This is a genomic window from Streptomyces sp. SD31 (assembly GCF_052068475.1).
Taxonomy (GTDB): domain Bacteria; phylum Actinomycetota; class Actinomycetes; order Streptomycetales; family Streptomycetaceae; genus Streptomyces.
In genome coordinates, this window is the sequence record NZ_JBQHCX010000009.1 from 227,740 (window position 1) to 284,780 (window position 57,041).

At 69.6% G+C, this 57,041-nt stretch carries 51 protein-coding genes and 2 pseudogenes (1 of these 53 running past the window's edge); 35 read left to right on the plus strand and 18 right to left on the minus strand.

From position 1 onward, the window contains the following. The 13 genes from ACTMVF_RS21120 to ACTMVF_RS21180 all read left to right on the plus strand — a co-directional run. Positions 1 to 319, plus strand: partial view of an argininosuccinate synthase gene (locus ACTMVF_RS21120; RefSeq protein ID WP_441272629.1) — the final stretch only. 905 nt of this gene lie to the left of the window's left edge; only the last 319 of its 1,224 coding nucleotides appear in the window; the start codon falls outside the window, past its left edge; its stop codon occupies positions 317 to 319. Next, complete coding sequence (locus ACTMVF_RS21125) at positions 316 to 1,335, plus strand: ornithine carbamoyltransferase (RefSeq protein WP_441272630.1); 1,020 nt, start codon at positions 316 to 318, stop codon at positions 1,333 to 1,335. The genes ACTMVF_RS21120 and ACTMVF_RS21125 overlap by 4 nt, the downstream gene beginning before the upstream one ends. Further along, entirely contained in the window at positions 1,332 to 2,756 is a 1,425-nt protein-coding gene (gene argH, locus ACTMVF_RS21130; protein WP_441272631.1) for an argininosuccinate lyase, read from the plus strand. The genes ACTMVF_RS21125 and argH (ACTMVF_RS21130) overlap by 4 nt, the downstream gene beginning before the upstream one ends. Next, positions 2,753 to 3,535, plus strand: coding sequence for a phytanoyl-CoA dioxygenase family protein (locus ACTMVF_RS21135; RefSeq protein ID WP_441272632.1), 783 nt, complete (start codon positions 2,753 to 2,755; stop codon positions 3,533 to 3,535). Before argH (ACTMVF_RS21130) ends, ACTMVF_RS21135 begins: the two co-directional genes overlap by 4 nt. Positions 3,536 to 3,615: 80 nt before the next feature. Then, on the plus strand, positions 3,616 to 4,794 hold the full coding sequence (locus tag ACTMVF_RS21140; RefSeq protein ID WP_441272633.1) for an ATP-grasp domain-containing protein: 1,179 nt from the start codon (positions 3,616 to 3,618) through the stop codon (positions 4,792 to 4,794). A gap of 82 nt (positions 4,795 to 4,876) precedes the next feature. Next, entirely contained in the window at positions 4,877 to 6,037 is a 1,161-nt protein-coding gene (locus tag ACTMVF_RS21145) for an ATP-grasp domain-containing protein (RefSeq protein ID WP_441272634.1), read from the plus strand. A gap of 75 nt (positions 6,038 to 6,112) precedes the next feature. Further along, the gene (argH, locus tag ACTMVF_RS21150; protein ID WP_441272635.1) at positions 6,113 to 7,528 is read left to right on the plus strand and encodes an argininosuccinate lyase; all 1,416 of its coding nucleotides are present in this window, start codon (positions 6,113 to 6,115) and stop codon (positions 7,526 to 7,528) included. Then, positions 7,525 to 8,718, plus strand: a complete 1,194-nt coding sequence (locus ACTMVF_RS21155) for an MFS transporter (RefSeq protein ID WP_441272636.1) — start codon at positions 7,525 to 7,527, stop codon at positions 8,716 to 8,718. Before argH (ACTMVF_RS21150) ends, ACTMVF_RS21155 begins: the two co-directional genes overlap by 4 nt. Before the next feature lie 50 nt (positions 8,719 to 8,768). Beyond that, complete coding sequence (locus ACTMVF_RS21160) at positions 8,769 to 9,698, plus strand: fatty acid desaturase family protein (RefSeq protein WP_441272637.1); 930 nt, start codon at positions 8,769 to 8,771, stop codon at positions 9,696 to 9,698. Positions 9,699 to 9,824: 126 nt separating this feature from the next. Continuing rightward, positions 9,825 to 11,129 (plus strand): ATP-grasp domain-containing protein, encoded by a 1,305-nt coding sequence (locus tag ACTMVF_RS21165; protein WP_441272638.1) that lies wholly within the window; start codon positions 9,825 to 9,827, stop codon positions 11,127 to 11,129. Further along, complete coding sequence (locus tag ACTMVF_RS21170) at positions 11,122 to 12,432, plus strand: MFS transporter (protein ID WP_441272639.1); 1,311 nt, start codon at positions 11,122 to 11,124, stop codon at positions 12,430 to 12,432. The genes ACTMVF_RS21165 and ACTMVF_RS21170 overlap by 8 nt, the downstream gene beginning before the upstream one ends. A gap of 528 nt (positions 12,433 to 12,960) precedes the next feature. Next, a complete protein-coding gene (locus tag ACTMVF_RS21175; protein ID WP_441272640.1) occupies positions 12,961 to 13,623 on the plus strand; it encodes an RNA polymerase sigma factor in 663 nt (220 codons plus the stop codon). Next, positions 13,623 to 14,657: a hypothetical protein gene (locus ACTMVF_RS21180; protein WP_441272641.1), complete on the plus strand. Its 1,035-nt coding sequence runs from the start codon at positions 13,623 to 13,625 to the stop codon at positions 14,655 to 14,657. The genes ACTMVF_RS21175 and ACTMVF_RS21180 overlap by 1 nt, the downstream gene beginning before the upstream one ends. Positions 14,658 to 14,860: 203 nt before the next feature. Here the strand turns inward: ACTMVF_RS21180 and ACTMVF_RS21185 are convergent, their stop codons facing one another. Beyond that, complete coding sequence (locus ACTMVF_RS21185; protein WP_441272642.1) at positions 14,861 to 15,724, minus strand: L,D-transpeptidase family protein; 864 nt, start codon at positions 15,722 to 15,724, stop codon at positions 14,861 to 14,863. A 217-nt stretch (positions 15,725 to 15,941) separates the two neighbouring features. On the opposite strand from ACTMVF_RS21185, the gene ACTMVF_RS21190 reads away from it, so the two are divergent. Next, entirely contained in the window at positions 15,942 to 17,522 is a 1,581-nt protein-coding gene (locus ACTMVF_RS21190) for an acyl-CoA mutase large subunit family protein (RefSeq protein ID WP_441272808.1), read from the plus strand. 93 nt (positions 17,523 to 17,615) lie between these two features. Continuing rightward, positions 17,616 to 18,197, plus strand: a complete 582-nt coding sequence (locus tag ACTMVF_RS21195; protein WP_441272643.1) for a Uma2 family endonuclease — start codon at positions 17,616 to 17,618, stop codon at positions 18,195 to 18,197. On the opposite strand, the pseudogene ACTMVF_RS21200 reads toward ACTMVF_RS21195, so the two are convergent. Then, a pseudogene (locus ACTMVF_RS21200) lies at positions 18,194 to 19,589 on the minus strand (FAD-dependent oxidoreductase). The gene ACTMVF_RS21195 and the pseudogene ACTMVF_RS21200 overlap by 4 nt on opposite strands. Positions 19,590 to 19,661: 72 nt before the next feature. On the opposite strand from ACTMVF_RS21200, the pseudogene ACTMVF_RS21205 reads away from it, so the two are divergent. After that, a pseudogene (locus tag ACTMVF_RS21205) lies at positions 19,662 to 20,266 on the plus strand (TetR/AcrR family transcriptional regulator C-terminal domain-containing protein). A 4-nt stretch (positions 20,267 to 20,270) separates the two neighbouring features. Here ACTMVF_RS21205 and ACTMVF_RS21210 read toward each other — a convergent pair. After that, positions 20,271 to 20,690: a hypothetical protein gene (locus tag ACTMVF_RS21210; protein WP_441272644.1), complete on the minus strand. Its 420-nt coding sequence runs from the start codon at positions 20,688 to 20,690 to the stop codon at positions 20,271 to 20,273. A 285-nt stretch (positions 20,691 to 20,975) separates the two neighbouring features. Between ACTMVF_RS21210 and ACTMVF_RS21215 the strand changes: the two genes are divergently transcribed. Continuing rightward, positions 20,976 to 21,959: a glycosyltransferase family 2 protein gene (locus ACTMVF_RS21215; protein ID WP_441272645.1), complete on the plus strand. Its 984-nt coding sequence runs from the start codon at positions 20,976 to 20,978 to the stop codon at positions 21,957 to 21,959. Continuing rightward, the gene (locus ACTMVF_RS21220) at positions 21,956 to 23,299 is read left to right on the plus strand and encodes a polysialyltransferase family glycosyltransferase (protein ID WP_441272646.1); all 1,344 of its coding nucleotides are present in this window, start codon (positions 21,956 to 21,958) and stop codon (positions 23,297 to 23,299) included. Before ACTMVF_RS21215 ends, ACTMVF_RS21220 begins: the two co-directional genes overlap by 4 nt. Positions 23,300 to 23,400: 101 nt before the next feature. On the opposite strand, the gene ACTMVF_RS21225 is transcribed toward ACTMVF_RS21220, so the two are convergent. From ACTMVF_RS21225 to ACTMVF_RS21235, 3 genes are all read right to left on the minus strand, one after another. Then, positions 23,401 to 24,534 (minus strand): acyltransferase family protein, encoded by a 1,134-nt coding sequence (locus ACTMVF_RS21225; RefSeq protein ID WP_441272647.1) that lies wholly within the window; start codon positions 24,532 to 24,534, stop codon positions 23,401 to 23,403. A 129-nt stretch (positions 24,535 to 24,663) separates the two neighbouring features. Continuing rightward, the gene (locus ACTMVF_RS21230; RefSeq protein ID WP_441272648.1) at positions 24,664 to 26,028 is read right to left on the minus strand and encodes a polysialyltransferase family glycosyltransferase; all 1,365 of its coding nucleotides are present in this window, start codon (positions 26,026 to 26,028) and stop codon (positions 24,664 to 24,666) included. After that, complete coding sequence (locus tag ACTMVF_RS21235) at positions 26,028 to 27,008, minus strand: glycosyltransferase family 2 protein (protein ID WP_441272649.1); 981 nt, start codon at positions 27,006 to 27,008, stop codon at positions 26,028 to 26,030. Before ACTMVF_RS21235 ends, ACTMVF_RS21230 begins: the two co-directional genes overlap by 1 nt. A 198-nt stretch (positions 27,009 to 27,206) precedes the next feature. On the opposite strand from ACTMVF_RS21235, the gene ACTMVF_RS21240 reads away from it, so the two are divergent. From ACTMVF_RS21240 to ACTMVF_RS21255, 4 genes are all read left to right on the plus strand, one after another. Then, positions 27,207 to 28,520, plus strand: a complete 1,314-nt coding sequence (locus tag ACTMVF_RS21240) for a DUF6716 putative glycosyltransferase (RefSeq protein WP_441272650.1) — start codon at positions 27,207 to 27,209, stop codon at positions 28,518 to 28,520. Positions 28,521 to 28,552: 32 nt separating this feature from the next. Next, a complete protein-coding gene (locus ACTMVF_RS21245) occupies positions 28,553 to 29,854 on the plus strand; it encodes a cytidylyltransferase domain-containing protein (protein ID WP_441272651.1) in 1,302 nt (433 codons plus the stop codon). Positions 29,855 to 29,868: 14 nt separating this feature from the next. After that, a complete protein-coding gene (locus ACTMVF_RS21250; protein WP_301997363.1) occupies positions 29,869 to 30,807 on the plus strand; it encodes an N-acetylneuraminate synthase family protein in 939 nt (312 codons plus the stop codon). A gap of 154 nt (positions 30,808 to 30,961) precedes the next feature. Continuing rightward, positions 30,962 to 32,032, plus strand: a complete 1,071-nt coding sequence (locus ACTMVF_RS21255) for a hypothetical protein (RefSeq protein WP_441272809.1) — start codon at positions 30,962 to 30,964, stop codon at positions 32,030 to 32,032. A gap of 289 nt (positions 32,033 to 32,321) precedes the next feature. Here the strand turns inward: ACTMVF_RS21255 and ACTMVF_RS21260 are convergent, their stop codons facing one another. Continuing rightward, complete coding sequence (locus ACTMVF_RS21260; protein WP_441272652.1) at positions 32,322 to 32,801, minus strand: RICIN domain-containing protein; 480 nt, start codon at positions 32,799 to 32,801, stop codon at positions 32,322 to 32,324. A gap of 590 nt (positions 32,802 to 33,391) precedes the next feature. On the opposite strand from ACTMVF_RS21260, the gene ACTMVF_RS21265 reads away from it, so the two are divergent. The 8 genes from ACTMVF_RS21265 to ACTMVF_RS21300 all read left to right on the plus strand — a co-directional run bounded on the left by ACTMVF_RS21265 (position 33,392) and on the right by ACTMVF_RS21300 (position 43,438). Further along, positions 33,392 to 34,624: a M20 family metallopeptidase gene (locus ACTMVF_RS21265; protein ID WP_441272653.1), complete on the plus strand. Its 1,233-nt coding sequence runs from the start codon at positions 33,392 to 33,394 to the stop codon at positions 34,622 to 34,624. A gap of 401 nt (positions 34,625 to 35,025) precedes the next feature. Beyond that, positions 35,026 to 36,081 carry a BMP family lipoprotein gene (locus tag ACTMVF_RS21270; protein WP_441272654.1) on the plus strand — a complete coding sequence of 352 codons (1,056 nt, stop codon included), beginning with the start codon at positions 35,026 to 35,028 and terminating at the stop codon, positions 36,079 to 36,081. Between the two features lie 313 nt (positions 36,082 to 36,394). Continuing rightward, entirely contained in the window at positions 36,395 to 37,444 is a 1,050-nt protein-coding gene (locus ACTMVF_RS21275; protein WP_441272655.1) for a BMP family lipoprotein, read from the plus strand. Positions 37,445 to 37,668: 224 nt separating this feature from the next. Then, positions 37,669 to 39,252 (plus strand): ABC transporter ATP-binding protein, encoded by a 1,584-nt coding sequence (locus ACTMVF_RS21280; RefSeq protein ID WP_441272656.1) that lies wholly within the window; start codon positions 37,669 to 37,671, stop codon positions 39,250 to 39,252. Further along, a complete protein-coding gene (locus tag ACTMVF_RS21285; RefSeq protein WP_441272657.1) occupies positions 39,252 to 40,376 on the plus strand; it encodes an ABC transporter permease in 1,125 nt (374 codons plus the stop codon). Before ACTMVF_RS21280 ends, ACTMVF_RS21285 begins: the two co-directional genes overlap by 1 nt. Continuing rightward, positions 40,373 to 41,650, plus strand: coding sequence for an ABC transporter permease (locus ACTMVF_RS21290; protein WP_441272658.1), 1,278 nt, complete (start codon positions 40,373 to 40,375; stop codon positions 41,648 to 41,650). Before ACTMVF_RS21285 ends, ACTMVF_RS21290 begins: the two co-directional genes overlap by 4 nt. Beyond that, entirely contained in the window at positions 41,647 to 42,054 is a 408-nt protein-coding gene (locus ACTMVF_RS21295; RefSeq protein ID WP_441272659.1) for a cytidine deaminase, read from the plus strand. The genes ACTMVF_RS21290 and ACTMVF_RS21295 overlap by 4 nt, the downstream gene beginning before the upstream one ends. A gap of 100 nt (positions 42,055 to 42,154) precedes the next feature. After that, positions 42,155 to 43,438, plus strand: coding sequence for a thymidine phosphorylase (locus tag ACTMVF_RS21300; protein WP_441272660.1), 1,284 nt, complete (start codon positions 42,155 to 42,157; stop codon positions 43,436 to 43,438). Between the two features lie 116 nt (positions 43,439 to 43,554). Here ACTMVF_RS21300 and ACTMVF_RS21305 read toward each other — a convergent pair whose 3' ends face one another. After that, positions 43,555 to 44,475: an AEC family transporter gene (locus ACTMVF_RS21305; protein ID WP_441272661.1), complete on the minus strand. Its 921-nt coding sequence runs from the start codon at positions 44,473 to 44,475 to the stop codon at positions 43,555 to 43,557. Between the two features lie 214 nt (positions 44,476 to 44,689). Between ACTMVF_RS21305 and ACTMVF_RS21310 the strand changes: the two genes are divergently transcribed. Then, positions 44,690 to 45,034, plus strand: coding sequence for an STAS domain-containing protein (locus tag ACTMVF_RS21310; protein WP_441272662.1), 345 nt, complete (start codon positions 44,690 to 44,692; stop codon positions 45,032 to 45,034). Here ACTMVF_RS21310 and ACTMVF_RS21315 read toward each other — a convergent pair. From ACTMVF_RS21315 to ACTMVF_RS21325, 3 genes are all read right to left on the minus strand, one after another. Further along, positions 44,918 to 45,940 carry a sigma-70 family RNA polymerase sigma factor gene (locus tag ACTMVF_RS21315; protein WP_441272663.1) on the minus strand — a complete coding sequence of 341 codons (1,023 nt, stop codon included), beginning with the start codon at positions 45,938 to 45,940 and terminating at the stop codon, positions 44,918 to 44,920. The genes ACTMVF_RS21310 and ACTMVF_RS21315 overlap by 117 nt on opposite strands. Before the next feature lie 122 nt (positions 45,941 to 46,062). Further along, on the minus strand, positions 46,063 to 46,191 hold the full coding sequence (locus ACTMVF_RS21320) for a hypothetical protein (protein ID WP_441272664.1): 129 nt from the start codon (positions 46,189 to 46,191) through the stop codon (positions 46,063 to 46,065). A gap of 100 nt (positions 46,192 to 46,291) precedes the next feature. Then, positions 46,292 to 47,572 carry an MFS transporter gene (locus ACTMVF_RS21325; protein ID WP_441272665.1) on the minus strand — a complete coding sequence of 427 codons (1,281 nt, stop codon included), beginning with the start codon at positions 47,570 to 47,572 and terminating at the stop codon, positions 46,292 to 46,294. Positions 47,573 to 47,635: 63 nt separating this feature from the next. Between ACTMVF_RS21325 and ACTMVF_RS21330 the strand changes: the two genes are divergently transcribed. Then, complete coding sequence (locus ACTMVF_RS21330) at positions 47,636 to 48,586, plus strand: LysR family transcriptional regulator (RefSeq protein WP_441272666.1); 951 nt, start codon at positions 47,636 to 47,638, stop codon at positions 48,584 to 48,586. Between the two features lie 97 nt (positions 48,587 to 48,683). On the opposite strand, the gene ACTMVF_RS21335 is transcribed toward ACTMVF_RS21330, so the two are convergent. Beyond that, entirely contained in the window at positions 48,684 to 49,439 is a 756-nt protein-coding gene (locus tag ACTMVF_RS21335) for an alpha/beta hydrolase (RefSeq protein ID WP_441272667.1), read from the minus strand. A gap of 134 nt (positions 49,440 to 49,573) precedes the next feature. On the opposite strand from ACTMVF_RS21335, the gene ACTMVF_RS21340 reads away from it, so the two are divergent. Both ACTMVF_RS21340 and ACTMVF_RS21345 read left to right on the plus strand, forming a co-directional pair. Continuing rightward, positions 49,574 to 50,737 (plus strand): adenosine deaminase, encoded by a 1,164-nt coding sequence (locus ACTMVF_RS21340; protein WP_441272668.1) that lies wholly within the window; start codon positions 49,574 to 49,576, stop codon positions 50,735 to 50,737. Between the two features lie 137 nt (positions 50,738 to 50,874). Next, entirely contained in the window at positions 50,875 to 51,291 is a 417-nt protein-coding gene (locus ACTMVF_RS21345) for an ATP-binding protein (RefSeq protein ID WP_441272669.1), read from the plus strand. A 100-nt stretch (positions 51,292 to 51,391) separates the two neighbouring features. Here the strand turns inward: ACTMVF_RS21345 and ACTMVF_RS21350 are convergent, their stop codons facing one another. The 5 genes from ACTMVF_RS21350 to afsQ1 all read right to left on the minus strand — a co-directional run bounded on the left by ACTMVF_RS21350 (position 51,392) and on the right by afsQ1 (position 55,488). Beyond that, positions 51,392 to 51,601 carry a PspC domain-containing protein gene (locus ACTMVF_RS21350; protein ID WP_441272670.1) on the minus strand — a complete coding sequence of 70 codons (210 nt, stop codon included), beginning with the start codon at positions 51,599 to 51,601 and terminating at the stop codon, positions 51,392 to 51,394. A gap of 107 nt (positions 51,602 to 51,708) precedes the next feature. Then, positions 51,709 to 52,260, minus strand: a complete 552-nt coding sequence (locus ACTMVF_RS21355; protein WP_441272671.1) for a VanZ family protein — start codon at positions 52,258 to 52,260, stop codon at positions 51,709 to 51,711. Positions 52,261 to 52,616: 356 nt separating this feature from the next. Beyond that, entirely contained in the window at positions 52,617 to 53,231 is a 615-nt protein-coding gene (locus ACTMVF_RS21360) for a hypothetical protein (protein WP_441272672.1), read from the minus strand. Further along, positions 53,231 to 54,814 carry an ATP-binding protein gene (locus ACTMVF_RS21365; RefSeq protein WP_441272673.1) on the minus strand — a complete coding sequence of 528 codons (1,584 nt, stop codon included), beginning with the start codon at positions 54,812 to 54,814 and terminating at the stop codon, positions 53,231 to 53,233. The genes ACTMVF_RS21360 and ACTMVF_RS21365 overlap by 1 nt, the downstream gene beginning before the upstream one ends. After that, positions 54,811 to 55,488, minus strand: coding sequence for a two-component system response regulator AfsQ1 (gene afsQ1, locus ACTMVF_RS21370; protein WP_031477770.1), 678 nt, complete (start codon positions 55,486 to 55,488; stop codon positions 54,811 to 54,813). The genes ACTMVF_RS21365 and afsQ1 overlap by 4 nt, the downstream gene beginning before the upstream one ends. A gap of 277 nt (positions 55,489 to 55,765) precedes the next feature. Between afsQ1 and ACTMVF_RS21375 the strand changes: the two genes are divergently transcribed. Next, a complete protein-coding gene (locus tag ACTMVF_RS21375; RefSeq protein WP_441272674.1) occupies positions 55,766 to 56,512 on the plus strand; it encodes a SigE family RNA polymerase sigma factor in 747 nt (248 codons plus the stop codon). Between the two features lie 183 nt (positions 56,513 to 56,695). On the opposite strand, the gene ACTMVF_RS21380 is transcribed toward ACTMVF_RS21375, so the two are convergent. Next, positions 56,696 to 57,037 (minus strand): DUF6281 family protein, encoded by a 342-nt coding sequence (locus ACTMVF_RS21380; protein ID WP_441272675.1) that lies wholly within the window; start codon positions 57,035 to 57,037, stop codon positions 56,696 to 56,698. Positions 57,038 to 57,041: the final 4 nt, after the last annotated feature.

Genomic DNA, 57,041 nt, shown 5'->3' on the forward strand with positions numbered 1-57,041 from the left:
GGCGCATCTCAAGGACGAGCTGATGCCGCGCTATGCGGAACTGATCTACAACGGCTACTGGTTCGCCCCGGAGCGCGAAATGCTCCAGGCGCTCATCGACAAGAGCCAGGAGCGCGTCACGGGCACCGTACGCCTCAAGCTCTACAAGGGGAACGTGATCGTCGAGGGCCGAAAGAGCCCGAACTCCCTCTACAGCGAGGATCTGGTCACCTTCGAAGCAGGCGGCGGGTATCGGCAGAGCGACGCGACCGGGTTCATTCGCCTCAATGCCCTGCGCCTGCGCCAGCTGGGCAACGTGGTCCAGGGAGGCATCGCGTGACCCGGAAGCAGTTGCTGACGATCGACGACCTCACGGCATCCGATGTCCTCGACGTCATCGCGGTCGCCGACTCGCTGGAAGAGCACAAACAGCGCTTCGGTCACCTTCCCGCCCTGCTGCGCGGGAAATGCATGGGCATGATCTTCGATGAGACGTCGCTGCGCACGCGGACCGCGTTCGAGCGGGCAATCGGCGATCTCGGCGGCCAGGCGATCCACTACAACGGCGCGGAAGCACGCGTCGGGCGCCATGCCGCGAAGACCGAGCACCTGCCCGACTTCGTGAATGTCGCGGGCCGGTTCAACGACGTGCTCCTGAGCCGCATCTACGATTTCGCGGCCCAGGAACAGATCTGCGAGCTGTCCCCGGTTCCGTTCATCAACGGGATGTGCGACAAGCACCACCCGACGCAGGCGCTCTGCGACTTCCTGACCGTGAAGCGGCATTTCGGCGCCGTGGAGGGAATCAACATCGCCTTCGTCGGGGACGGAACGAACATCGCCCTGTCGCTGGCGCAGACCGCCGCCAAGGTCGGTGCGCAGTTCACCTGCGCGACGCCGGAGGACATGGCGCTGCCGGCGGACCAGACCGATCACCTGGCTGGATTCACGGCCACCGCCGACCCGCAGGTCGCCGTCAAGGACGCGCAGGTGGTGGTCGCCGACGCCTGGATCCCGATGAACAAGGCCGACGAGGCGGACCTGCGCCGTGAGCAGCTGGCGCCCTACCGCGTCACGCCCGAACTCATGGCTCAGGCCCGTACGGACGCGATCTTCCTCCACAACCTGCCCGCGTACCGGGGCGACGAGGTGGTGCCCGAAGTCATCGACGGACCGCAGTCGATGATCTACCCGGAAGCCGTCGCGCGGCTGCACATCGCCAGGGCGCTGCTGCTGTTCTGCCTCCGTCCGGACTGGGCCGACCTCGCGGCAGCCGCGAACGCCGGCGCCCCCGAGGAGTTCGACCGCCGGCTGGACGAGATCGCGCGGCGCCCGGCCGGGCGGGTCCTGTCGTGACCCTCGACCAGCGGTCCACGGCCGCGGAGCGTATGGCGGCGATCGGCACAACCGCGCACTACGACCGGCGACTTGCCCTGTACGACATCGCCGCTTCTCACGCGCACGTCACGATGCTGCTGAAGCAGCAGATCGTTCCGCCGGACGCGGCGGCCGGGCTGCACCGAGGCTTGGAGGAGCTCAAGGAGCAGATCCGGTCGGGAGCCGAGCCGCTCGACCCGGACGCCGAGGACGTGCACACGGCGGTAGAGGAGTACTTGGAGGCACGGCTCGGTGCCGACGCCGGATGGCTGGCGACCGCGCGTGCTCGCAACGATCTCGCCGTGACCGCGCTGCGGCTCTGGATCCGCGACCAGGTGACCGAACTGGGCACGAGAATCCTGGCCTTGGCGGAGGCGTTGCTCGCACAGGGCGAAAGGCACGCTGCGACCGTCATGCCCGGATTCTCCCATCTGCAGATCGCGCAGCCGCTGAGCTTCGGCCATGTGTGCCTTGCCTATGCGGAGACGTTTCTGCGTGACGTCGAGCGGATGTGCTTCGTACGCGCGCTGCAGGACGAGTGCCCGATGGGATCCGGGGCACTGGCCGGCACCGGCTTTCCCATCGACCGGGACATCGTGGCGCGGAGCCTGGGGTTCGGCCGACCGACGGCCAACTCCCTGGAGAGCGTCGGAGACCGGGGATTCGCGCTCGACTTCCTGAGCGCCGGTGCGTCCGTCGCCCTCGACCTCTCGCGATTCGGCGCGGAGATCGTCTTCTGGTCGTCCCAGCCTGTCGGACTGATCTCGCTGCCCGACGAACTGGTCAGTTCGTCGTCGGCCCTGCCGCACAAGCGCAACCCGGACGCGGCGGAGCTGGTGCGCGGCAAGGCCGGCAGAGTCATGGGCAACCTCCACGCGCTGCAGGCCGTGGTCAAGGGGCTGCCGCTGAGCTACTTCCGGGATCTTCAGGAGGACAAGGAGCCGCTGTTCGACACCGCGGACACTCTGGCGCTGTCCCTGGACGCCGCGATCTCACTCGCCACTCTGATGCAGCCGAACGTCGACGCGATGCGCAAAGCCGCTGACGTCGACTTCGTCACCTCCAGCGATCTGGCGGACTGGCTGACGCGCGAGCGGCGGATCCCCTTCCGGGAAGCCCACCATCTCGTGACGAAGATGGTGCGCCTCTCCGGCGAACAGGGCTGCTCGCTCGGCGCTCTGTCGCTGGAGTCACGGCGCGGGATCGACCCGCGCCTGGCCTTCCCCGAATGGCCGGACTTCACCGTCGAGGCGTCGGTCGCCGCGCGCGACAGCCAGGGAGGAACAGCGCCGAGCCGTGTGCTCGAGGCGGCCGCTCAACTGCGGTCACGAATCGCCGAGTTCAAGGCACGTCTCTCGGACCGGAGAGACACAGAAAACGAAGCGGGGGACAAGCGATGACTTCTGTCGCGGATCTGGCGGAGAAGACGGAGCAGTACTGGAAAGACGGCTACACGGTCCTTCCCGGCCTGTACGGGAGCGACGAGATCGCTGCCTTCCGGAGCGAATGCGAGCGCCTCTGGAACCTGGACGGGTTGGATGACGACCTCAACCTGCGCACGGAGTTCCGGCGTGGACCGGACGGTACGTACGCCTTCGATCGCCTCGACCCGGTCCTCGACATATCGCCGAAGCTGACGGAGGCCGCCACGAGTCCCGCGCTGATGGATGCGCTGGCGACCATACTCGGCGGCTCCGCGGAACTCCTCAAGTGCAAGTTGATCCGCAAGGAACCGGGCGTCAACGGCTATGCCACCCACCAGGACTTCCTGTACTGGAAGTGGCTCGACACGGACCCGGACCTGCTGTGCACCGTGGTCGTCAATCTGTACCCCAGCGATGAGCGCTCCGGTGGTATCGCGTTCTATCGCGGCAGTCATCAGCAGCTGATTCCCGGCCCCCCGGAGAACCCCGAAGGCGACTGCGACCCGAATCAACTGGACGCGTCCAGCATTCAGGTCCCGGCACTGGAAGCCGGTGACGTACTGGTATTCCACTCGCTGACCCCGCACTTCAGCGGCCGGAACGACAGCGAAGTACCCAGGACCGTACTGCTACCGTCATACAGCGTCACCGACGATTCGAGGCTCTACCAAAAGTATTACAAGCGGGAGATCGTGCGACGCTGCAAGGAAATGGTGGGGTTCGAGCGGTACTTCGCACGCAACGAGAACCTCTGAGGGGCACCGCCTTTCCAAGGGGCTTGCTTCGTGAACGACTTCCCGCTCGACGGGGCCAACGGGTCTGAAGGTACGTGAACATGCATATTCTGTTGCTCCACCCGGTCGCGCAATGGTCGCTGGGCCGCGTTGCCGCGGTCTGCGACCGCGAGGGCTGGCGGCTGACCATCGTGACGATCGAGAGCTCGACTGTCGGCGCCCATGTCACGACGTTGCACGAGTGGATCAGAGTGCCGGCGTTGTCGGACTCCGCCGAGGAACTGCTCTCGCAGATCGGGTCGCGACGGTTCGACGCGGTGGTCGCCGGCAACGAGTTCGCGGTGATCGCGGCTGACGTGCTGGCGCGGGAACTGGGCCTGTACCACAACGACATCGCCAGGATTCGCGCCTCCCGGAACAAGGCGCTCATGCGGCAGATGTTCGAGGAGTACGACGTGCCACAGCCGCGGACGATCGCCGAATTCTCCTCGGTCGAGGAGAGCCGGGCGTTCGACTGGGCGGGAGTGGCCTTCCCCGTGATCGTCAAGCCCGTCGACATGGCCATGAGCCTCTTCGTGCGCAAGTGCGACTCGCAGGACGAGGTCGAGGAAACGCTGGCGAAGATGTCGAGTTTCAAGAAGTCACGACTGACCAACTACGCGTTCAGCGCGGACGCGCTCGTCGAGGAGTTCGTGGACGGGCCCGAGTTCAGCCTTGAGTGCGTCGTGCGGGACGGGAAGGTCGTAGCGCACTCGGTGACGCAGAAGTTCGTGTCACCGCTTCCGGCGTGCTACGAGATCGGCCACATCTCGGGCGTCGACATGCCGCAGGAGCATCGGCGTGAACTGCTCGAGGTGACCGAGCGCATCGCCTCGAGCTGGGCCATGGCTCAGGGCGTGATGCATGTGGAGTTCAAGATGACTTCCGAGCGCATCAGCATCATCGAGGCCGCCGCCCGACCGGCGGGGGACCATGTTCCGGAGCTGGTCGAGCTCCAGCAGGGGCTGCCGCTCGAGGAGGCGTACCTGTACGCACGAGCCGGCCTGAGCTGGCAGCCGGGCGAACGTGAACCGCAGGACACATGGCACGGGATCCGCTTCCACTACGACGAGCGCTCCGAGGTGCCTCGGCCCGCGACCGTCGAAGTGGTGCAGGCCCACGACGATGCGGACGGAGTCGTTCCGGGTGCGGAGCCCTTCTCGGTGAACCGGCGTACCGGATTCTCCATGTTGCGCAGCAAGTCGCTGGACGACCTGGGCGATTACATCCGCTCGACGTGAGTTCCGTCCGGGCACGCGGACATCGGTATCGGCGAGGGGGTGAAGGGCATTGAACATGGCACATCGAAAGCAGGTCGTCATCGTGGGCGGCGGCCCCGGGCTGTGCGACCGTGTACGTCTGCTCGGTGCGGACATCACGCTGGTGGACACACCGGCGGGCTACGACGCCGAGCTGGTCTCGATCGCACGGCGCACTGTTCTGACCGAGTACGACGATCCCTCGCTGATACCGCTGTTGCGGGAAATCCACCGTGAGACTCCGTTCACCGCGGTGCTGTCGCTCACGGAGAAGGGACTGCTGCCCGCGGCACGAATCACGGCGGCACTCGGGATTCGGGGCCTTTCACCGGAAGTGGTCGGCCGCACGCGGGACAAGTTCGCCATGCGTGCCTGGTTGCGCGAAAAGGCGTTCTCCGCCACGCCGTCCGCGGTCGTGCGGGAGGTCGACGACATCCGGGATTTCGCGGCCGAGCACGGCTACCCGGTGATCGTGAAGCCACGGCATGGTCTGGGAAGCGAGCATGTGTCGTGCTTCCGCCAGGCCGATGACGTGGTCATGCCGCCTGCGATCGCCGACGAGTACATCGCCGAGCCGTTCCTCCAAGGTGCGGAATTCTCGGTCGAGGCATTCAGTTGCGCCGGCGATCACCACGTGCTGGCGATCACGGGCAAGTTCACCCAGGACGACGACCCGGAGAACCCCTTCGTGGAGGTCGGCCACGTCGTACCGGCGCCGGTCGAACCGGATGTCTCGGCGGCCATCGGGACATACGTCTCCGATTTCCTCGACGTCATGGGAATCACCGATGGTTGCACCCATACGGAGGTGCGCATGACGCCTTCGGGGCCGGAGGTCATCGAGACGCACACCCGAGTGGGCGGAGACTCGATTCCGACACTGGTCAGGCAGGCGACCGGACACGATCTGATCGATCTTCTGGTCCAGTGGTCCCTGGACCGGATCAGGCCCCGGGAACCGGCACCCACGGTTGCCGGAGCCGCTGCGATCCGCTTCTTCGCGCCGCCGCCGGGGAGGGTCGCCGGCATCAGCGGGGTACAGCGGTGGCAAGGGCTGCCCGGTGTTCTCAAGTTCCACCTTCCACTGAAGGTCGGGGACCGGATCCCCCGGATTCAGGACTCCCACACGCGGGTCGGCTATGTGCTGACCACAGCGTCGACCGCTGCACAGGCGATCGAAATATGCCGGGAGGTCGTCGCGGGGGTCCAGATCGACGTCAGGTAGTGTGCCGCAGGTTTTGCCGGCACTGTTTTCTCTCTTCTTTTTTTCTCTCTTCTTTTCGGAAAGGCGGCGCAGAAAGTGCACGACGAGGCGAGCAAGAGCAGCGGGTTGATCCGGGGTCGTTTCGGTGAGGGCATGTCCGAGGTGATGGAGCAGATCAACGCCTCCATCGGGTTCGACCAGCGGATGGCCATGCAGGACATCGACGGCTCGGTCGCCCACGTCACGATGCTCTGCGAGCGGGACATCATCTCCCAGGCGGACGCCACGGCGATCAAGGACGGCCTGGAGGTGATCCGGGGCGAAATCACCTCCGGGAACTTCACGTTCTCGGTGGAACTCGAAGACATTCACATGAACATCGAGTCCCGGCTTCGGGAGCTGATCGGCCCCGCGGCCGGGCGACTGCACACGGCCCGCAGCCGCAATGACCAGGTCGCCACCAGCTTCCGTCTCTGGGTGCGTGACGCGAACGACCGTGCGCTGCTTCTGGTTCAGCACCTCATCGAGGTCCTGGTCGAGCAGGCCGCGCAGAACACGGCGACCATCATGCCCGGCTACACGCATCTGCAGAGCGCGCAGCCGGTGTCGTTCGGCCACCACCTGATGGCGTACGTCGAGATGTTCGGGCGCGACCACGGTCGGCTGCGGGACTCGCGCGAGCGCATGAACGAGTCCCCGCTCGGGGCGGCCGCGCTTGCCGGTACCTCGTTCCCCATCGACCGCGACCGCACCGCCGAACTCCTGGGCTACGCACGGCCGATGCGCAACTCCCTGGACGCTGTCTCGGACCGTGACTTCGCGCTGGAGTACCTCTCCGCCGCCTCCATGTGCATGACGCATCTGTCGCGCCTGGCCGACGAGATCGTGCTGTGGATGTCGCCGCAGTTCAGCTTCGTGGAGCTCTCCGACGCCTGGACGACCGGCTCCTCCATCATGCCGCAGAAGCGGAACCCGGACGCCGCCGAACTGGTCCGGGGCAAGGTCGGCCGTGTGCACGGCTCGCTGTTCGGGCTTCTGACGGTCATGAAGGCGCTGCCGCTGACGTTCTCCAAGGACATGCAGGAGGACAAGGAGCGGACGTTCGACGGCGCGGACACCTTCGAGCTCTGTCTGAAGGCCATGATCGGCATGGTCGGCGACATGAAGGCACGCGTGAAGGAGATGCGGGCCGCGGCCGGCGCCGCCCACGCGACGGCGACCGACCTGGCCGACTGGCTGACGCGTGAGCTGGGCATGCCGTTCCGGGAGGCCCATCACATCACCGGCCGGCTCGTGCGGCTGGCGGACGAACACGACTGCAGCCTGGACGAGTTGTCGCTCGAGGACATGCAGAAGGTCGACGCTCGAATCAACGCGGACGTGTTCGCGGTTCTCGGGGTGGAGGACTCGGTGAACTCGCGCCGCAGCCTCGGCGGGACGTCACCGGAGTGTGTGTCGCAGCAGGTCGAGGAGTGGCGGGCGCGCATCAAGCAGTTGCACGTCACCTCATGACCTACCGCGAGATCTTCGGGATCCGTGAGTTCCGGGCCCTGTTCGTGGCTCGTCTGTTCGCGATGACCGGTGTCGTGTTCTCCAGCCTGGCGCTCGGCACCGTGATGTACCACGAGACGAGGTCGCCGTTCCTCACGGCGATCTCGCTCTTCGGTGGGCCGCTCGTGCAACTCGTCGCCGGACGCTACCTGTTGGCCTCCTCGGATCTGCTGCGTCCACGCACCGCGGTGGTCCTCATGGCGGGCGTCTCGACGACGACAGCCGCGTTACAGGCGCTGCCCGGCCTGAACTGGTGGATGCGGTTCCTGATTCTCGCGGGCGGTTACGCGGCGATGGCGGCCACGTCGGGCGCCGTCATCGCGCTGTTGTCGGACATCGTGCCGAAGGAGTCCTTCGTACTGGCGCGGGCCACGATGAACGTCACGGTCGGGGGCACGCAGATCATCGGCAACGGCGTGGGCGCCGTGCTGCTTCTCGTGGTGTCCCCGTCGTGGCTGTTCGGTATCGCGGCGCTGGGCGGCGTCACCGCCGGCGTCACGGCGAGGCTCGGGCTGCCGAACCGCCCGCCCCGTGCCCAGGGGAAGGTCGTCGAGCGCAGCCGCCGCATCAACCGCGAACTGCTCACGTCGCCCGTCATCCGGCCGCTCTACCTGATGATGTGGGTGCCGGGCGGCCTGATCGTGGGATGCGAGGCGCTGTTCATCCCGTACGCCAGGGACCACGCCGGATACCTGCTCGCAGCCGGCGCGGCCGGCATGCTCGCCGGCGACATCCTGGTCGGACGCTTCACACCGGAGGCCCCGCGCGACCGGCTGATCGTGCCGCTGAGCGCGCTGCTGGCCGTGCCGTTCCTGGTGTTCCCGCTGTCGCCGCCGGTGCCGGTCGCGGCGGCACTGGTCGGTTTGTCCGCCTTCGGCAACGCGGCGTTGCTGCCCTTGCAGGAGCGGCTGGTGGGCGAGACCCGCGAAGACGTGCGCGGCCAGGCGTTCGGCCTGTCCAGCACCGGCCTGATGGTGGGTCAGGCACTGGGCGCGGCGCTGGCCGGCGGCATCGCCCAACTGCTGGCCGGCGCACGGTCGGTGGGCTGGGCGATGAACGCGATGGCCATGCTGTCGCTCATGTTCACCGCTCTGCTGAGCAAGGGGCTGCGGCGGTCGGCGCCCCGAGAGGCCTGCGTACTGCGGCCCTGACCAAACCAACGCAAGCAGGATCACTGAATTAACAGGGGGTATGGATTCTGATGTCTCAAAACACGCTTTCTCCGCAATTGCTGTTTCAGCGGGCCGCTGTTCGTGGCAAGGATGAGGCGGTATTTACAGGGAAAATATGCGTCCTTGTCATATTGGTTGCGACCGGGGTTTTGCTTTCCGTCCAGTCTTCGTACGTCGTCGCCGCGGTCGGTGTAGTGATACTGGCCGCGGCGTATACCCACGCGGTGGAACTGCAGCACCAGTGCCTGCACCATTCAGCGTTTCGCAGCTCGCGAATGCACCGTATTGTCGGTGTGCCGCTGGGCACGCCGATGCTGGTGTCGTACAGCCACTACCGAGTGCGTCATCTGCAGCACCACCGCTATCTGGGCACACCGCAGGACACGGAGTTCTTCGGCTTCGACACCCGCAAGCCGCTGACGCTGGGCGCCCTGGCCAAGGGGCTGTTCGACGTGTCGCGCCTCGTGGCTGTGGCGCGTGACATCGCCCAGTGCGTGCCAGGCCGCTGGCAGTACGACATGGGGCAGATCGCACCGAAGAGCCGTAAGGCGATCATTGGCGAGTACCGGTGGTTCGGCATCTTCATCGCGCTGCTCGCCACTGCCTGCGTCATGGGCGAAGGGTCGCTCGTCGTGCGCCTGTGGCTTCTTCCCTTCATCGTGGCCATGCCGATGCACTTCCTGGTGGAACTGCCCGAGCACGTCCTGTGCGACACCTCCAGCGTCGATGTGTTGCGCAATACCCGGTCGATAACGGGCAGTTGGTTGACGACGTGGTTCACCAACGGAAACAACCTGCACATCGAGCATCACGCCGCGATGAATGTCCCGATCAACCGGCTCCGTGAACGGCACGCCGACACGCGGGAATTCGGGTTGCATGTGCAGCGTACGTACTTCGAATTCTTCACGATTGTCATGCGAGAGGTGTGGAAGAACAGGAAGACGGCGGACCGATGAGTCGGGGCAGTCGCACAGCGCCAGGTAGTCGAATGAGGCCGAACTCCCGTCCTCACGTGCACAGGCCGGGACGTCCGCGAACCCATCCGCACCCGCTCCGGTGCAGACCCCGATAGGAGACGTCAGATGACGACCGTCACCGGCAACCCCGCCGAACGAGTCACGCATGTCCTGGTCGGCTACGGCGCCTTCATCATGGCCGAACTCGACCGTCTGCTGCCCGAGGCGAGCGTCCTGATCCTGGAGGAGCCCCACGTCATCGACGCGCGGAACATCCGCACGGCGGCGTCCCAGTACCGCTGCGTCGCCGAGGTGCGCGCCGCTCCCACCCAGGACGAGCTCAACGCCGGGGACCTCGCGCGCACCGTGGTCCGCCCGCCACGGGTGCGCGCCGTGCTCCCCGCGGTCGAGTACGGAGTGGTCGCCGCCGCCGTCCTGGCGGATGCCTGGGGCCTGCCCGGCGGGGGCGTCCGAGCGGCACGGATCCTGCGTGACAAGCGGGAACTGCGGCGCACTGCCGCCGCCCACGCTCTGGCCCAGCCCGCGTTCGCCGAGGCCACCGGCCCCGCGGACGTACAGGCACTGCGCGCACGGCATGGTGGCGAATGCGTCCTCAAGCCGGCCAACCGCCAGGCGAGCCTCGGCGTGGTGCTGCTCGGACCCGACGACGACGCAGAGGCTGCTTGGCACCACACCGTCACAGCGGACGAGCCCCGCCTGCGTGTGAACTACCCGGACGCGGCCCGGTACTTGGTCGAGGAGCGGCTGCACGGGCCCGAGGTCAGCGTGGAGGCGCTCGTCCATCAGGGCACCATCGGCTTCCTCAACATCACCGCCAAGGATGTCCTGCCCGGCCGCCACCCGGTCGAACTCGGCCACACCGTGCCCGCGCCCCCCGGTGAGGCGGAAGACACCCTGCGCACCGCAATGGCCGGCCTGGTCGACGCCCTCGGCTTCGCCACCGGCATCCTGCACGCCGAGTGGGTGCTGACACGCGGCCGTCCTCACCTGATCGAGTGCGCCGGCCGCCTCCCCGGAGACCGTATCCACTCCCTCATCGACCTCGCCTACGGCGGTGACGGCATCCTCGCCGACCTTCTCGCTCTCATGGCGGGTGAGGGCCCGGTCCCGGCTCGCACCGCCCGGCGCGGCGCCGCCATCACCTTCCTGCCGACGCCTGCCGCGCAGGGATCGGACACGGTGGTCCACTCCGTCACCGGCACGGACAAGGCCGAGCAACTGGACGGCGTCGAGGAAGTGTCGGTGTCCGCCGTCCCGGGGAGCGCCGTCGTGGCGACCACCAGTTCCTGGCAGCGTGCCGGATACGTCATCGCCACCGGTACCGGGCCGACGGAGGCCGCCCGGACGGCACGCGCCGCCGCCTCGCTCATCACCGTCACAGCCGGTGCCCCGGCGGCGACCCATGACTGACCCCCCTACCCGCACGGGCCGATGGAGCGTCCGCATCCCCCGCCCGTCCCTCCGTGACTATCTGCCCGGCAATCCGGCCGGGCGGCTCTTCGCGCTCTCCACGCTGATGAGTTCCTTCGGCACCGGTCTGTTCCTCGCCGGCGCCACGGTCTTCTTCACCACCGCGGCCGGACTCACCCACGTGCAGCTCGGCGTCGGCCTCGGCATCGCCGCGTTCGTCGGCCTGGTCGCCACCATCCCGCTCGGGGCACTCGCCGACCGGGCCGGAGCGCGGACCGTTCTCGTCGGTGCCCTGCTCTGGCGGGCGATCTGCTTTGCCGCGCTCGCGTTCGTCCAGGGGCCCGTCGCCTTTACCGTCGCCGCGTCCTGCCAGGCCGCCGCCCAGAACGCCACCGGGCCCCTCACCCAGGCGCTGGTCGGGGGCATCGCCGGCGAGGGTGACCGGACCCGGATGATGGCCGTCGTACGCACCGTACGGAACGTCGGCTTCTCCCTCGGCGCGCTCGCGGCCACCCCGCTGCTCCTGGTCGACGACCTATGGGTCAACCGCGGTGTCCTGATCGGCAACGCGGTGGCCTTCGTGGTCGCCGCCCTGCTGATGGTCCGCCTGCGCACGCCCGCACCGGCGGGGGCCGCCACGTTCCGCAACCCGTTCACCGCGTTCCGGGCCGTCGGTGACTGGCGCTACCTGGCGCTGGCCGGGCTCAACTCCGTCCTCACGCTCCACATGACCCTGCTGGCTGTGGGGCTGCCCTTGTGGGTCACCGGACGCGACGGGGCTCCCGAGGCCCTCGTCCCGGCACTCGTCTTCGTCAACACGGTGCTCGCCGTGGTGCTCCAGGTGCCCTTCGCCAAGGGGGTGACCGACCCGCGTGCCGGAGTCCGGGCGCTACGCAGAGCCGGGCTGGCCCTCGCCGGCTGCGCCGTCGTGCTGGCCGCTCCCGGGGACACGGCCGTGTCGCTGACCGTCGTCGCCGCGCTGGCTGCCTGCGTGCTGCTGACCGCGGGTGAGCTGTGGCAGGCGGCCGGGGCCTGGGAACTTTCCTATACCTACGCCCCCGATGACCGCAGGAACGTCTACCTCTCCGTGTTCAGCCTCGGTTTCGCGGTACAGGACATGGCGGGCCCCCTCCTGATCGCCGGCGTGGTCCTTGCCCAGGGCCCCGCGGGCTGGCTGGGCCTGGCGGCCCTGTTCGCCGCCGCGTCGCTGCTGCCGGGCGTCGTGGTCCGCCGACTGGAGAGGTCCAAGGCCCGCGGGGCCACGGCTTCGGCCACGGCTCCGGCCACGGTTTCGGATACATGACGAGGGCGTCGTTTCGCAGGCTCATGTGCCCTGGATGTGCCCTCGCGCCCGCTTCACCGGAGGGCGCCCTGTCCCGTCGACGGGCTGGTGCCGGGCGGGGCCGTCGGCGATCCTTTCGGCCGCAGCCCATGGTGATGACGTGGTCCTACGCCTGGACGGCCTCGACGGTCAGGACTCTGCTCGGCCTCGGAGATGTCGGTGGTCACGTGGGTCACGAATGTCGTGCATCGCCCCAGGTCGGACCCCTGAACCACGGAGACGGCCGGGGCCGCCACCCCCCACAGGAGAGGCCCCGGCCGTCGCGCGGCACGGGCCGCGCGGCGGCCCGTACTTTCTACAGCGTCATGACTGCGTTTTCTGTCACACCCGGACGAAGACATCACGGTGTCCCGGGTAGTTGCATGTTGTACGGACATGGACGAGCGGCTCTTTCAGGCCGTAACGTGCCTTTCGCGCCGGACGCGGAGGGTGTATGACCACCGCAACGACCTGCGGTCTTGAAACCGCAACCATCAATTGAGGTACCTAGTGCTGGGGGACGACGCGGAGCTGACGGCCGCGGTGCTTGCGGCACAGGACGGGGACGAGACCGCGTTCCGGACTGTGTACCGCTCCGTGCACCCGCGGCTGCTCGGGTACGTACGGACGCTGGTCGGCGACCCCGACGCCGAGGACGTCGCGTCGGAGGCGTGGCTGCAGATAGCGCGTGACCTGGAGCGGTTCAGCGGGGACGCGGACCGTTTCCGCGGCTGGGCCGCCCGAATAGCCCGCAACCGCGCCCTGGACCACATACGCATGCGCGGCCGCCGCCCCGCGATCGGCGGCGACGAGACGGAGCTGACCGGGAAGGCCGCCGAGTCCGACACCGCGGGCGAGGCCATCGAGGCCCTGGCCACCGACGGCACCCTCTCCCTCATCGCGCGCCTGCCGCAGGACCAGGCGGAGGCCGTCGTCCTGCGCGTGGTCGTGGGGCTCGACGCCAAGACGGCCGCGGAGACGCTCGGCAAGCGTCCGGGCGCCGTACGGACCGCCGCGCACCGGGGTCTGAAGCGGCTCGCCGAGCTGCTCGGCGACGATCCGGAATCGGCCGGGGTGCTCGACGCCCTGCCTCACCAGCGAGGAACCCGCGACCGTGCGGTGACGTCTGCGAGTGTGACGCATATGCGTTCACGGACGCAGAAGGATGTGTGATGGCCGACGAGCAGTACAGGTGGCTGGACCGCGAAACGGCGGAACGTTTGCTGCGCGGAGAGTCCCTCGAAGCTGTCGACGCCGCCAACCGTGACCAGGCCGAACGGCTCGCCAAGACGCTTGAGTCCCTGACCGCCGAACCCCCGCTGAGCAGCGCGGAACTGCCCGGAGAGGCCGCCGCGTTGGCGGCGTTCCGCGCGGCGCGCGCCGACCGGGCCGACGCTCCCGGGACCCTCGGCCACGGCTCCGGTCCGCACGCCTCCGACGGTTCCGACGCGGGCCTCGTCCGCATCGGCACCCCCGCCGCCCGTGCCGCCCGTCGCCCCCGCTGGGCCCGTCCCGTACGGCTCGGTCTCGCCGCCGCGCTGGCCGTCGGCATGGTCGGCGGGGTCGCCGTCGCGGCCGGAACCGGAGTCCTGCCGACGCCGTTCGACCGCGACGAGCCGGGCCGCCCGGCCGCCTCGGTCTCGCCGTCGCTGCCGGAGCGCACGCTCGTCTCGCCCTCGCCGGAGAACGGCGCTCAGGGCGAGCCCACGCCCGACGGCGGCTCGAAGGGCTCCACCGGCTCCGGGAACACCCAGGACACGGCACCCGACAGCCCGGCCCCGGGCCGTGAAACCGGCGCCCCGGACCGCGACGGACACTCCGGCGGCTGGTGGCGCAACGTCACCTCCTCCTGCCGCGACGTGCGCGACGGCAAGCAGCTGTCCGGCGACCGTCGCCGCGCCCTGGAGAGCGCGGCCGGCGGTTCCGTCACCGTGCGGAAGTACTGCCAGGGCGTCCTGACCGGCGTCGGCGAGAGCACCGGGTCGCTGCGGGACGAGGGCAAGGGCGACGCCGGCCAGGAAGAGAACAAGGACAAAGGCACAGGCAAGGACGAGGGCAAGGGCGACGACGACCCCCGAGACCGAGACCGAGACCAGGAGCAGGACCGGGATCGGGATCGGGGCAAGGGCAGAAGCGCTGACGCGGACCGCGCGGCCGGCGTGCCCACGCCGGAGTCCGTCGCAGTCACTCCTGTCACAAGCCTCTGACCTGCGGTTTTGTGGTTCGCGGAAAATTCTTCGCGCCGAGGGTGACACTTTCGGCCGCCGTGGCGCTGAACTGAGTGAGCCGACTGGTCATCGGCCCTCGCACAGAGCCGGGGTTCCCCCCGTACCTGCGGCTCGTGCATCGGCGCGGGCGGGACACGTTCCCCCGGTCCCGCCCGCGCCCCACTTCATCCGCGCCCCGCGCCTCACCAGTGGACGACGACCTTGTCGCCGTTCCTCACCTGGTCGAACATCTCCGCGATGGCCCGCTCGTCCCGTACGTTGACGCAGCCGTGCGAGGCGCCGGAGTAACCCGTGGCCGCGAAGTCGGACGAGTAGTGCACCGCCTGGCCGCCGCTGAAGAACATCGCGTACGGCATTGGCGAGTCATAGAGCGTCGACACATGGTGCCGGGACTTCCAGTAGACGCTGAACACACCTTCCCGCGTCGGTGTGTACTGCGACCCGAACCGCACCGGCACCGTCAGCACCGTCCGGCCGTCGATCATCCAGCGCAGCGTCCGGCTCGACTTGCTGATGCACAGCACCCGGCCGGTCATGCACCTCGCGTCCGGCGCGTCGGCGGGCTGCCCGCCCATCAGGTACAGGTCCCACTTGCCGGGCTCGCGCGTCATCTTCAGCAGCCGCTGCCAGGTGACCTCGTCGGTCTTCCCCGTCTTCGGCAGCCCGCGCTTGCCCTGGAAGCCCCTGACCGCCTGCTCGGTCAGATCGTCGTAGGTCCCGGTCGGCCCGTCGAAGAGCCAGGCGATCTGCCGCAGCCGGGCCTGGAGCTCGCGTACGTCACGGCCCTCGTCACCCCGTGACCACAGCACGGTGGGCGCCGGCGGCGCGGGGTCGGCGCTCGGCTTGTCGTCGGGCGGGGCGGACTTCGGGGACGGCGTGCCGCTCGGGACCTCGACGCGCACCGGCGAGCGGTGCTCCTCGCCGGAGGCCCGCACGGTGCACCCGCACAGCACCGTGAGCACGGCACCCGAGGCGAGCACGGCCGTCGACGCCCGCCTGCCCTTGCCGCGGACGCTCCCCGTGCCCCTGACGCGTGTCGTCCCCATGCCTCTGGTACGCATCCCGACCCCCGTCGTCTCATCGCGGCCGGCCCCGGCCGCCCTGATGTCCTCACCAGATGTTCCCCAGAGATGTTTCCCCGGGCGTGACCGGTCGCGAACCAGGGGGCATGGTGGGAGACAAGGTGGACGCCCGCCGCTACAGTCCGTGGCGAGGCCGCCCGTACTGGCGGGTAACAAGCAGCACGACGCGGAGGCACACACCATGGCGCGTGAGTCGGAGTCCGGACTGCCCATCGAGCCGGTCTACGGGCCGGACGCGCTCAACGACTGGGACCCGGCCGAGAAGCTGGGCGAGCCCGGCGAATACCCCTTCACACGGGGCGTGTACCCGTCGATGTACACGGGCCGTCCGTGGACGATGCGCCAGTACGCGGGCTTCGGTACGGCGACGGAGTCCAACGCCCGCTACCGCGACCTGATCGCGCACGGCACGATGGGTCTGTCGGTCGCCTTCGATCTGCCGACTCAGATGGGCCACGACTCCGACGCGCCGATCGCGCACGGTGAGGTCGGCAAGGTGGGCGTGGCGATCGACTCGATCGACGACATGCGGGTCCTGTTCGGCGGGATCCCGCTGGACCAGGTGTCGACGTCGATGACGATCAACGCGCCGGCCGCGCTGCTGCTGCTCCTGTACCAACTGGTGGCGGAGGAGCAGGGGGTCCCGGCCGACCGGCTCACCGGCACGATCCAGAACGACGTGCTGAAGGAGTACATCGCACGCGGGACGTACATCTTCCCGCCCAAGCCCTCGCTGCGGCTGATCGCCGACATCTTCAAGTACTGCAAGGCCGAGATCCCGAAGTGGAACACGATCTCGATCTCCGGCTACCACATGGCCGAGGCGGGCGCGTCGCCCGCGCAGGAGATCGCGTTCACGCTGGCGGACGGCATCGAGTACGTCCGCACGGCGGTGGCGGCGGGCATGGACGTCGACGACTTCGCGCCCCGCCTCTCGTTCTTCTTCGTGGCCCGTACGACGATCCTGGAGGAGGTCGCCAAGTTCCGTGCCGCGCGCAGGATCTGGGCCCGCGTGATGCGGGAGGAGTTCGGAGCGAAGAACCCGAAGTCGCTGATGCTGCGCTTCCACACGCAGACCGCCGGCGTGCAGCTGACGGCCCAGCAGCCGGAGGTGAACCTGGTCCGGGTCGCGGTGCAGGGCCTCGCGGCGGTGCTGGGAGGCACGCAGTCCCTGCACACGAACTCCTTCGACGAGGCGATCGCGCTGCCGACGGACAAGAGCGCGCGGCTGGCGTTGCGTACGCAGCAGGTGCTGGCGTACGAGACGGACGTGACGGCGACGGTCGACCCCTTCGCGGGCTCGTACGTCATCGAGAAGATGACCGACGACGTGGAGGCGGCGGCGGTCGTGCTGATGCAGCGGGTCGAGGACCTCGGCGGCGCGGTGGCGGCCATCGAGCACGGCTTCCAGAAGAACGAGATCGAGCGCAGCGCGTACCGGATCGCCCAGGAGACGGACTCGGGCGAGCGGGTGGTCGTCGGCGTCAACCGCTTCCAGCTGCACGAGGAGGAGCCTTACGAGCCGCTGCGCGTCGACCCGGCCATCGAGGCCCAGCAGGCCGAGCGGCTCGCGAAGCTGCGGGCGGAGCGGGACCAGGGGGCGGTGGATTCGGCGCTGGAGGCGTTGCGGAAGGCGGCCGAAGGGGAGGACAACGTGCTGTACCCGATGAAGGACGCGCTGAAGGCTCGGGCGACTGTGGGTGAGGTGTGCAACGCGTTGCGGGGGGTTTGGGGGACTTACGTGCCGTCGGATGCGTTCTGAGCTGGGCGATTACTTCGTACGGGTGATCGGGGGCGGAAACCGCGCGCCCCCGGTTACGCTCATGAAGAGTGGGCCCCGAATGAGGAGGACGCCATGGCCGTACTGCAGCAGGAGCTGACCCTGGGCGAGGCTGCCGACCAGCTCGCCCGCGCACTGCCTGGCCACCGCGTGGAGATCCTCCAGGGGAGGCTCACTGTGACACCGCCGCCGGATGGTTCGCACGCTCTGTCGCTGACGAAGCTGGGCAGGGCTTTCGATCGGGCGGGGCTGGTTGAGGCGGGGTATGAGTACGTCCAGGGCGTCGGGCTCTGGCTGCCCACGTTGCCCGAGGACTTCGCGATCCCCGACTTCTCTGTCGTCGACCAGGACTTCCGCGACGCCCATGTCACGAAGAACTACTACGCACCGAACGTCTTCCGCATGGTCGTGGAAGTGACGTCGTCGAACTGGTCCGACGATCTCGGTCCCAAGGTTGAGTGCTACGCCCAGGCCGGCCTCCCCGTCTACCTCATCGCCGACCGGAAACACGGCGAGGTCCTCCTCTACCAGAACCCGGCCGACGGCAAATATCCCGACCCTGTCCACTACAAGCGAGGCCAGATCGTTCCCGTCCCCGAGACCGTCGGCGTCACCCTCGAACTCGCCGTCGACACCCTTCTCGACGGCGACGACTAGCGGATCCCGAACCGGCTCAGGTAGCTCACCAGCCCGGCCGGCTGGTCCCCGGCCCACCCCACGTAGCCGTCCGGTCGTACGAGAAACACCCCGCTGCCGTACGACTCCTGCACGTCCCCTCGAACCACCCGCACCGCCCCCGCCACCTCCACCCCCACCGCGACCAACGTCCAGTGCGGCCCCCGAAACGCATCAAACAGCCGCACGCCACCCAGCACCCCATCCGGCGCCCGATCCCCGCCCCGCACCGCCCCCGGCGCCCCCCGCGTCTCCTCCGTCAGGCTCGACTCCCGGTACGCCAGCCCCAGTTGACGCGTAGCCTCCCCGCGCCGCACCTCCCCGCGATGCACGCTCGTCGACAACCCCAGCATGTCCGCCGCGATGGCCCGCCGCTCCTCCTCGTACGTGTCCAACAGCCCGGCGCCCGCCCCGTCCCGCAGCACCGCCCCCAGCTTCCACCCCAGGTTGTACGCGTCCTGCACGCTGGTGTTGAGCCCCTGCCCGCCCGCCGGTGAGTGGACGTGCGCGGCGTCCCCCGCCAGGAAGACCCGCCCGTCCCGGAACCGGTCCGCCAGCGCCGCCCGTGGCCGGAAGTCCGACGCCCAGCGCACCTCGGTCACGTCCTCGGGGGCGAGGTGGGACCGGGCGGCGACGATCTTGCGGATGCCGTCGAGGGAGAGGTCCACCGAGGCGCCCTCGGGGAACTGGGCGACGACCTGGAAGTCCTCCGTGCCGGCCAGCGGGCACACGGCGAGGAAGCCGCCCGTATCGTCGGCGGGCGGGAAGATGTGCCAGTTGTTCCGGTCCAGTCCCGCGATCCTGACGTCCGCCACCAGCATCGGGCTCGGATCGACCGTCTCCCCGGTCATGCCGATGCCCACAGCCCGCCGTACGGCCGAACGGCCACCGTCCGCGGCGACGACGTAGCGCGCGGACGCTCTCGCCGGCCGGGCAGCGGACCGTTACGCCGTCCTCGTCCTGCGTGAGCCCCACGACCTCCCGGCCGAAGGCGACCTTCCCGCCCAACTCCTCCAGCCGGCCCAACAGGATCTGCTGCGTCCGCCACTGCGGCACCATCCACGGCTCGGCGTACGGCGAGTCCTCCGTCACCTCCGCCGGGTCGAACATCCGGTGCTCGCCGACCCGCTCCCCGTCCTGCCAGATCATCCCGACCGGATAGCCGCGGCCCGCCGCGCGGATCGCGTCGAGCACGCCCAGGTCGTCGAAGACCTCCATCGTGCGCGGCTGGATCCCCTTGCCGCGCGAGCCGGGGAACAGCCGCTCGTCCCGCTCCACGACCAGCGCGTCCACCCCCCGCCGGGCGAGGTCGATGCCGAGGGTGAGGCCGGTCGGCCCTGCGCCCACGATCAGTACATCGGTCCGTACAGTCATGATCGACTCTCCTTAACGCTGTTAAGTTCGGCAGAGCGCAAGGGTGGCCTTAACGTCGTTAAGCTGTCAAGCGTGAACACCGAACGCCGAGCACCCCTCGACCGCACACGCGTCGCGGACACCGCCCTCAAGCTGCTGAACGAGGTCGGTCTGGACGGCCTGACCCTGCGCGCCATCGCCAAGGAGCTGGACGTCAAGGCAAGATGGCGACCGAGATGTACCGGCGGATGGTCGCCGGGACGCCCCTCGACCCCGCCGACACCTGGCAGGAACGGCTGCTCAAGTCCAACCGCGGACTGCGCGCGGCGCTGCTCGGCTACCGCGACGGCGCGAAGGTCTTCAGCGGCTCACGCTTCACCGGCATCGAGCACGCCGAACAGATGGAGGACAACCTGCGCCTGTTCACGACCGCCGGCTTCACTCTCGCCCAGGCGGTCCGCGCCACCTCGGCGACGTACTTCTACACCCTCGGCTTCGTCACGGAGGAACAGGGCGTCGAGCCGCTCCCCGGCGAGCGCCGCGAGGGCTACGACATAGCGCAACGCGCCCGCCTGATGGCCGACTTCCCCTTGTCGGCTCAGGCGGGCGCGGAGATCTTCGGAGACTACGAACGGCACTTCGAGGAAGGGCTGGCCCTGGTGATCGCCGGGATCGAAGTGCGCTACCGGGCCGGGTAGGCGATCAGTAGTTCTCGACGTACGTGTTGATGCAGTCCTTCCAGACGCCGTCGGGCGTCAGCTTGCACACGGTGAACTTCACCTGCTCGCCGTATGCCGGACGGGGGCTGTTGTCGGCGAGGCCGTTGTAGTTGGTCGAACCGCAGCCCCGGACGCTCGCCAGTCCGCTGGTCGTCCAGGAGCTGTTCCGCCACACGTAGGCGGCGGCGATGATGCCGTTGTCGCCGTCGCAGAAGGCGTCGTACACCTCGATCGCGCCCGAGCCGCCGCCGTGGAAGTAGCCGCTGCCCAGGTAGGTCCCCGAGACGCCCCAGACCTGGACGGTGGTCGTCACCGCCGAGGCGGAACCGGCCGCCGCCACCGTGAGTCCCGTCGCCGCGGCCGCGCAGGCGGCCAGTCTGGCCATTCTGTTGCGGATACGCATTCCCTTACTCCTTCGTAGAGTTGGTCGAACACAAATCCTTCGAACTGGCGCACCCGCGCCGGTTCGGGCCACACCTCATCAGCGGAGGATGGACACGCGCGGGTGATCGTGTAGCGGAATGATGGATGCCGTACGAAGCCCGGCGCGGTGCCAGGGGCCGCGCGGGCCCGCGGCATGGTGATGTCATGCCGAGTTCACTTGGAGGTCGGCGAGGTGTCGCGTTCAGGCAGCCCGTCGGTTCCTAGGATCACGGAGATTTCCCGCTGAGAATCCAGGTGTGCACACGTGGCCAACCAACCCACCCTGTCCGTGATCGTCCCGTGCTACAACATCGAGTCGTACGTACCCGAGACCGTGACCAGCCTGGTCAACAACGAACGGGACGACTTCGAGTTCATCTTCGTCGAGGACCGGTCCACCAAGGACAAGACGTACGAAGCGCTGCTGACGCTGACGAAGAGACTCAAGAACAGTCGGGTGATACGGCACGAGCAGAACGGCGGACTGGCCACCGCGCGCAACACCGGAATCGACGCCTCGGAAGGCCGCTACCTCACCTTCCTCGACGGCGACGACTGGCTGGCGCCCGGCTATCTCGCGGATCTCGTCGACGCCATCGAGCGGTTCGACGTCGACTTCGTGCGGACCGACCATGTGCAGGTCACCGGCATCGAGCGGACCGTCCACCGGGCGCCCGAGGGGCGGCGGCACACCCCGCTCGACCCGCGCACCTCGATCCTCCCCGTCGACGACACCACCATGGTCGACTACCCGTACGCCTGGGCCGGTGTCTACCACCGCCGCCTCCTGGACCGCGGGATGCTCCGCTTCCACGACGGGCTGAAGACCGCCGAGGACCGTCCCTGGATCTGGGACCTGCACCGCAGGGCCGAGTCGTACGCCGTCGCCAGCCTGCGCGGCGTCTTCTACCGCCGGGGCGTGGCCAGTTCGCTGACCCAGATCGGTGACGTCCGCCAGCTGGACTTCTTCCGCTCCTTCGACCTCGTCCTCGCCGAGCTCGCCGAGGACCCCGAGGTGGGCAGGCTGCGCAAGAAGGCGCTGCGCAACTACTGCGTCGTCATCGCCCACCAGCTGCTCAGCCGGGGCCGGTTCGAGCGCAGCATCGCGGCCAGGCTGAAGCAGATGGCGGCCGAGGCGCTGGGCAGGATGTCGGAGGAGGAGTTGGAAGAGGCCCTCGTCGGGATGGGCGAGGAACGCGTGTACATGCTGCGTCGGATACGGGGCGGCATGAAGGGAGTGGCGGCATGATCCAGATCTTCTTCTCGGCCACGCAGTACGCGGCCGCGACCGTCACCGCCGCCATCCGCGCCGGCCAGTTCGGCCCGCGCGAGGGCGTCCGCCGCATCCTCGTCGTGAGCAACACGGCCGCCATCCCCGAGGTCGGCACCCCGCTGGACAAGATGGCCGGCTTCGAGAAGCTGCGCCCCGAGTTCGACGAGGTGCGCTCCTGGAACGAGTTCATCTCCCCGCACCACCCGGCCGGCTGGTCCCCGCGCGGCCAGGACACCCTGCTGTGGGAGAAGGCCGTACGCCTCGCCTGGAACCTGGGCGACGAGCCCGTCGAGATCGCCTGCGAGTCCATCCAGGCCAACCCCTCGCGTGCGGTCGCGGACATCTTCGCGGACAGCCCGATCCATGTGTACGCGGACGGCCTGATGAGCTACGGCCCCACCCGCAACCGCATCCCGCACGGCATGAGCAGCCGTATCGCCCGCGTCCTCCACCTGGACCTGGTGCCGGGACTGCGGCCCATGCTCCTCGCCGAGTACGGCGTCGAGCCGGAGGCCGTCCCGAACGAGGCGATCGTCGACGTCCTCGCCCAGATCGGCGAGTCCGGCGCCGGCATCCTCGCCGAGCGCCTCCCGGCCGACAACCCGCCCACCGCCGTCCTCCTCGGCCAGTACCTCTCGGCCATCGACCTGATCACCCAGGACGAGGAGGAGCAGCTGCACATCCGCTTCCTGCGCGCCGCCGCCCGGGCCGGCCACCAGGACGTGCTGTTCAAGCCGCACCCGAGCGCGCCCGCCGTCTTCAACGAGTCCCTGGAGGCGGTCGCCGCCGAACTCGGCGTGAAGCTCACGGTGCTGAACGAGCCCGTCCTCGCCGAAACCGTCTTCGCGTTCCTGAAGCCGAAGCTGGTCATCGGCTGCTTCTCGACGGCGCTGATGACCGCCGCCGCCTTCTACGGCATCCCGGTCGCCCGCGTCGGCACGGACCTGCTCCTCGAACGCATCACGCCGTACGAGAACAGCAACCGCATCCCGCTGACCATCATCGACGCGGCCCTGCCCGACGCGGAGCACGCCGAGCTCGGCTCGCAGCTCGAACTCGCCGGGATGGCCGAGGAGCTGGCCCCGCTGGTGCGCAGCGTCGGCTACTGCATGCAGTCCCGCAAGCACCACACGATGCGCGACGAGGTGGCCGCCTGGCTCACCGGCAACCTGAACCGGTACCAGCACTACTTCAAGCGCCGCCGCCTCACCAGCCTGCGCCTGCCGGGTGGCAGCCCGGTAAGGGCGGAGGCGCTGCGCAGGCACCCGGCGGTGAGGAAGGCCGTACGGCAGCTGCGGCAGACGACGCGGAAGTAACGCCGGGTATGCCGGTGGGGGTGGGAGGCGCGCAGCGCCCCCCACCAGGGGCGCGGGGAACTGCGCGACCAGCCCCCACCGGCCCGCACTCGAACCACGGCCTAATGCGGCCGAACCGCCGGCAGCGCCCGCTTCAGCTTCGGCCCGAACGGCTTCTCCACGAACCGGTGCATCAGCCAGGCCAGCACCAGCAGGCTCAGCACCGACAGGGCCAGCGTCGCGTAGGAGCCCAGCCCGAGGCCCCGGTGCAGCACCCGGATGAAGAACCAGCCCAGGTGCTCGTGGATCAGGTAGAAGGGGTACGTCAGCGCCCCCGCCACCGTCAGCCAGCGCCAGTTGGCCCAGCTCGTCCAGCCCAGCGCCACCACCGCGACGGCGGCGAAGGCACAGAAGACGATGGCCTGGATGACGTACGGGGAGCGGTGGAACTCGCCCTGGGCACCGGGGTGCCACAGCGCCATGACCGAGTAGCGCTGGCCCAGCAGGAAGGACATGCCGACGATTCCCCACAGCAGCAGGTCGCTGCCGAAGCGGTGGATCAGGTACAGCGCGAGGCCGCCGATGAAGAACGGGGCGTGGTCGCGCATCACCAGCTCGTCGGTCAGCGGGTTGTCGGCGACCCGGGCGAAGGCGGAGGCCAGCGTCCACAGGATGCAGAAGGTGACCACCCGCTTGTAGGTGACGCCCTTCCAGATCACGAACAGCGCGAAGAGCACGTAGAACTTCAGCTCCACCCACAGCGTCCAGCACACCCCCAGGACCCGCGGCACGCCCAGCGGCTGCTGCATCATCGTGAGGTTGACCAGGAACTCGTCCGGCCGGACCGGGTGGACGACGACCGGCAGCAGGACCGCGGCGCCGGTGACCATGACGATGGCCACCCAGTACGCCGGGTAGAGGCGGGAGATCCGGGAGCGGAAGAAGTCGCCGAGGCTGCGGCCCCAGCTGCTCATGCAGATCACGAAGCCGCTGATGACGAAGAAGAACTGCACGCCCAGGCTGCCGTAGGTGGACAGCTGCGACAGCGTCGGGAACATGACGCCGGGGGACTGGTCCCAGGAGGTGGCCACCTCGCCGTTCTTGCCGGTGAAGTGGTACATGCACACCATCAGCGCGGCCATCAGCCGCAGGCCGTCCAGGGCGCGCAGCCGGCTCGCCGCCCGGGGCCGGACGGGCGGCCGGTCGGACAGGGGCAGCCGTATGTGCGGTGCCGTGGCCTGGTCAGCCGCGCTCATCGTGGGGCCCTTCTCGTGGGAGTCGTGGGACAACCGAACCTACGTACCTCCGACGGGTGAAAGGTGAGTGACGGCTGACGCTCAGGGAGCGCAAAGGTGTCACATGGATGAACGACCACCCCTTGTCCGTTACTTTCGGCCGGCCACCCGCTTCAATGCCCGCGCCCGGCGCGCCAGTCGGCGTACGGTCGCGTTGCGCGGGATGAACGAGAGCTGGGCCGGTACGGCGCCCGGCAGGGCCAGCGAGGTCAGGCGCTTGCGCTTGAAGTAGCGCCAGGTGTGCGGGTTGAGGTGCTGGGAGAGGTAGGTCTCGGCCGCGCCGCGCAGCCCCGGGTAGATCTTCGGCTGCATGGCGAACCCGACCGCCTTGAGCAGCGCGGCCAGTTCGTCCACCCGCTTACGCGCGGGCATCTCCCAGCCGCTGACCGCGGAGGCGTCCGCGCTGTCGGGCAGCAGGGCGTCGACGATGGTCAGCGGCACGCGGTTGCTGTTCTGGTACGGCGTGAGCCGGGCCAGCAGGGTGTCGGTGCCGACCCGCGCGACCGGGACGCCGTACAGGCCGGCGGCCGTGAGCAGCGCGGTCGAGAAGCAGCCGACGACCAGGGCGGGCCGCAGCCGCTGGAAGGCCACCTCGGCGAGTACGGGCCGGTCCAGGAAGGTGAGTCGGGCGCCCAGCTTCGTCGCCTCGTCCTCCAGGAGCCTCGACCAGTGGGCCGGCGCGAGGGGGTGCGGCTTGAACACGAGGTCGCGGTGGCCCAGTTCGACGGCGCCGCGCACCATCTGGAGGTGCAGCTCCGCCTCCTCGGCGTCGGTGAGGATGCCGAGCGCGGAGAGGTGCTGGCCGAGCAGCAACGCCGGTCGGTCATCCGAGGAGGAAGAACCGCCGGCCAGGTCGTCCTGGCCCTCGGCGAGTTCGCCGACCACCTTCAAGAACGCCTCGGACGGCACGATTTCGGACGGTACGCCGAACTCGGTGAGCAGCAGCGGGGTCAGGCCCGGGACGAGGTCGAGGTGCAGCAGGCGGCCGATACGGGTGCCGACGAGCGGATCGACCTTGTCGCGCGTGGGGCCGTAGCTCGTGAGGCCGTTGGCGTAGACGTCGACGGGAGCGCCGGTGAACAGCTGGCACAGCGCGAGGGCCGGGTTGGCCTGCACGGACTCGACGGCCAGCTGGATCTCGTCGTCACCGAGGCCCCACAGCAGCCGTACGTACCGCTCCCACATGGGGATGTCGTCGGCGCGCGGCGACCAACCGCTCGGGTGGAAGGGGGAGATGGTCGCGTTCCAGGACCGCACCTCGTCGAAGCGCTCACTGATCGGGGTGAAGCCCGGCATGGCGTCGACGGACGGGGCGATCTCGGGGTTGGTCGCGTTGTTGGTGACCAGCAGCAGCCGGCGGTCGGCCGGTTCGAAGAGCCCGGCGTCCAGGGCGGCGGCGAGGGTCGCGGCGCCGTACAGTGTCGAGGCGCAGAAGATCTGGGTGGTGCGCGGCATCAGGCGGCCACCGTCCGGGCGCCCATCGACCGGCGGCGCACCCGCCGCAGCCGGGAGGCTCGCTGCGCGTCCATCGAGTCCATTACCTCCGTGAGCACGTCCTGCGGCATTCTTTTCAGGGCGGCGGCGCTCATCGAGCGCAGTTTTCGAGCCACGGCCGGTTCGAACCTCTCGATGTGGCCGAGATGATGCGCCATGACGGCGCAATAAGTGCGCACGGCTTTCGGAAGCAGCTTATCCGCCTCGGGATCGGCCGCCGTTTCCTCGATTACCTGATCGAACGCACGAATGAAATCCAACTGCCGGACGTCACCGATCTGGGTGAGTGAGGACGCCACTCCGCGCCGGTAGTGGACGCCCAGCAGTCCCACCGCGGCGAACGACTCCGCCTCCCGGTGCAGTTTCCAGATCCACGGCCGGTCCTCGGCGGTGCGCAGCCCATGGGTGAAGTGCAGCACCCCGCGGTCGACGAGGCGGCGGTGGTAGACGCCCGCCCACGCGTACGCGTAGTCCACGGACGTCGACCGGTCGGCGGGCAGGATCGCCTCCCGCGGGTTCATCACCGTCCAGCGCCGGCCGTGCGGCACCCGGTGGATGCTGCGCGCCCGCCCCGTGCACTGCACATGGTCGGTGCGCACGAAGTCGCAGCCCAATTCCTCGATGGCCGCGACGAGTTGCGGGAAGTAGCCGGGCGCCAGCCAGTCGTCGCCGTCCAGGAACGTCAGATACTCGCCGCGCGCCCTGTCGATGCCCGTGTTCCGCGCGGTGGCCAGCCCTCCGTTCTGCTCGTGTCCGACGACCACCGCGCCCGGCAGCTCACGCTCCGCGCGCGCGAGCAGGTCCGGTGTCCCGTCGGTCGAACAGTCGTCGACGAGAATGAACTCGAAGTCCTCGCGTGTGTTCGCACGCAGGCTCTTCAAGGTGTCGGGCGCGTATTGCTGCACGTTGTAGAACGGCACGATGACGGAGAGCTTGACCACGTGAAGGACGTTAGGGGGCGGCCCGTCACCCGTCTTTACCCGGAGCTTGATGTCAGGTGAACGACGCGTGGCGATGCCGTGAACCAGGCTTTTTTTCGACGACTTCGGGCCCTGATTCTCCGTTCGTCGATGTGCTGTTAACCGTTTGTTGCATTCGGGTTGGGCAGAACCTCTCCATCGCTTCCTAGCGTCTTCGACGTGCCAGTAAGTGCGACGAAGACCCGGCGAGTTGCCGTACTCGCGGATTCCGATACCCGGTGGAAATGGGGTGCGCTCACCGCGAACCGCATCGCCCCGGAGGATTCGGACATCCGCCTGGACGGATATCTCCTGCGCGGCCGCGCCACCCCGACCCCCCGCCAGCTCCAGGAGGTCGGCGTCCACGCCGACTCCCTGCGTGAGGTGACCGCCGTCGAGTTCCTGCGCACCATGGCGCAGGAGTCGTACGACGTCCTCGTCCTCTCCCTCGTCGGCGGGGGCGTCCAGGCCATGCTGCACGGCCTGAAGCGGGTCTGGGAGGGGCAGGCGCAGCGCCCCGTGGTCGTCACCGGCTATGTCGGCGTCGTCTACGAGAAGCTCGCCGACGGCCTGCTGCTGCGGCACGGCGCGGACCTCGTCCTCGCCAACTCCCGCCAGGACGCCGAGCGTTTCCGCGCGGTGTACGACGGGGTCGGCGCCGACTCCTCGGCGGTGACCGAGGTGGCGCTGCCGTTCCTCGGCGGGGAGCCCTACGCCGGTGAGCACGACCCGTACACGGTCGTCTTCGCGGCCCAGCCCTCCGTGCCGGACAACCGCAGGGACCGTACGTACCTGCTGAACCGCCTGATCCAGCACGCCCGCAAGCACCCCGAGCGCGAGGTGCTGCTCAAGCTGCGCTCCAAGCCGGGCGAGCACACCACGCACATCGAGGAGCTGCCGTACCAGAAGCTGGTGCAGCGGCTCGAACCGCCGGCCAACTTCCGGCTGGTGTACGGGAACATGGGCGAGGTTCTCGACCGCACCGACCTGCTGGTCACGATCAGCTCCACGGCGGCGCTGGAGTCGCTGCACCGCCGTATCCCCACCGTCGTCCTCACCGACCTCGGCGTGCGCGAGACGCTCGGCAACCACCACTTCGTGGGCTCCGGCTGCCTCGCCTCCTGGGACCAGCTGGACGACGGACACCGCCCGACGCCCGACGAGGAGTGGGTGTCCCGGCAGGGCGTGGTCGCGGACGGCTCGTACGCCACCGCCTTCGACGCGGCCCGCGAGCGCATCGCCAAGCTGCTCGACCGCCCGGGCGGCCTGCCCGCCCTCACGCCGTACTACACGCCGGCCACCGCGCCCGGCTATCTGCCCGGCATCCTCGCCCGCCACCACCTCGGCCCCGACGGCAGCCCGCTGCCCGGCGCCCCCGCCCACGACAAGGAGCCCGGCCCGGTCCGCCAGATAGTGCGCCGGGCGGCGCGCGGCGCCTACCGCCACGGCGTGCAGCGCGTGGCGCCGGTCATCCGGCGGATGGGCGAGCTGTGAGCCGCCAGACCCCACGTCAAGGAGCAGAACCCATGTCCAAGTCGGAAGCAGGGCAAGGCACTTCGGTGCCGCGCGTGCTCGCCGTGATCCCCGCGCGCGGCGGCTCCAAGGGCGTGCCCGCCAAGAACCTGATGCCCGTCGGCGGTGTGCCCCTGGTGGCTCGTGCCGTGCGTGAGTGCCGGGCCTCGAGACTCGTCACGGACGTCGTCGTCTCCACCGACGACCAGGGCATCGCGGCCGCCGCCCGCCAGGCCGGCGCCGAGGTCGTGCTGCGTCCCGCCGCGATCGCCGGTGACACCGCCACCTCCGAGGCGGCCGTGCTGCACGCCATGGACGCCCACGAGGCGCTGCACGGCTCGCCGGTGGATGTGGTCCTGCTCGTGCAGTGCACCAGCCCCTTCATCGTCCGCGAGGACATCGACGGTGTGGTCAAGGCCATCGTCGCCAACGGCGCCGACACCTCCCTGACCGTCGCCCCCTTCCACGGCTTCGTGTGGCGCCACGGCGACGACGAGCCGGCCGCGCTGCGCGCCGAGCGCGAGGCCGTCGAGGGCGGCACCGACACCGTCGCCACCCGCACCACCACCTCCGGCGGCGGCTACGGCGTCAACCACGACAAGTCCTTCCGCCCGCGCCGCCAGGACCGCCCCCAGGACTTCCTGGAGACCGGCGCCGCCTACGCGATGGACGCCGACGGCTTCCGCGAGCACAAGCACCGCTTCTTCGGCCGCACCGAGCTCGTGCGCACCGACCCCGCCCGGGTCCTGGAGATCGACGATCCCCACGACCTGGCCCGCGCCCGCGCGCTGGCGCCGCTGTTCGACGCGGACCGGCCCGGCGCCCTCCCGACCGCCGACGAGATCGACGCGGTCGTACTGGACTTCGACGGCACCCAGACCGACGACCGGGTGCTGATCGATGCCGATGGAAAGGAGTTCGTCTCCGTGCACCGCGGAGACGGCCTCGGTATCGCCGCCCTGCGCAAGAGCGGGCTGAAGATGCTGATCCTGTCCACGGAGCAGAACCCGGTCGTCGCCGCCCGCGCACGGAAGCTGCAGATTCCCGTGCTGCACGGCATCGACCGCAAGGACCTCGCACTCAAGCAGTGGTGCGAGGAGCAGGGCATCGCGCCTGAGCGCGTGCTCTACGTCGGCAACGACGTCAACGACCTCCCGTGCTTCGCCCTTGTGGGCTGGCCCGTGGCGGTCGGCAGCGCCCACGACGTCGTGCGCGGCGCCGCACGCGCGGTCACCACCACCCCCGGTGGCGACGGCGCGATCCGAGAGATCGCCAGCTGGATCCTCGGCCCCTCTCTCGATTCCCTCACCAAGTAAGGACATCTTCTGCCATGAGCACCAACTCCCGTCTGCGCTCGTTCGGTTCGCGTGAGGTCGGCCCGGGCAAGCCCGTCTACATCTGCGGCGAGATCGGCATCAACCACAACGGTGAGCTGGAGAACGCCTTCAAGCTCATCGACGTGGCCGCCGAGGCCGGCTGTGACGCCGTGAAGTTCCAGAAGCGCACCCCGGAGATCTGCACCCCGCGCGACCAGTGGGACATCGAGCGCGACACCCCCTGGGGCCGGATGACCTACATCGACTACCGCCACCGCGTGGAGTTCGGTGAGGACGAGTACCGCCAGATCGACGAGTACTGCAAGAGCAAGAACATCGACTGGTTCGCCTCCCCGTGGGACACCGAGGCCGTCGCCTTCCTGGAGAAGTTCGACGTCCCCGCCCACAAGGTCGCCTCCGCCTCCCTGACCGACGACGAGCTGCTGCGCGCCCTGCGCGCCACCAACCGCGCGGTCATCCTCTCCACCGGTATGTCGACGCCGAAGCAGATCCGCCACGCGGTTGAGGTCCTCGGCTCGGACAACATCCTCATGTGCCACGCCACCTCGACCTACCCGGCGAAGGCCGAGGAGCTCAACCTCCGCGCGATCAACACGCTGGAGAAGGAGTTCCCGAACGTCCCGATCGGCTACTCCGGCCACGAGACGGGCCTGCAGACCACGCTGGCCGCGGTCGCCCTCGGCGCCGTCTTCGTCGAGCGCCACATCACCCTGGACCGCGCGATGTGGGGCTCCGACCAGGCCGCCTCGGTCGAGCCGCAGGGCCTGACGCGCCTCGTCCGCGACATCCGCACCATCGAGGCCTCCCTCGGCGACGGCGTCAAGAAGGTCTACGACTCCGAGCTCGGCCCGATGAAGAAGCTGCGCCGCGTCGCCGGTGTGGTCGCCGAGGCGGAGATCGCCGCCGCGGCGGGCGAGCCGGTCCAGGTCTGAGCCTGACGGCACCGAGTCCGAGTGCGCCGACCCCGAGTGCCCCGAGAGGGAGCGCTCGGGTTCGGCGCCCTTCGGGCTCGTGGCAGCACCAGCCGGAACACGAGCTGAAAACGAGCGCCGCATGAGCGCCTTACGACGGGACGGTCGTACGTCGATGAGCCACCGAGCCGGGAACACCGGCCCCCACACTCTCGCCTTCGTCGAGAGCCCGGTACAGCTCCTGAACGTGCTGGAGTGGGCACACGCCCGCGAGCACGCCCTCGGCGCGGGACTCACCCTCGTCGTCCTGTCCCCGATCGACCCCATGACCCGCGGCCAGCTGCGCCGGATGGCCGAGCTGGCGCGGGACGACGGGCACGAGGTCCGCTGGGAGGAGGCGCGGGGCGGCGCGGCGGCCCCCTTCCAGACGATCGGCGGCCTCGCGGGCCTGCTGCGCCGGGCCGAACGCGTGGTGTTGGGGGACCCCTTCTCCCGTTACGTCCAACTGCTGCTGACGATCACCAAGGCGCGCGACCTCGTCGTGGTGGACGACGGCACGGCCACCATGGAGTTCGTCGCCCAGCTCGCGCGTGGCGAGCGCCTGGTGCGCTGGCACCGCAAGGGCGGCCGACCCGGGCCACGCGACCTGGTCTTCGCGCCGGTGTCGTCAGCGGCTCGGAAGCGGCTGACGCCGAGTGAGCGCCGGAGCGTCGAGATCTTCTCGTCGATGCCGATGGAGAAGACCCCGGACGGCGTGACGGTCACCGCCAACACCTTCGCCTGGACCCGCGACCGCTTCGGCCCGCCCCGCATCACCAAGGGCGCGGACATGGTCGGCACGTCCCTCGTCGAGACCGGCGTCGTGGACAACGACCGCTACCTGGAGGCCGTCCGCTCCCTGGCCAAGACGCACGGCGCCACCCGCTACTTCGCCCACCGCAGGGAGAGCGCGGAGAAGCTCCACCGCCTGGCAGTCGAGACGGGCCTGGAGGTCGTACGGCCGGACCTCCCCCTGGAGCTGATCGCCCGCCGCGGCCCCATCGGCCGCACGATCCTGAGCTTTCCGTCGACGGTTGTGCATACGTTGCCGCTGGCGCTGTCGGGGACTGAGGTGCGGGTCGCGGTCTGCGACATCGACCCGGCGTGGCTGACGGAGAATGCTTCGCCTCGGGCTCAGGGGTTCTTGTCGGGGGTTACGGGGACTGCGCGGGACGTGCACCGGCTGTCGGCGGTCAGCGCGATCTAGCCGGAAGCCGCAAACAGCTCGATGCGCCCCTACGCCGCCCTCCGCGCCAGGAGGAACGCGCGGGGGCGCTGCTCGTCGCCCTGCGGTTCACGCAGGACACGGGCCTGAACCTGGAGGTCGGCCTTGGCCAAGGCGGCGCCAAGGGCCTTCCTGACCTCCATCAGTAGGAGAAACCGGCAGGTCAGGGGAGGGCGAGGGTGCGGGTGGCCGGGTTCGCGCGCCGGTGCGCGGCGACCCGGGGTTTTGGATCCGCACCCTCGCCGATGCCGTGGTCCCTACTCGTCCGGAGTCATCCCTGGTCCTCCGACGAGGGGTAGATCCGCCACAGCTGGGAGAGGTTCGGGCCGCCCCACATGCGGGTCAGGCCGACCAGCCGGTCGTTGCCCTGGAGGTGGTCGGCGATGGCCAGGGCGTAGCGCGGGTGCACGACCGAGACCATGTAGAAGTCGTTGCCCCGCTCCGAGTGGGAGACCAGTCGCCAGTGCTGGTTGAGGCTGTCCGTGCGTTCTCGCAGGGTCACGGTGTCGGGCGGGTTGGCCCCTGCGGTGAGACAGCGGTGGTTGGCGTACGACTCGATGCACACGGTGCCGTCGGAGTTCTGCCTCAGGAACCAGCGGTGCGAGGTGTTGTCCTTGGCGAATGGGTCCTGTGCCCAGGTCTGGGTGTGATTGCCGACACCGTCGTGCCAGTCGTTGCACATGAAGTAGGTGCCGGTGACGTGGTGGGTCATCGTCACTGATCCGCCCGCGAGCAGTACGAGGTCGGTCAAGTCAGTCTCCTCTGCCTCAAGAGTCCGTCACAGGAGAGGGCGCCCCGAAACTCAGAGTAGGCAGCCGGCGGGTACTCCACACCATGGCGAACAGGTCGTTTTACGAGGTCAGAGCCCGTCTGGGAGATCTCGAACAGGTGGCCGGTGCTACTCGAACTCCCTGACCGGCCGTCACCCACATGTCCCGCACGCGACGCAGCAGCGTTGAAGCGCACTACTGGACTCGAACAGGCGGAGCGCCAGCCACGGGGGAGGCGAAGGCGCAAGGCTGGGGAATCGGCAGCCGCCCCGACGTGGCGGCTGTCTCATTCATGAAGCTCGGCCAGGGCATGCACCGGGCGTGTGCGATCCCGACAGGTGAACAAAACCGACGACACTCCGTGAGGCGTGGTATGCGTTGAGGTGGATGGGTGTCGTCACTCTCCGTCGATTCCATGATCGACTCGGTGGAAGTTGCGCGAGTTTACCCACCCAAACCGATACCTATGCGTCGGGCGGCCAGATTTTCTTCCTCAAACGGGTTGAACTTTTGTTGATCGAGGGTCAGTTGGCCACCCCAGCGTCCTACCCTTTAGAGGGTGAACCAACTGATGTCCCCAGAGTCCGAGGCCGATCACACCGGGGAAGCCGCCCTTCCCGGCACCCTGCCGGAGGCGCTCCGTGCGGAACTCATCGAGTTCCGGCGCGACTTGCACATGCACCCGGAGCTCGGCAACCAGGAGTTCCGTACGACCGCCGCGATCAAGGCCCGCCTGGAGAAGGCCGGCCTCCAGCCCCGCGTGCTCGCCATCGGAACCGGGCTCATCTGTGACATCGGGGACGTCGGGGAGTCGGACGGCGGGCGGCCCATGCTCGCGCTGCGCGCCGACATCGACGGCCTGCCCATCCCGGACACGAAGAGTGAGTGCCCGTACCGCTCGACCGTCCCCGACCGGGCGCACGCCTGCGGCCACGACGTCCACACGGCCGTGGTGCTCGGCGCGGGGCTGGTGCTCGCCGAGCTGCACAAGCGCGGGCAGCTGCCCCGTCCCGTCCGGCTGCTCTTCCAGCCCGCCGAGGAGGTGCTCCCCGGAGGCGCCGCCGACGTCATCGAGTGCGGGGTGCTCGAAGGGGTCGGCCAAATCCTCGCGTTGCACTGCGACCCCAAGGTGGACGCCGGGAAGATCGGGCTGCGGCAGGGCGCCATCACATCCGCCTGCGACCGGCTCGAGATCGCCCTCGACGGTCCCGGCGGGCACACCGCTCGCCCTCACCTCACGACCGACCTCGTCACCGCCGCCGCCCGGGTCGTCACCGACGTACCCGCTCTCGTCGCCCGGCGCACCGACGCCCGCAGCGGCCTCGCCGTGACCTGGGGCCGAGTCGAGTCCGGCCACGCCCCCAACGTCATCCCGCAGCACGCCGAGCTCTCCGGGACCGTGCGCTGCCTGGACCTCGACACCTGGCGGCAGGCGCCGGACCTCGTCGTCGCCGCCATCGACGAGATCGCCAACCTCCACCGCGCCAAGTCGGAGATCAACTACGTCCGAGGCGTCCCGCCGGTCGTCAACGACCCGGCCGCCACCGAGCTGCTGCGCGCCGCCATGACCGCCCGGCTCGGCGCCGACTCCGTCGAGGGCACCGAGCAGAGCCTCGGCGGCGAGGACTTCTCCTGGTACCTGGAGCACGTCCCCGGCGCCATGGCCCGCCTGGGCGTACGCACGCCGGGTGACCGGATCGGCCGTGACCTGCACCAGGGCGACTTCGATGTCGACGAGTCGGCCATCACGGTGGGCGTGGAACTCTTCACGGCGGCGGCGTTGCTCGGCGCCGCCGCGGCTTAGTCGGAGCGTGCTCGCCGTAAGGGTGCGGTCGTGCGGCGGCTGCGGGCTCGTTGTGGCTGGTCGCGCCCGCGCGGCGGAGCCGCATGTCGAACACAGCCCCCCGCCCCTGACCCCCTCGCTCCGCTTGCAGCCGGCGCGTAGGCGAGGGAGTCTGGCCCCATGGTCGGCGGTCCTGTGCGCCATCACGCTGAAGGTATCCCTCATGCGCGGAGCGTGCGGTGCACAAAAGGGGGTAATCGCCCTGCGCGTGCCTTTCGATCCGGTGGTTCACAAGGACGTAACCGGCCATCGGCACGAATGGATAACGGCACGGTGAAACCCCGTTCCCAGGAGTGTCTACGCGCGTTACTGTGCGCCGAACTCAGCACCCACTGCGGGGCTTGGAGAATGGGGACTTCACGATGCGTCGGACATCCAAACTGACCCGTGTCGCGGTGGGGGTCGCGTCGATCGCGCTCGCCGCCACGGCGTGCGGTGGTACCAGCAGCGACAACGGCAGCGGCAGCGACAGCACCGGCGACGCCAAGGGTCTCGCCATCGCGTACGACATCGGCGGCAAGGGCGACCAGTCCTTCAACGACGCCGCGTACGCCGGTCTGCAGAAGGCCCAGAAGGAGTTCGGTTACAAGACCGATGACGTCGAGCCCACCGAGGGTGAGACGGACGCCGACAAGGAGCAGCGGCTGTCCTCGCTGGCCAGGCAGGGCTACAACCCGGTGATCGGCGTCGGCTTCGCCTACGGCCCCGCGATGGAGGCCGTGGCCAAGAAGTACCCGAAGACCACCTTCGGCATCGTCGACTCCGTGGTCGAGGGCAACAACGTCGCCTCCCTCGTCTTCGCCGAGGAGCAGGCCTCGTACCTGGCCGGCGTCGCGGCGGCCAAGGCCACCAAGAGCAACACGGTCGGCTTCGTGGGCGGTGTGGACATCCCGCTGATCCACAAGTTCGAGGCCGGCTACAAGCAGGGTGTCCAGGACACCAGCGGCGGCAAGGTCAAGGTCATCTCGCAGTACCTGACCCAGACCGCCGAGGAGGGTGGCTTCTCCAGCCCCGACAAGGGCAAGGCCGCCGCCGAGGGCCAGATCGAGAAGAAGGCCGACGTCGTCTACCAGGCGGCCGGTCTGTCCGGTCAGGGCGTCATCGAGGCCGCCGCGAAGGCCAAGGTCTGGGCGATCGGCGTCGACTCCGACCAGTACAAGCAGGCGGCTCTGGCCAACTACAAGAACTACATCCTGACCTCCGCCCTCAAGGACGTCGGCGGCGCGGTCTACGCGCTGGCCAAGTCCGTCCAGGACGACAAGCCGCTGACCGGCACCCAGACCTTCGACCTGAAGGTCAACGGCGTCGGCCTGTCCGAGTCCAACCCGGAGTTCGCGAAGATCACCGGCCTCTCCGACGCCGTGGCGAAGGCCAAGGAAGGCATCATCGACGGCTCCATCAAGGTCAAGACCGAGTAACTCCATCAAGGTCGAGACCGAGTAATACGACGGTAGTCACCGACGTACACCGGTGAAGCGGGCGGGCATCCCAGGGTGCCCGCCCGCTTCGTTGTTCCCGGACCGCCGCGTCACCCACCGCCACCCTGCGTTTGCTGTCGGCAAGGCCTTGGTCAAGGTCTGACGTGGTGTTGGCCACGGGCGCATAACAAGGTGGACAGAAGGGGTTTTCAGGCAGGTCTACGCGCGTTAATCTGCGGCGAAAGCCAGCGCCGTAGCTGTGAAGCTGTCCCGAGCTGTACCGTCCGGCGCTAGTACGACAGGAGCTCTACACATGCGCCGGATTTCCCGGATCACGGTCGCAGGCGCAGCGACCGCCTCTCTGGCCCTCGCGCTCTCCGCCTGCGGCGGCACCTCGACCTCGGCCTCGTCGTCGGAGTCGAAGAGCGACAAGGGCCTCGCCATCGCGTACGACGTCGGCGGCAAGGGCGACCAGTCCTTCAACGACGCCGCGTACGCGGGCCTGGAGCAGGCGAAGAAGGAGTTCCAGTACGACACCGCCGACCTCGAGCCCACCGAGGGTGAGACGGACGCCGACAAGGAGCAGCGACTGGTGTCGCTGGCCAAGCAGGGCTACAACCCGGTGATCGGCGTCGGCTACGCGTACGCAACCGCCGTGAAGGCCGCCGCGGAGCGGTTCCCCGACACCACCTTCGGCATCGTCGACGACTCCACGGTCCAGGCGAAGAACGTGGCCGACCTGGTCTTCTCCGAAGAGGAGGCCTCGTACCTGGCCGGTGTCGCCGCCGCCAAGAGCACCAAGACGAACACGGTCGGCTTCGTGGGCGGCGTGGACATCCCGCTGATCCACAAGTTCCAGGCCGGCTTCGAGCAGGGCGTCAAGGACACGAACCCCAAGGTCAAGGTCCTCTCCCAGTACCTCACGCAGACCGCGGAGGAGGGTGGCTTCTCCAGCCCGGACAAGGGCAAGTCGGCCGCCGAGGGCCAGATCGAGAAGAAGGCCGACGTCGTCTACGCGGCCGCCGGTCTGTCCGGTCAGGGTGTCATCGAGGCCGCCGCCGCCAACAAGGTGTGGGCGATCGGCGTCGACTCCGACCAGTACAAGCAGGAAGCCCTCGCCAAGTACAAGGACTCCATCCTGACCTCGGCGATGAAGGACGTCGCCAAGGCCGTCTACACCCTGGCGAAGTCGGTCGAGGACGGTAAGCCCGAGACCGGTATCGTTCGTGGCGATCTGAAGACCGGCCAGGTGAGCCTGTCGAACTCCAACCCGAAGTTCGCGGACGACACCGCGGTCCAGGAAGCCATCAAGACGGCCAAGGAGAAGATCGTCAAGGGCGAGATCAAGGTCAAGACGAGCTGACTTACAGCAACACCCTGAGCAGCGGTAACCCCGGGGTTACGTCCGCTCAACGGGGTACGGGGAGGCTCTCCCGTGGGAGGCCTTCCCCGTACCCCGTTGTCGCGGTGCGTCGGCCCCCTTTCAGGCCATAGGGGCGCTACGCGCGTAGACGACCCCCGTCCCCAGGAGAGTGCGCCATCAACGCGTCCAGCAGCCCTCCGGCCGGCGCGGCGGTCAACGGTCAGGTGACCGCCGTCGAACTCGCCGGGATCACTAAGCGTTTCCCGGGCGTCGTGGCCAACCACGACATCCACCTCACCGTCCGCAAGGGCACCGTCCACGCCCTCGTCGGTGAGAACGGCGCCGGCAAGTCGACGCTGATGAAGATCCTCTACGGCATGCAGAAGCCGGACGAGGGCACCATCGCGATCGACGGCGAGCAGGTCACCTTCTCGTCACCGGCCGACGCCATCGTCCGCGGCATCGGCATGGTCCACCAGCACTTCATGCTCGCCGACAACCTCACCGTCCTCGAGAACGTCGTGCTGGGCAGCGAGAAGCTGTACGGCATCGGCGCCAAGGCCCGCCGGAAGATCAAGGAGATCTCCGAGCGCTACGGCCTCGGCGTGGAGCCCGACCGGCTGGTCGAGGAGCTCGGCGTCGCCGCCCGCCAGCGCGTGGAGATCCTCAAGGTCCTCTACCGCGGCGCCACCACGCTGATCCTGGACGAGCCGACGGCCGTCCTGGTGCCGCAGGAGGTCGACGCGCTCTTCGAGAACCTCCGCGAGCTCAAGTCCGAGGGCCTGTCGGTCATCTTCATCTCCCACAAGCTGGGCGAGGTGCTGTCCGTCGCGGACGAGATCACCGTCATCCGCCGCGGTACGACGGTCGGTACGGCCGTCCCCTCCGAGACCACCCCGCGCCAGCTCGCCGAGATGATGGTGGGCAGCGAGCTGCCGACGCCGGAGACCGCGGAGTCGACCGTCACCGACCGCCCCGTCATCACGGTGGACAAGCTGCGCCTGGAGACGGCCGGCGGCAAGGCCCTGCTGGACGACATCACCTTCACCATCCACGCGGGCGAGGTCCTGGGCATCGCCGGCGTCGAGGGCAACGGCCAGACCGAGCTGGTCGACGCGCTGATCGGCCTCAAGCACGCCGACTCCGGCACGATCACCCTCATCGACGAGGAGATCACCGGCTGGGCCACCCGCAAGCGCCGCGAGCAGGGCATCGGCTACATCCCCGAGGACCGCCACCGCCACGGCCTGCTCCTGGAGGCCCCCCTCTGGGAGAACCGCATCCTCGGCCACGTCACCGAGAAGCCCAACGCCAAGGGCGTCTGGCTGGACCCGAAGGCCGCGCAGGCGGACACCCGCCGCATCGTCGAGGCGTACGACGTCCGCACCCCCGGCATCGACGTCACCGCCGCATCCCTGTCCGGCGGCAACCAGCAGAAGCTGATCGTCGGCCGCGAGATGAGCCACAAGCCGCGCTTCCTGATCGCCGCCCACCCGACCCGTGGTGTGGACGTCGGTGCGCAGGCCGCGATCTGGGACCACATCCGCGAGGCCCGCCGCGAGGGCCTGGCCGTGCTGCTGATCTCGGCCGACCTGGACGAGCTGATCGGCCTGTCCGACACCCTCCGCGTGATCTACAACGGCAAGCTGGTCGCGGACGCCGACCCCGCCACCATCACGCCGGAGGAACTGGGCTCGGCCATGACCGGTGCCGTCACCGGTCACCTGGAACACGAAGAGACCCCCGAAACCCCGGACACCCCCGAGATTCGCAAGTCTCCCGAGTCTCCGGAAGACGAGGCCCGCTGATGAAGAAGTTCGACAAGGAGCGCGTGCTCCTCGCGGTGGCCGGACCGGTCATCGCGCTCGCCGTGGCCTTCGTGCTCAGCGCGATCGTGCTGGTCGCCTCGGGCAAGAGCCCGGTCGAGCCGTACACCCTGATGTTCGAGCAGATCGGCTTCTCGGACATCCAGGTGCTGGTCATCAACCAGGCCTCGATGTACTACATCGCGGCTCTCGCGGTGGCCATCGGCTTCCGGATGAACCTGTTCAACATCGGCGTCGACGGCCAGTACCAGCTCGCCGCCATGATGGCCGCGATCGTCGGCGCCCACGCGAACCTGCCGGCGGCGCTCCAGATCCCGCTGCTGCTCCTCACCGCGGTGTGCACCGGCGCCTTCTGGTCCGGTATCGCCGGTGTCCTCAAGGTCACCCGCGGCGTCAGCGAGGTCGTCGCGACGATCATGCTGAACGCGATCGCCACGTCGGTCATCGCCTACCTGTGGCTGCCGAACGTCTTCGGCGTCAAGGTCGGCAACAACAACACCACCGGCGAGATGCACGAGTCCGGCTGGGTCCCCGGCATCGACATGGGCGACGCCGGCGAGATCTACGGCCTGGTCTTCCTCGCCGTCCTGCTCGGCATCGGCTACTGGGTCGTCCTCAACCGCACCCGCTTCGGCTTCGACCTGCGCGCCTCCGGCGCCTCGGAGACGGCCGCCGCGGCCAGCGGTGTCGACCCCAAGCGCATGGTGCTCACCGCCATGCTGATCTCCGGCGGCATCGCCGGTCTCGCGGGCCTGCCGATCCTGCTCGGCGACACCCACACCTACAGCCTGAACTTCCCCACCGGCATCGGCTTCCTCGGCATCGGCATCGCCCTGCTCGGCCGCAACAGCCCCGTCGGCATCGCGTTCGCCGCCCTGCTGTGGGCCTGGCTCGACAAGGCGTCGCCCGAGCTGGACTTCCACGACTACGACAAGGAGATCGCGGTCATCATGCAGGGCCTGATCGTGCTCTCGGTCGTCGTCTCCTACGAGGCCGTACGCGAGTGGGGCCTGCGCCGCCAGCAGCGCCGGGTCGGCGCGGAGCTGGCCGCCGGCAACGTCCTCGGCGCCGACAACAACACCACGAAGGAGGTGGCAGGCCGATGACCACCCCGCAGACTTCAGCGGTCGATGTCAACCAGCCCACGCTGCAGCCCGCGGCTCCGACGGGCCGCCGCCTGTCGTGGCCCGTCCTGCTGCTGGTCATCGCCGGAGCGCTGGCGCTGACCTCGATCGTCCGCATCATCACCGGCGCCGACGGCATCACCAACGTCAGCCAGATGTCCACCGCGCTCCAGCTCGCCGTGCCGATCGGCCTCGCCGGTCTGGGCGGTCTGTGGGCCGAGCGGGCAGGGGTCGTCAACATCGGCCTCGAGGGCATGATGATCCTCGGCACCTGGTTCGGCGCCTGGGCCGGCTTCCAGTGGGGCCCGTGGACCGGTGTCCTGGTCGGCATCATCGGCGGCTGCCTGGGCGGCCTGCTGCACGCCTTCGTCACCGTCACCTTCAACGTCAACCACATCGTCTCCGGTGTGGCCATCAACATCCTCGCCCTGGGCGCCACCCGCTACCTCGCGCCCCTCGCCTTCGAGGGGCACCAGGGCGGCTCCGCCAAGCAGTCCCCGGCCGTCGAATCCCTCGGCAACTTCACCGTGCCGGGCCTGTCCGACGCGCTGCGCGACCTCAACAACCAGGGCTGGTTCTTCATCTCGGACGTCGCCGGTCTGCTCGGCGGCCTGGTCACCAACGTCTCCTGGCTGACCCTGATCGCCGTGGCCCTGATCCCCGCGACCTGGTGGATCCTGTGGCGCACCGCGTTCGGCCTGCGGCTGCGCTCCTGCGGCGAGAACCCGGTCGCGGCCGAATCCCTCGGCGTGAACGTCTACAAGTACAAGTACATCGCCGTGGTCATCTCCGGCGGCCTGGCCGGCCTCGGCGGCGTCTTCCTGTCCATCGTGGCCAACCCCTTCTACCTGGAGGGCCAGGTCAGCGGCCGCGGCTTCATCGGCCTCGCCGCGATGATCTTCGGCAACTGGATGCCGGGCGGCCTCGCCATCGGCGCCGGCCTGTTCGGCTACACCGACAGCCTCAACCTGCGCGGCGGTGCCGAGAACGTCCACGCCCTGCTGCTGCTCGGCGCGCTCCTGCTGATCATCGGCGCCATCTGGCTCGTGATCTCCAAGAGGTATGTCCAGGCCGCGATCACCGCGGTCATCGGCGCCCTGGTGTTCGCCTGGTACGCGGGCACCGACGAGGTCCCGAACCAGGTCGTCTCCGCCACGCCGTACGTCATCACGCTCGTCGTCCTCGTGCTGTCCGCGCAGCGCCTGCGCATGCCGAGGGCGAACGGCCTGCCGTACCGGAAGGGCCAGGGCAAGTGACCTCGGCCGCCTCCCACGACGTCGACTGGGACAAGCTGCGCGCGGCGGCCCGGGACGCCATGTCCCGGGCGTACGCCCCCTACTCCGGCTACCCGGTCGGCGTCGCGGCCCTGGTCGACGACGGCCGTACGGTCACCGGCTGCAACGTCGAGAACGCGTCGTACGGCCTCGGCCTGTGCGCCGAGTGCGGACTGGTCTCGGAGCTGCAGAACACCGGCGGCGGCCGCCTGACCCACTTCACCTGCGTGGACGGCAACGGCGACCCCCTGGTCCCGTGCGGCCGCTGCCGACAGCTGCTGTACGAGTTCGGCGGCCCGGATCTGCTGCTGGAGACCCCGGCGGGCATCCTGCCGCTCTCGGAGATGCTGCCCCAGGCCTTCGGGCCGGGCCACCTCACCAAGTAACTCCCGTGTGGCCCCTCTGAGTTGCTCAGGCGACAGTTGCCTCGGCGACCGGCTCAGAGGGGCCGTACGACTTCTGGAACCCTCGGAAGGAAGCCAAGCCATGGCCATGGACGCCATCTCCGTCATCCGCACCAAGCGGGACCGCGCCGAGCTCAGCGACGAGCAGATCGACTGGGTCATCGACGCGTACACCCGCGGGGAGGTCGCCGATGAGCAGATGTCCGCGCTCGCCATGGCGATCCTGCTCAACGGCATGAACCGCCGGGAGATCGCCCGCTGGACCGCCGCGATGATCGCCTCCGGCGAGCGCATGGACTTCTCGTCCCTGTCCCGCCCGACGGCCGACAAGCACTCCACGGGCGGCGTCGGCGACAAGATCACCCTCCCGCTGGCCCCCCTGGTCGCGGCCTGCGGTGCCGCCGTCCCTCAGCTGTCGGGCCGAGGCCTCGGCCACACAGGCGGCACGCTGGACAAGCTGGAGTCGATCCCCGGCTGGCGCGCCCTGCTCTCCAACGAGGAGATGCTGCACGTCCTGGACACCACGGGCGCGGTGATCTGCGCGGCGGGCGACGGCCTGGCCCCGGCGGACAAGAAGCTGTACGCGCTCCGGGACGTCACCGGCACGGTCGAGGCCATCCCCCTGATCGCCTCGTCGATCATGTCGAAGAAGATCGCGGAGGGCACGGGCTCGCTGGTCCTGGACGTGAAGGTCGGCACGGGCGCCTTCATGAAGACCATCGAGGACGCGCGCGAGCTGGCCTCGACGATGGTGGGCCTGGGCACCGACCACGGCGTGAAGACGGTGGCCCTGCTGACGGACATGTCGACGCCGCTGGGCCTGACCGCCGGCAACGCCCTCGAAGTCCGCGAGTCGGTGGAGGTCCTGGCGGGCGGCGGACCCGCTGACGTGGTCGAGCTGACGATCGCCCTGGCCCGCGAAATGCTGGAAGCGGCGGGTGTCCGTGACGCCGACCCGGCGAAGGCCTTGGCCGACGGCTCGGCGATGGACGTCTGGCGCCGCATGATCGCGGCCCAGGGCGGTGACCCGGACGCGGAGCTGCCGGTCGCACGCGAGCAGCACGTGATCAAGGCTCCGTCCTCCGGTGTCCTGACCCGCCTCGACGCCTACGACATCGGCGTCGCCGCCTGGCGCCTGGGTGCCGGGCGCGCCCGCAAGGAGGACCCGGTGCAGGCGGGCGCCGGCATCGAGATGCACGCCAAGCCGGGCGACACGGTGACCGAGGGCCAGCCCCTGCTCACCCTGCACACGGACACGCCGGAGCGCTTCGAGTACGCGCTCCAGTCGGTGGAGGGCTCGTACGACATCGCCGCGACGGGGACGGACTTCACGGCTTCGCCGGTGGTGCTGGAGCGTATTGCCTGACCTGGGGTTTCCCCGTCTGGGGTGAACGGGATCGGTGGATCTGCGCCGGTCCCGTTCGGCATGCCGGGACCGCTGGCGCCCCCCTCGGCACCGGTGAGTTCCCGGTCGCCTGACCGTCAGCCCAGCAAGGCCGCCACCACGACCAACACGGGCACCGAAATCACCGTCGACAGCAGTATCGAGTCCCGCGCCAACCGCTCGGCCACCCCATAACTGGACGCGTACGTGAACAGGTTCTGCGCGGCAGGCAGTGCCGACGTCACCACCACGTCCAGCAGCGGAGCGCCCCGCAGGCCGAACACCCCCGCCGCCAGCGCCCACGCCGCAGCCGGCTGCCCCACCGACTTCAGCGCGACCGAGAGCAGCACCGGATGCCGGTCCGGACCCCGGCCGGGCATCGTGCTGCCGCACAGGGAGATGCCGAAGGCCAGCAGGACGGCCGGGACCGACATGCCGCCGATCAGGGTCAGCGGGTCCAGGACGGGCGCCGGGACCTTCAACCTCGCCGCCGAGACCGCCACCCCCGCCAGCGAGCCGACCGCGATCGGGTTGCGCAACGGCGTCAGCAGCCGCCGCCACAGCGGCCCCTTCTCGCCCTCGCCGGAGAGGTCCAGGACCGTCAGCGCGATCGGGGTGACCCCGACCAGCTGGAACAGCAGCACCGGTGCCACCAGCGACGCGTCTCCCAGGACGTACACCGCGATCGGAATGCCGAGGTTGCCGGAGTTGACGTAGCTGGAGCACAGCGCGCCGATCGTCGTACGGCCCACGCCCCAGCGCCGTACGACCCCGACAGCGACGAAGACTCCGGCCGCCGCGGCCGTGCTCAGTGCCGTGACCAGCAGGCGGCTGGAGAAGATCACCGAGAGGTCGGTCTGCGCGAGCGTGGTGAAGAGCAGGGCGGGGGAGGCCACGTGGAAGGCCAGCTTGGTGAGGACCTCCCGGCCATGGTCGCCGAGGTAACCGCGCCGACCGATCGCATAGCCCACGCCGATGACGACCGCGATCACCGCGAACCCGGTCAACACCCCCTGCACAGGACCTCCTTGGCGGAGCGGAAACCGCAGGGTATTCGGGGATGCGCTGATGCATGGGGCATGCAGCCAACCCTCCGGGGAAGGAGGGGAGCGGGTCAACGTGATCTCGGTCGGCGGACAGCCCGCGCACGTGGGATGAGCAGCGGGAATCGGCGACCGGCGCCCGGCCCCGATGAGTTACGCCCGCCCGCTCGGTCTACCGATCGTGGATGCCATGACACCCGCTGTACTCGTGCTGGTCGGCCCCGTCACCCGGGACGAGGTGGCAGGGCTGTGCGACGACGTGCGGGCGCTGCTGGCGGCCTCGGGCGCAGGGGTCGTGGTGTGTGACGTCGCAGGGCTCGGGCCGCCGGGACTCGGCGCCGTCGACCTGCTGGCGCGGCTGCAGCTGGCCGCCCGGCGGGCCGGAGGCCGGATACGGCTGCGCGACCCCGACCCGGCCCTACACGCCCTCCTCGACCTGGTCGGCCTCCGCTTCGAGATGGAGGGGGAGCCCGAACAGCGGGAACCAGCGCTGAGTGTCGAGGAAGCAGTGGAACCCGGTGATCCGGCCGTCTGATATCTCCAGGACCTGGACCGCCCAGGGGCTGAAGCCGCCCTTGTCCGGGTCCGGCTTGTACTGGGCGAACCCCGGCAGCCCGTTGACCTGCACCGGCACCAGATGCGAGCCCGCACAGGGGGCGCCCAGGGTCGTCATGAAGCCGGTGATGTCCTCGACGCCGGTCAGCCACAGGTCGAACGGCGGCATCGTCATGATGGCGTCCTCGTGCAGCAGGGCCGTCAGCGCCGTCATGTCATAGCCCTCGAAGGCCGCGACATACCGCTCCAGGAGCTTTTGCTGCTCGTCGTCCAGCGGGTCGGAGGCGGCGGCGTCGCTGCCCGGTTGCTGCTGCTGCTCGGCGAGTGTCGCGCGGGCCCGCTGCAGGGCGCTGTTGACCGACGCGACCGTCGTGCCGAGCAGCTCGGCGACCTCGCTCGCCTTCCAGGCCAGCACCTCGCGCAGGATCAGCACCGCCCGCTGCTTGGGCGGCAGCTGCTGCAGGGCGGCCATGAAGGCGAGCCGCACCGACTCCTTGGCGACGGCCGCCTCCGCCGGGTCGTCAGTCGTCGGCAGCACCCGGCTGTCCGGCATCGGCTCCAGCCAGGTGTTGTCCGGGCGGGGAGAGAGCGCCGCCTGGGCCAGCGGCGTCGACTCCGTCAGGTCCATCGGCCTGGCCCGCTTGTTGCCGGCGGTCAGCATGTCCAGGCACACGTTCGTCGCGATGCGGTACAGCCACGACCGGAGGCTGGAGCGCCCCTCGAACTTCTCGTAGCTCCGCCAGGCGCGGACCATCGTGTCCTGCACCGCGTCCTCGGCCTCGAAGGACGAGCCGAGCATGCGGTAGCAGTACCCGGTCAGTTCGACGCGGTGTTTCTCCAGCCTGACGTCGAGGTCCGTTGTCGTAGTCGCCGTGCCGTCGCTCATCGTCCACCCACCCCTGTGGCCGTATCCCGAAGAGCGCCTCATCGCGCCCAACACCTCGGAAGCTACCGCAGCCCACTGACAATGGCCCCCGGAGCGCACAAACGCCCAGGTGGGAGCCGTTGTCAGACCAGTTGCTGCACGGACATGAGCGGATGCCGGTGCGCGGTCGCCACGTCCTTCGACACACCCTCGCCATCCGGCTCGCCGCCCTGTCGCCCGCCGCAGGCGGTGCGTTCGATCCGGAACTCCATCAGAAATCCCCCTGGTCAAGGCCGGTCGCCAAGGACCGCGGAGGCCCTCCGCGACCACTGACAACCCGCCCCCACCAGGGGGAACAGGATCCGCTCCGGCTCAGGCCGCCGTAGTCAGCCCCTGCTGCTGTCGCTGCAGCCGCGCCGCCCGCGTCCCGAAGACCGTGATCGTCACGACGCCGAGCACCGCCAGCAGGCCGACCCCGACGGTTCCGGCCCAGCCGCCCGCGTGGAAGGCGATCGCGCCCACCGTGCTGCCCGCGCTGGAGCCGATGTAGTACGCGGACTGGTACAGCGCGGAAGCCTGCGCGCGGCCGTGGGTCGCCGTCTTGCTCACCGCCGAGGACGCCACCGCGTGCCCCGCGAAGAAGCCGCCCGTGATCAGGACCAGGCCCAGCAGGACCAGGGGGAGGGAGCCCGCGAGGGACACCAGCAGACCGGTCGCCGTCGTCGCGCCCGCCGCGTACAGGGCGCCTCGGCGGCCCAGGCGGCCCACCAGCCGGCCCGCCGTCGACGCCGACACCGTGCCGACCAGGTAGACCAGGAAGATCGAGCCGATGATGCCCTGGGGGAGGCCGAACGGCGCCTCCGTCAGGCGGTAGCCGATGACCGTGTACACGCCGCCGAAGATCGTCATGAACAGGGCGCCGATCGCGTACAGGCGGCACAGCAGCGGGTCGGCGAGGTGGGCGCGGACCGTGCGGGCCAGCACACGCGGCCGCAGCGAGCCCCGCCTGAAGTGGCGCGGCGCCGGGAGCAGCAGCCGGAAGGCGACCGCGCAGGCCACCGCGAGCGCGCCGATCACGCCGACCGCGACCCGCCAGCCCCATTCCTGCGCGACCCAGCCGGTGATCACCCGGCCGCTCATGCCGCCGACGCTGTTGCCCGCGACGAACAGCCCGATCGCCGTGACCAGCGCCTTCGGCCGGACCTCCTCGGCCAGATAGGCCGTGGCCGACGCCGGCAGACCCGCCAGCGCCGCGCCCTGGACCGCCCGCAGCACGACCAGGGCGGTCAGGTTCGGCGCGAAGGGGACCAGCAGCCCGACCGTCACCGCGACCGCCAGCGACGCCGTCATGACCGTACGGCGTCCGAACCGCTCCGACAGCGCGCTCATCGGCAGTACGAACAGGGCCAGACCGCCCGTCGCCGCCGCCACCGTCCAGCTCGCCTCGCTCGCCGCCACCCCGAACTCACCGGAGATCAGCGGCAAAAGGGCCTGCGTGGAGTAGAGAAGCGCGAAGGTCGCGACACCGGCGAGGAAGAGGGCGAAGCTCATCCGGCGGTAGCCGGGGCCGCCCGGGGCCATACGGGAGTCGACGACAGGGACAGAGGGTGCGGCGCCCACGGTGGTGGACGCCCCGGTACTGGCGGGAGACATGCTTCGAAGCTACGTACGATCCCGCTGATCCGTCCAATGCATGGATTGGCCATAATCGTTCCCATGGAGCATCAGCAGAGGTCACGGGCTCGCCTGTCACCGTCCAGTGACACAGAAGACATGGTGATGTTGCTGGCCCCCCGCCTCGCGTACTTCGCCGGCGTCGCCCGCACCGAGCACGTCACCCGGGCCGCGCAGGAGATGCAGGTCCCGCAGTCCACGCTCTCGCGCGCCATGGTCCGCCTCGAACAGGACCTTGGCGTCGACCTCTTCGCCCGCCACGGCCGTACGGTCTCGCTGACCCCCGCCGGCCGCACCTTCCTCGCCTCCGTCGAACGCGCCCTCGCCGAGATCGAGCGCGCCGCCGACGAGGTCCGCGCCGACGCCGATCCGGCCACCGGAAAGGTCGCCTTCGGCTTCCTGCACACCATGGGCGCCGAAACGGTCCCGGGCCTCCTGCAGGCCTTCCGCGCCGACCACCCCCGGGTCCGCTTCAGCCTCGTCCAGAACTACGGCGAGGCGATGATCGAGCGGCTGCGGTCCGGTGAGCTCGACCTGTGCCTGACATCCCCGGTGCCGGACGCCCCCGACCTGGTGGCCCGCCGCCTGGACGAACAGAAACTCCGCCTGGTCGTCCCCGCCGACCACCGTCTGGCCTCACGCAGACGCATCCGCCTGGCCGAGGCGGCCGACGAGACCTTCGTGACCCTGGAGCCCGGCTACGGCATGCGCCGCATCACCGACGACCTGTGCCAGGAGGCGGGCTTCAAGCCGCGTATCGCCTTCGAGGGAGAGGAGGCGGAGACGCTGCGGGGGCTGGTGGCGGCCGGCTTGGGGGTCGCCCTCCTGCCTCCACCGGCCGTACCCCGCCCCGGGGTCATGGAACTGACGGTCACTGCCCCGAGAGCGGCACGAGAGATCGGCGTGGCATGGCTGGCGGACCGCCCGGACACGCCCCCAGTGGCCGCCTTCAAGAAGTTCCTGCTTTCAAGAAGGGGAAACCTGTTGCCGTGAAGGGGCGCGGGGCTCTGTTCGATATGCGGCTCCGCCGCGGGGGCGCGACCAGCCACGGACAACCCGCAGCCCGAGGACGATCCCAACCCCTGTGGCGCTACCGTCTCTGCCCGAAGCCGGAGGCCAACGGCATCCGCAACCCCAAGGGCGGCGGAGCAGCCAGCGCGTCGGCGACCGGCCGGGAGAACGCCCTCCCGAACAGCGCCCCCATGACGAAGTCCTCGGCCAACGCGAGGACTTCATCCCGATGCTGATGCAACCCGTGCCGATCGGAGTGCACTTCGAACCGGCACACATCCCGATTCGCCTTCTTCGCCCGCACCGCCAGCCGAAAGGACAGCTCGGGGTCGGAGACCTCGTCATTCGTGCCGTGCACGATCAGCACCCGCCGCCCGCCCAGCTGCTTCACCGGTTCGGGCGAGGCCGCCAGGTCCTCCTCCGGCAGCCAAGGAGCGATCGCCAGCACGGAGTTGACGGCCTCATGGCCACCCGCGTGCAGGGCCGCCCGCCCGCCCATGTCGATCCCGGCGAGGCACACGGGGACGTCCCCATAGCGCCGTACGACCTCGTCCGCCGCCCATGACGCGTCGCTCGCGAGGTTCGCGGCGCTGCCGTTCCAGCCACGGAAGCGGTAGTGGACGACATGCGCCGCCAGCCCCTCCCCGCGTCCCGCCCGCATCAGGCGGCGCCCCAGCGTCCGCACGTACGAGGTCGCCAACCATGTGGCCGGCTTGCGTTGTGATACCTCGTCACCGCCGGGAAGCAGGAGGACCACGCCACTCACCGCTGTCGGCTCCGGCCCGATCGCTCTGCCCAGCCGGGCCCTGCGAACCGGCGTCGCTTGGTGTGCCATGACAGAACAGTGTCAGAAGCGCGGGTGTACGCCACCCTGCCGTGGGGTCACCGTTACGTATCGACGAATTCGTACAGCGAGGGAAACGGCCCGATGAGCGCGCCGTCTACGCGCGTAGGCGTTACAGTGCGAAAATGACGAGCGAGACTGCCCCCAAGGCGACCATTCCGAGCTCGGACCAGATCCGCCGGGCGCCGAAGGTTCTGCTGCACGACCACCTCGACGGCGGGCTGCGCCCCGGCACCGTCGTCGAACTCGCCCGCGCGACGGGCTACACCCAGCTCCCCGAGACCGACCCCGCCAAGCTCGGCCTGTGGTTCCGCGAGGCGGCCGACTCCGGCTCGCTGGAGCGGTACTTGGAGACCTTCTCCCACACCGTCGGCGTGATGCAGACCCGCGAGTCCCTCGTCCGGGTCGCGCGCGAGTGCGCCGAGGACCTCGCCGAGGACGGGGTCGTCTACGCCGAGGTGCGGTACGCGCCCGAACAGCACCTCGAAGGCGGGCTCACTCTCGAAGAGGTCGTCGAGGCCGTCAACGAGGGCTTCAGGGAGGGTGAGCGGATCGCGCGGGAGAACGGCCACCGCATCCGCGTGGGTGCCCTGCTGACCGCCATGCGACACGCCGCCCGCTCCCTGGAGATCGCCGAACTCGCCAACCGCTACCGCGACCTGGGCGTCGTCGGCTTCGACATCGCGGGCGCCGAGGCCGGCCATCCGCCGACCCGGCATCTCGACGCCTTCGAGTACCTCAAGCGCGAGAACAACCACTTCACCATCCACGCGGGCGAGGCCTTCGGTCTGCCGTCCATCTGGCAGGCCCTGCAGTGGTGCGGCGCCGACCGGCTCGGGCACGGGGTGCGCATCATCGACGACATCCAGGTGCACGCCGACGGCTCGGTGAAGCTCGGCCGGCTCGCCTCGTACGTACGGGACAAGCGCATCCCGTTGGAGCTGTGCCCCAGCTCCAACCTCCAGACGGGCGCCGCCGACTCCTACGCCGCCCACCCCATCGGTCTGCTGCGCCGGCTGCACTTCCGGGCCACCGTGAACACCGACAACCGCCTCATGTCCCACACCACCATGAGCCGAGAATTCGAGCACCTTGTCGAGGCATTCGGTTACACGCTCGACGACATGCAGTGGTTCTCCGTCAATGCGATGAAATCATCGTTCATTCCTTTCGATGAACGGCTCGCGATGATCAATGACGTGATCAAGCCCGGATATGCCGAACTGAAGTCCGAGTGGCTTTTCCGACAGGCGACCTCTACCAGCGACTCTGCGGCTGAGGAGGGGTGACCGGAGGCTCTGCGCCCACGGGGAATGCAGGCACCATTCACAATCCGTCCTCATTTCGATGTTTGCGGCGGTGTGCCGGGCGTGTTTACGGTCGAGAACCGCTCACCACCCCGTATCGAATTTCGAGGACGCATTTCATGAAGCAGTCTGCTGCCAAGACCCTCGGTGTCGCCGCGCTCGGTGCCGCCTTCGCCGCCGCCGGTGCGGGCGCCGCGAACGCCGCGCCGATCGCCCCGGACGCCGCCGGTGCGGCGCTGGGCGCCGTTCAGACCCTCCCCGTCGGGGACCTCGCCCAGGCGGCGCCGGGTGCCGGTGCGGGGCTGGCCGCCGGGCCCGAGGCGGTCACCACCGGACTGGCCGCCGCGCAGACCGGCGTGACGTCCGGTGTGCAGCCGGCCGCCGAGCAGGCGCTGGCCGGTGGTCCGACCGGCGCTGCCGGCGGGCTGCTCGGCGGTATGCCGGTGCAGGGTCTGTCCGCCGAGGGCCTCACCCAGGGGGCGCCCGCGGGTCTGCCCACCGAAGGCCTGCCCGTGAGCGGTGTTCCGCTCGGCTGAGGCCGCTCACCCTGAGCGCGCCGCTGGGGCGCACCCTTGGACACCGGGTGCGCCCCAGCGGCGTATCCGTTTACGCCTGTACGCCTGTGCGTCGAGCGGTTCACCAGGCCGTGCGTGTCTTGCTCGCCTTGTCTTCCGAGGGGAGCAGGAGCCACAGGGCTATGTAGAGCAGGAACTGCGGGCCGGGGAGCAGGCAGGAGACCAGGAAGATCACGCGCATCGTCGTCGTGGAGGTGCCGAAGCGCCGGGCCAATGCGGCGCACACGCCGCCGATCATGCGGCCGTGGGTGGGGCGGACAAGCGCGGTCATGGTGCGGCTCCTTCGCGAACGTCGGTCGAAAGCCCCTGGTGGGGCCTCCCGAGGCGGTGCCTCATCTGACATCAACACTAGGGCGACGAAGCGGGCAAAGCGTCACTCTACGGAGCTATGCCGACCCTGGGAATCGTCGGGGTCCGCCCCTGAGAGGGCTCATCCTGGGGGACCGTCGCCCGGTGTACGCGCGCGGACCTGCGGCGGAGCCAGGCGCGGGCGAAGGGGACCACCGTCGTGTGCGCCAGGGCCACGCCCACCGTGTTCAGCAGCAGTGAGTCGACGTCGACGATCTGGCCGGGTACGCCGGTCTGCAGCAGCTCGATGCCCAGCGAGATCAGGGTGCCGGCGGCGGCCGTGCGGACCAGGGAGCCGAGGGGGGAGGTGGTGAGTCTGCCGTGTGCCATCGGGATCAGGACGCCGAGTGGTGCGAGCAGCGCGAGGCCCTCGGCGATGCGGCGGGCGGCCTCCTGCCAGCCCAGTGCCAGATCCGCTCTGATTCCGGCGAACGGCCGCAGGTTGGCGGGCATGACCCAGGGGACGTCCAGCGGGCGCAGCGTGAGCCAGGCGACGAACGCGAGGTGCGCGACCAGGAGGACACCTCCCGTCGCACGGATGCGGATCGCGGCGCTGCCGCCGATGGAGCCTTGACGCTGCACGCCCCCCAAGACGCGCCCCCCGGCGGGATCGGTTCCGGGATGCGGTGCAACGGGGTGAGGCGTCCGCCACAACGTGCCTCCGGCGGTGGGGCGGGGGTGCCTGCGGCGGCCTGTGCGGGTGGGTGGGGGTGCGTGTCGGGTGCCTGCGGCGCCTCTGCCGATTCGGTGGGGGTTTGCGTAGCGCCTGCGGGTGGGGTGTGGGTCGGGGCCGTGCCGGGGGGTGTCCGTCCTCGGTCGGGCGGTTGGCGTTGCGCTGGAGGTGCCGTGTCTTGACGCCCGACTCTGCGGGCGGACACCCCCCGGCACGTCCCCTTCCCGCCGTACGCGAGTGCGGCGGGAAGGGGGTGCGCCACGGTTCAGCCGTTTGTGACCTCGGTCGATGGGGGCTCGTTGCTGCCGGGGCGGGTGCGGACCTCGTCCGTGCACTCGTAGCGGCGTAGGGGGGCGTCGTCGGGGCCGCCGAGGATTACCGAGCCGTCGCCCTCGGCTGCTGTCGAGGCCGAGAAGGTGCAGACGATCTGGGCGAGTGCGTATGACGTGAGGTCGTTGGGGGGTGTGCTCAGGCGCAGTGCCTCGTCGGGGTCGTCGGCGCGTGGGCTGCTCACGGTCATGGCGCCGCGGACGTCCGTGGTGTAGCCGGCCTCCTTCTCGTCGGCCGACGGGGTTGCCTCCAGCGCGTCCAGGAGGCCCTGGGCCACGAGGACGCGTCGTTCCGAGTCCGCGGTGCCTTCCGGTACGCGTACGGTGCGGTCGACGGCCACCAGCTGGGAACCGCAGAGCAGGAACACCTGGACCGGGAGTCCTCGCGTGGCCTGCGTCGACACGTCCGGTTCGGAGAGCGAGCAGTGCACGCGGGAGGGGCCGGGGCCGAAGTCGGTCGGGACCTCCGTGGACCGTATGCCGCAGCCGGTCAGCAGGGCGGCGGAGAGTGTGGAGAGTGCCAGTAGGCGGCATACGTTCCGCTTCGGCATCACGCGTCCCCCTTCTTCGTGGCGTCGGCGCCCTTGCCGTTGTTCTCGTCGCCGTCCTGTTCCGCCAGCTTCGACGCGTCCCGGGGCAGGTGCAGGGTGAACACCGCGCCGCCCTCGGGGGAGTTGGCGGCGGTGATGTCGCCGCCGTGGATGTGGGCGTTCTCCAGGGCGATGGACAGGCCGAGGCCGCTGCCCTCGGAGCGGGGGCGGGAGGCGCTGGCCTTGTAGAAGCGGTCGAAGACGTGGGGGAGGACGTCTTCGGGGATGCCGGGGCCGTGGTCGCGGACCTGGATGACCACTGAGTCGTCCGCCTCGCCGACCGAGACGCGGACCGGCGAGCCGCCGTGCTTGAGCGCGTTCCCGATGAGGTTGGCCAGGATGACGTCGAGGCGGCGGGGGTCCAGGCGGGCCATGAGGCCGCGCTCGGCGTCCAGGTCCACCGCGTCCAGCCAGGCCCGCGCGTCTATGCACGCCGTGATCTGGTCCGCGACGTCGACGTTGTCCAGGACCAGGCGGGCCGTGCCCGCGTCGAAGCGGGTGACCTCCATGAGGTTCTCGACGAGGTCGTTCAGGCGACGGGTTTCGCTGACCACGAGGCGGACCGCGGGCTCGATCATGGGGTCCATGGAGCCGGTCTCCGCCTCCAGCTCCTCCTCCAGCACCTCCGTCACGGCGGTGATCGCGGTGAGGGGGGTGCGCAGCTCGTGCGACATGTCGGCCACGAAGCGGCGGGACGCCTCATCCCGCCCGGCCATGTCGGCGACCCGCTTCTCCAGAGCCTCCGCGGCGTTGTTGAACGTCCGGGAGAGGTCGGCCAGTTCGTCCGTTCCGGAGACCCGGAGGCGGGTGTCCAGCTTGCCCTCGCCGAGCCGGCGGGCGGCGGCGCCCAGGCGCTGGACGGGCTTCAGTACGGTCGTGGCGGCGGCCTGCGCCAGCAGCGCGGAGCCGATCAGAGCCAGGCCCGTGGCGATGCCGAGCGACCAGGCGAGGGAGTTGAGGTCCTTGGCCTCCTGCTCCAGGGACTTGAGCATGTAGCCGGTCGGGCCGCCGCCGTTCACCTTGGTGCCGGCGATCAGATACGGCTGGTCGTCCTCCACGATCCGCTGCCAGTACAGGTGGTACTCAGCCTTGTTGGTGGAGTCGACCGGCTGCTTCTCGTTCACCGCCTCGCGCAGCGACGCGGGCACGTCCGCGAGCGTGAAGCCGTCCAGGCCGCCGGAGGAGCCGTATGCGGGAGTGCCGTCGGCGTCGTCGGCGACCAGCAGCACGCTGAAGCGCTGGCTGCTGTTGGCCATCTGCCCGGCGGTGTGCTGCAGTTCGTCCTGCGTCGGAGTCTGGGGCAGCAGGCCCGCGCGGTTCTGCATCTCCTGCTCGAAGTCGCGCAGCACCGCGTCCTGGGTGCGCGTGAGCACCGCCTCGCGGTTGAGCCAGTAGGCGATCCCGGAAGCCGATACGGCGGCCGTGAGCGCCACCAGGCCGAAGACGACCACCAGGCGCAGCCGCAGGCTGGTGAAACGCAGCCTCGACCACACTCCCTTGCGAGCCGCGACCCAGCCGCGGAAACCCCCTTGCGCCTTGGTCACTGAGGCGCGTCCAGGCGGTAGCCGACACCACGGACGGTACGGATCAGGGTGGGGGAGGAGGGGACGTCCTCGACCTTGGCGCGCAGTCGCTGGACGCAGGCGTCGACGAGGCGAGAGTCGCCCAGGTAGTCGTGCTCCCAGACCAGGCGCAGCAGTTGCTGACGGGACAGGGCCTGGCCCGGGCGGCGGCTCAGTTCGAGCAGCAGGCGCAGCTCGGTCGGGGTGAGCTGGAGGTCCTCGCCGTTCTTCGTCACGGTCATCGCCGCACGGTCGATGACGAGGCTGCCGTAGGTCGCCGCGTCGTTGGACTCCCGCTCGCCGCGCCGCAGCACGGCCCGGATCCGGGCGTCGAGGACGCGCCCCTGCACGGGTTTGACGACATAGTCGTCCGCGCCGGACTCCAGCCCGACCACGACGTCGATGTCGTCGCTGCGCGCGGTCAGCAGGATGATCGGCAGCTGGTCGGTGCGCCGGATGCGGCGGCACACCTCGAAGCCGTCGATGCCGGGCAGCATCACGTCCAGCACGATCAGGTCCGGCCGCTGCTCACGCAGCAGTTTCAGCCCGTCCTCGCCGGTGGCAGCCGTGGCCACACGGTGTCCCTGGCGCGTCAGTGAGAGCTCCAGGGCCGTGCGGATGGCGTCGTCGTCCTCGATCAGCAACAGGGAAGGCACGGGGGTCATTCTGGCCCATGCGGGGCGGTCTTTCGACACCTGTACGAGCTGTACGGATACGCGCACGTAGCGCTCATGACTGTGTGCGGGCTGTCGCGCGCCTGGCGACGGCCTACGGCACAGGCCCCTGTGACAGGTCTGTGACAGTCGGCGGACACGGCCATGAAGGTGCCCGGGCAAGCTTTTCGGCACAGGCAAGACAGCACGTCGCAAGACAGCAAGTCGCACGACAGCAAGACGAACGAGAACACCGGAAGTCCACGACGGGGGGCGCGAGATGAACACGCTGCACGGCACCAGCACCAGCGCAGTGATCACGCGTCTGCACGACGTGCACGGGGGCCGGGGTTCCGAGAAGTCCGGTGCCGTGAGCGGGCGGGGGTGCGCTCGCGGCACCGGGCGTCAGCACACCGCGTACATGACGGTGGTTGACGGTTTCACGGGGGAAACGCACGGGGGAGCCGCGTACAGGGAGGACTCGGGGGAGCGTCGGAGCTCGCTGTCGGAGGCGGAGTTCACCGCCTACGTCCAGGAGCGCCGCGCCTCCCTGTACGCCACCGCCTACCACCTGACCGGTGACCGTTTCGAGGCCGAGGATCTGCTGCAGAGCGCCCTCTTCTCGACGTACAAGGCCTGGGACCGGATCAGCGACAAGGCCGCGGTGGGTGGCTATCTGCGGCGGACGATGACGAACCTGCACATCAGCGCGTGGCGGCGCCGCAAGCTGAACGAATACCCGACCGAGGAGCTGCCGGAGACGCCCGGCGACACGGACGCGATGCGCGGCACCGAGCTGCGCGCGGTCCTGTGGCAGGCGCTCGCCCGCCTCCCCGAGCTCCAGCGGACGATGCTGGTCCTTCGCTACTACGAGGGCCGCACCGACCCGGAGATCGCGGAGATCCTCGACATCAGTGTCGGCACGGTGAAGTCCAGCATCTGGCGGTCACTCCGCCGGCTGCGCGAGGACGAGGTCCTCAGCTTCGGCCGTGACGAGGAGGACGCCTTCGGGGAGCTCGTCGCCTGAAGGTCTTGGGGGACCGCTCGGGGGAGCGGTGGCAAGTGGGGGGGGGACCCACGGGGGCCGGGGGGCCCGCGGGGGGACCCACGGGGGAAACGGGGGGTGCTCCGCCACGGGGGAAGCGGCGGAGCACAACGGCAGCGGGGCTGGAGGGCCGGGGGGTCCGTCCAGTCCCGCTTCGCTGTGCGGTCAGCGGACCGTCATGAGGGTCGCTTCGGCGGCTGAGTCGCCGACGGCGATGGCGTCGGCGGGATCGCTTCCCTCGACCGCGTACGCGCCGGTCCTGTCCTCGGGAATGCTGACCCCGGGGTCGTTCGGGGTGTCGTCGCACTCCACGATCGTGGCGGTGCCCAGCCGCTCGCCGACGGTGAAGTCCGTGTCCGTGGTGGGCAGATAGCCGCGGTTGTCGTACGTCACCAACCCTGAGCAGGAGGCCGCGGCCTCGCCGCCCGACCCGGCGCAGCCGACGCCCGCCGTGAGGAGCAGGGCTGTCATGAGCAGCCGTCGGCCGGCACGCGAGTGGGTGGTCATCGGC

Coding starts and splice junctions, on each gene's coding strand:
- ACTMVF_RS21135 (WP_441272632.1), top strand. CDS start 2,753: ATGACTTCTGTCGCGGATCTGGCGGAGAAGACGGAGCAGTACTGGAAA.
- ACTMVF_RS21140 (WP_441272633.1), top strand. CDS start 3,616: ATGCATATTCTGTTGCTCCACCCGGTCGCGCAATGGTCGCTGGGCCGC.
- ACTMVF_RS21155 (WP_441272636.1), top strand. CDS start 7,525: ATGACCTACCGCGAGATCTTCGGGATCCGTGAGTTCCGGGCCCTGTTC.
- ACTMVF_RS21160 (WP_441272637.1), top strand. CDS start 8,769: ATGTCTCAAAACACGCTTTCTCCGCAATTGCTGTTTCAGCGGGCCGCT.
- ACTMVF_RS21165 (WP_441272638.1), top strand. CDS start 9,825: ATGACGACCGTCACCGGCAACCCCGCCGAACGAGTCACGCATGTCCTG.
- ACTMVF_RS21170 (WP_441272639.1), top strand. CDS start 11,122: ATGACTGACCCCCCTACCCGCACGGGCCGATGGAGCGTCCGCATCCCC.
- ACTMVF_RS21180 (WP_441272641.1), top strand. CDS start 13,623: ATGGCCGACGAGCAGTACAGGTGGCTGGACCGCGAAACGGCGGAACGT.
- ACTMVF_RS21185 (WP_441272642.1), bottom strand. CDS start 15,724: ATGGGGACGACACGCGTCAGGGGCACGGGGAGCGTCCGCGGCAAGGGC.
- ACTMVF_RS21190 (WP_441272808.1), top strand. CDS start 15,942: ATGGCGCGTGAGTCGGAGTCCGGACTGCCCATCGAGCCGGTCTACGGG.
- ACTMVF_RS21195 (WP_441272643.1), top strand. CDS start 17,616: ATGGCCGTACTGCAGCAGGAGCTGACCCTGGGCGAGGCTGCCGACCAG.
- ACTMVF_RS21210 (WP_441272644.1), bottom strand. CDS start 20,690: ATGCGTATCCGCAACAGAATGGCCAGACTGGCCGCCTGCGCGGCCGCG.
- ACTMVF_RS21220 (WP_441272646.1), top strand. CDS start 21,956: ATGATCCAGATCTTCTTCTCGGCCACGCAGTACGCGGCCGCGACCGTC.
- ACTMVF_RS21225 (WP_441272647.1), bottom strand. CDS start 24,534: ATGAGCGCGGCTGACCAGGCCACGGCACCGCACATACGGCTGCCCCTG.
- ACTMVF_RS21230 (WP_441272648.1), bottom strand. CDS start 26,028: ATGCCGCGCACCACCCAGATCTTCTGCGCCTCGACACTGTACGGCGCC.
- ACTMVF_RS21245 (WP_441272651.1), top strand. CDS start 28,553: ATGTCCAAGTCGGAAGCAGGGCAAGGCACTTCGGTGCCGCGCGTGCTC.
- ACTMVF_RS21250 (WP_301997363.1), top strand. CDS start 29,869: ATGAGCACCAACTCCCGTCTGCGCTCGTTCGGTTCGCGTGAGGTCGGC.
- ACTMVF_RS21255 (WP_441272809.1), top strand. CDS start 30,962: ATGAGCCACCGAGCCGGGAACACCGGCCCCCACACTCTCGCCTTCGTC.
- ACTMVF_RS21265 (WP_441272653.1), top strand. CDS start 33,392: ATGTCCCCAGAGTCCGAGGCCGATCACACCGGGGAAGCCGCCCTTCCC.
- ACTMVF_RS21270 (WP_441272654.1), top strand. CDS start 35,026: ATGCGTCGGACATCCAAACTGACCCGTGTCGCGGTGGGGGTCGCGTCG.
- ACTMVF_RS21275 (WP_441272655.1), top strand. CDS start 36,395: ATGCGCCGGATTTCCCGGATCACGGTCGCAGGCGCAGCGACCGCCTCT.
- ACTMVF_RS21285 (WP_441272657.1), top strand. CDS start 39,252: ATGAAGAAGTTCGACAAGGAGCGCGTGCTCCTCGCGGTGGCCGGACCG.
- ACTMVF_RS21290 (WP_441272658.1), top strand. CDS start 40,373: ATGACCACCCCGCAGACTTCAGCGGTCGATGTCAACCAGCCCACGCTG.
- ACTMVF_RS21300 (WP_441272660.1), top strand. CDS start 42,155: ATGGCCATGGACGCCATCTCCGTCATCCGCACCAAGCGGGACCGCGCC.
- ACTMVF_RS21310 (WP_441272662.1), top strand. CDS start 44,690: ATGACACCCGCTGTACTCGTGCTGGTCGGCCCCGTCACCCGGGACGAG.
- ACTMVF_RS21315 (WP_441272663.1), bottom strand. CDS start 45,940: ATGAGCGACGGCACGGCGACTACGACAACGGACCTCGACGTCAGGCTG.
- ACTMVF_RS21320 (WP_441272664.1), bottom strand. CDS start 46,191: ATGGAGTTCCGGATCGAACGCACCGCCTGCGGCGGGCGACAGGGCGGC.
- ACTMVF_RS21325 (WP_441272665.1), bottom strand. CDS start 47,572: ATGTCTCCCGCCAGTACCGGGGCGTCCACCACCGTGGGCGCCGCACCC.
- ACTMVF_RS21330 (WP_441272666.1), top strand. CDS start 47,636: ATGGAGCATCAGCAGAGGTCACGGGCTCGCCTGTCACCGTCCAGTGAC.
- ACTMVF_RS21335 (WP_441272667.1), bottom strand. CDS start 49,439: ATGGCACACCAAGCGACGCCGGTTCGCAGGGCCCGGCTGGGCAGAGCG.
- ACTMVF_RS21340 (WP_441272668.1), top strand. CDS start 49,574: ATGACGAGCGAGACTGCCCCCAAGGCGACCATTCCGAGCTCGGACCAG.
- ACTMVF_RS21345 (WP_441272669.1), top strand. CDS start 50,875: ATGAAGCAGTCTGCTGCCAAGACCCTCGGTGTCGCCGCGCTCGGTGCC.
- ACTMVF_RS21350 (WP_441272670.1), bottom strand. CDS start 51,601: ATGACCGCGCTTGTCCGCCCCACCCACGGCCGCATGATCGGCGGCGTG.
- ACTMVF_RS21360 (WP_441272672.1), bottom strand. CDS start 53,231: ATGCCGAAGCGGAACGTATGCCGCCTACTGGCACTCTCCACACTCTCC.
- ACTMVF_RS21375 (WP_441272674.1), top strand. CDS start 55,766: ATGAACACGCTGCACGGCACCAGCACCAGCGCAGTGATCACGCGTCTG.
- ACTMVF_RS21380 (WP_441272675.1), bottom strand. CDS start 57,037: ATGACCACCCACTCGCGTGCCGGCCGACGGCTGCTCATGACAGCCCTG.